The following is a 57671-nucleotide window of genomic DNA, read 5'->3' as shown; positions in this document are numbered from 1 at the left end:
TACGTAAGTGGGAAGCGGCTACATGACCTGCAATACCTGCTCCTAAGATTACAATTCTAGACACTGCTATATTATTTTCAATAAATATAGATGAAGCGTCCTGTGTGCACAGTAACCTATGTTACCCATGAACAAACTGTTCCCAGGGCTTGCTTTGCGGAATAACTATGCATAATGGAAAACAACAATGGATGTTGTTTATCTTAAGACATACGAGGTGTTGAATTTTGAGGCTGGATCAATAGCTTGTATCGTCCAGTTCGACCTTACCATGGAAAGTTTTATATAAAAAAAGAAAATAACCAGCTAAAAGCGGCGCTCCAATAAGGACTATGGTCAACATTATACCTAGGGACTTCTGTGAAGAGGCGGCATTGTAAATGGTAACACTATGTGCTGGGTCTATTGTGGAGGGCAGTAAAACCGGGTATAGCTGAAAAGCAACCAACATCAACAAAAAAGCCATGGTCAATGAGGAAAATACCAAGGCGGGTGCATATTTCTTTTTGGATACGAGTCTAGGTACATTGGCAACGGCCAAAAAAGCCAAGATTGGCAATATGAAAAAAACTGGGTTTGCTTTAAAATTATCGGTTACACCAGGAAGATAGATAAGGGTGTAAAATGATGTAAACGCAAAACTAAGTATAAAGAAAATCATACCTTTTTTAAGTAGAAACGTTAATCTGGCATGCAAACGTCCTTCGGTTTTCAACAACAAAAAAATAGCGCCTTGCGTCATGAATATTGATAGTGTTGTTAAGCCGACCATAATTGCGTAGGGGTTTAGGAAAGAGAAGAAAATACCACCTTGGTAGCTAAAATTTTCGCCGATTTCAAAACCCTGTAATATATTTCCCAGTACCACACCTAATAAAAAGGCAATGAGTATGTTGGAGGTAAAGTAAATGACATCCCAAGTTTTTCGCCACCATTTCATTTCTTCCGCACTTCGGAACTTTATAGCGGCAGAACGTAACACCAGCAACATTAGGAAGAGCATAAAGGGAATGTACATGGCAGATAGCATAGTGGCATACATTACGGGAAATCCGGCGAACAACGCACCACCACCAATAATGAGCCACACCTGATTGGCGTCCCATAAAGGTCCAATAGCGTTAATGGCGATACGACGGCTTAAGTCTTTTTTAAAGAACAGGTGCCATGCCCCGGCACCGTAATCAAATCCCTCCAAAATGGCGTATCCGGAAAATAAAAGGCCTACAACTAAGTACCAAAGCGTTGGATAATCTATACCAAAAAAAGTTTCCATTTGATTGTCTTGTTAAATTATTTCTAATGCATTTTTAGCTTCATCGTAGGGCCCTTGTTTTATTTTTTTGTTCAAAGAATACATAAACAATAGAAAGAGTAAGGTATAGACCACAAGGAACAGTATCAGCGAAAATAGTATTTGATTGGAAGAGACTTCTTGGGAAAAGCCCTCGCTTGTTCTTAAATGACCGTAGACAATCCATGGCTGTCTGCCCATCTCTGCGGCGAACCATCCCACCTGATTTGCTATTTGGGGCAAGAGCACGGAAAATGCAAAAATTCGCAGTAGCCATTTTTTATCAAATAGTGTTCCTTTCCACCAGAGATAGCTTGCATATAGGGTGAGGCCTATCAAAAACATACCAATTGAAATCATGATGTGATAAAATTGAAAAACGGCATTCACCTGACTCGGCCTATCTTCTTCAGGGAATGCATTTAAACCCGTCACAGGCTCCTCAAAATCCTGATGCACCAAAAAAGACAGACCGCCAGGCACCTTAATACCTGTCACTTCCTGCGTTTGGTTGTCCACCCACCCAAAGAGGTATAGGTCTGCTGGAGCAGAGGGTTCGTAGTGTCCTTCCATTGCAGCCAATTTTGCTGGCTGGTTCTCGGCAACGCCATCCGCGGAACTATGGCCTGATACCAATTGTGTCAACGAGATTACGGTCGCCACCCCCAAGGCTATTTTAAATGCCTTCTTGGAGATTTCTATATATCTGCCCTTCAAAAGGTAATACGCATGTACACTTAGGACTAAAAACGCCCCTGCCAAAAAGGCTCCTTGCCACACATGAATAATTCTATCAACACTAGAGGGGTTAAAAACCATGGCCCAAAAATCGGTGACCTCTGCTCTTGCATTAAACCCTTCGCCAACGATATGATAACCTGCCGGTGTCTGTTGCCAGCTATTGGCCACTACAATCCAAACGGCTGAGAACATAGATCCCAAAAACACCCCAATTGCCGATATAAAATGCACTTTGGGAGACACGCGATTCCAACCAAATATCAAAACCCCTAAAAATGCACTTTCCAAACCAAAGGCAAATAATCCCTCAGCAGCTAAGGCACTGCCAAAAATATCGCCAACGTACCTAGAGTATACCGCCCAGTTGGTCCCAAATTCAAATTCCATGATAATTCCGGTAGCCACACCGATACCAAAGGTTATGGCAAATATTTTTAGCCAAAAGCGTGTGAGAACCTCATAATGTTTGTTTCCGGTTTTAAGGTAAAGCCCCTCCATAATCACCATAATGAGGCCAATACCAATACTAAGGGGTGGATAGATATAATGAAAAGCTACCGTGAAGGCAAATTGTATCCGAGCGAGAATTTCAGTTTCCATAGTATTGAAAATTTGACTCAAAGGTATTTGGCATGGCGTTCATATCAAGTAACCCCAGTTACATAAAACAGGTGAAAATGAATTTATTAAATGAAATCGTTAACGTTTTCACTGAGGTCAAAAATGGTTGTATTCCTAAGTCCACGCTCTAGAATGCTGCTTCCCGCCGCACTCCTGTAGCCGCCTGCGCAATGTACCACAATGGGCTTATTTGTAGGTATTTCATTCATCGTATCCCTCAATTCGTTCAAAGGATGTGCAATTGACTGCTCAAAAAACTTTCCATCATTTAGCTCACTTTGGTTTCTAATGTCAACAATAGTATAATTAGATGGGTTGTTCTGAAAATCCTCCAGATTCAAAATGGCGCTTTTTACCAAATGTTCCTTGCCCAATGTAATGATGGATTGTAATTGTGTTTCGTAACCAATCTTGGATACTCTTTCCAAGATATTAGATAAATCCTTTGGATTTCCGATAACCAAATGAAACGGCTCTTTTGGTGCTACGATTGAGCCCAACCACGTTTCAAATTTATCATTTTCGGAAACCGCCATAATGTTGATGCTTCCCTGCAGGTGGCCTTTTTTAAATTCGGATTCATCCCTGACATCCACAATTAAGCCATCTGTATCGGTATTTAATCGAAGGGGTATTTTGGCTAGGGAGGTTCTCAGATTTTCAGGGCCTTGTCTGTTGGTGTCTACATTGAACCCAAAATAGGATGGGATAAAGGGCTGACTGTCCAAAATGGTATGAACAAATTCTTCTTTCGATTGTGGTTTAAATGCCCAGTTGCCCATTCTTTCATTGCCTAGGGTGCTGCTGTTGTCGGAGCTAAGGTTTTTTCCGCACAAGGATCCCGCGCCATGGGCAGGGTATACCAAGGCTTCATCGGGTAAGTCCTTGAATTTATTTTGGATGGTATCGTACATCATTTCGGCCAGTTCTTGACGCTTCGCGGTCATATTACCTGCTTTTTCGCGTAAATCTGGTCTTCCCACATCCCCAATAAAAAGGGTGTCACCAGTAAATAGTGCAGTTTTTCCATCTTTTTCTGCAACAATGGTAATGCTATCAGGAGAGTGCCCTGGGGTATTCAAGGCCGAGACTTTGATATTACCTACCATAATGCTTTGGCCTTCATCAAAAGGTTCATATTCATAGTCGGCACCCAAATCTTTACTGTGATAAATAGGGGCTCCTGTTTCGTTGTGGATTTGTAAATGGGAACTCACAAAATCGGCATGTGGATGGGTTTCTATAACCGCGGTTATTTTGGCATCATGATCCTTAGCAAAAGCATAATACTGCATCGGATTTCTTTCAGGATCTATAACGGCCATTTCACCATTGTCCACGATGGCATAAGAATAGTGGGCCAAGGGTTTGTATTCAAACTGTTTTATTTCCATAGAATAATGTTTTAAAGGGCACCTTAAAAGCAAGATGCCCATGATGAAAGTTATTAAATTGTTTTTTTAGCCAAGTACCAATCCACTTTTTCCAAGGAATCATCTGCCAAACGCGCATTCAGTTCATCCAAGGTTTTTGGAGCGCCCACAATTACCTTGTCTCCTTTTTTCCAATCCAATGGCATAGCGACTTTATGCTCATCAGAAGTTTGAAGGGCCTCCAAAGCTCTAAGAATCTCGTCCATGTTACGTCCAACGTTCAATGGATAGTACATGATCAATCTAATCTTTTTGGATGGGTCGATAAAGAATACTGCCCTCACCGCAGCAGTTTCGCTCTCGTTGGGCTGAAGCATTCCATATAATTTGGAAACCTTCATGTCCAAATCAGCAATAATCGGAAAATCAAAATAAACACCCGTGTTTTCCCTAACGCTATGCACCCAACCCAAATGAGCGTGGATACTGTCGATGCTTAAACCAAGAAGCTCGGTGTTCAAAGCCTCGAATTCAGGTTTTCTTTGTGCAAAGCCACTCATTTCGGTAGTGCATACAGGTGTAAAATCTGCAGGGTGGGAGAACATTACGGTCCATTTATCCTTGGCAAATTCCGAGAACTTGATCTTACCTTTTGTGGTCACGGCTTCAAAATCGGGTGCAAAATCCCCAATCCGTGGCATCTGATTTACTTTTTCCTTTTCTACATAAGAGTTTTCCACAATAATATAAGTATAATTTATTGTAATTATTTTAAATGATAAAATTAATCTATTGTTATGGTGATGGCAGTAACGTATGTTACACAGGATTTTTCACATAAGTTCATCGAGTCAAAATGATGAAAGGGATACCCGAAACATCCAAATATAAGACCCATTGGGGGCCTTGGGAATACAACGCTTAAGTGAGTAAGGCGCACACCGATATGGACCAGTTATCTCGATGGGGTGTTTCCTTCCAACTTAAAAATGCGCCCTTTCAGTTTGCTCCTTGACAAATCAATTCATTTCTCGAATCTTTCAGATTCCGTACAAGAGTGTATTGTGGTAGAATGTCTACAAATTAAAAATGAATCAAAGTTCTATAGAACTTTAAGGATATAGTCGACCCTCTTACTTTCTAAGTTGAAACGAGTTGATACTTTGTGGTACTTGGGAAAAGACAATAAATTTTGGGCAACGGAATAATCAGATACATTATTTTGAAAATCAATGATTTACACCGGTTCGTTTTTCATGAATATCACTTAAAACAAGTGAATTAAAGGAGTTCTAAATCCATTCTTTTACAAAAGAAAAAAGTGAAAAGCCTGATAAAACTTAGGGACTGGGTAAAAGTTCGCTTCCTGTGAAAGCTACTTTCTTCAATCGTTTCCCGTTCGTTCTTTTCCAACCAGTTCTTTTATCGGAACACCATCAATTAGGACGTCTTTTAGCACTGCTTTTCCGTTTTTAATGCGGACAAGTGCATAAGTGGTCGTTGTAGTGTCCCGTTGGGAATTTCTATAGGTTATTTCCGCAGGTTGGGCTTTGGATTCCTCCATATAAAAACGATCAAAAGGATAGCCGATGGTTACTTGGTTGCTGCCATTTCGGGTCACAAATAGGATGGAACCTTCTACATATGCCTCAGTTCCTTCGGGAACTTCGCTGGTAATGGACGCTATTTTTGCAAACCCCTTTTGGTCCGTGGTCAGCACAACATAGATGGTTTGCCCATACTCCCAGTCCATTTCATTGGCCACGTTGAATGAGGAGGCCTCATAGCTCAGTGTAATGTATTTTCCCCGAAAGGGGTCGTTTGGGTCCACCGGGGCAGTTTTAAACTTGTACTCGGTTCCCTTTTTTAGGATATGCTCTTGCTCCCATATCATCTTTGCTGGAATTAAGAGTTGAACGAATGCCAGCAACACAAAGCCTGTTATTTGGATTTTCTTGCCCATCATTTTTCTTTTCTTTTTTGAATTGTCCAATAATTGGCGAAGAAAAACCCTGCACCCACTCCCACAAACAATAAACCTCTGACCACAAAACTCAGATCGGTATCAAAAAAGCGGCATACAATCAAGGCAGTGATAATTAGAAGCCCGTAATTGAGCAGGCCCAGATGATGTTGTTGTGACCCTTCCCGAATAGTAAAGACGCCCAAAAGGAATATCAACACATTCACCAAAACAACGGCAATGGTCGCCATTGTTCCGATGGCAAAAATGGGAATGAACACTAAGAACACTAAGGAGAAAAGGGATAGGTTTCGTATTCCCTTCTGCTGAATCCTTTGGTATAACAGTAGTGATGCCGCACAGCTCAAGAGCAATATCAAAATAAATTCCTGTGAAGCGAAGATTTCCGTAAGCTGAATTTCCTTTTTGAACAGATGCTCCCAAAATTCATTAAAACTCAGAAACAGCAACAAAATAATAGTTCCCAAGCTCCCTAAAATTGTATAGTCGTTTTTAGAGGAGCCTTGTGGCATCCATGTGCCGGTACCCAAGAGGTAAAAGAGACCAAAAAGGGAGAGGTAAGCTATAAACATGAATTCTTCCAATGCGTTGGACAAGGTTCCCAAAACTGTAATGAGGGACAATGGAACCAACCAGTTGTGGAAGCGAACAAAATTGCTAAAAGGATTTTTTCGAAACATTTGATAATAAAAGGGGAGGATGGCAACCAACATCCCCCAGTACGGATATGAATCGGATGTGGGATACCCCCAGTAACTGGTTTCACTGGCATAATAAGTGATTCCCACTAAACAGAGGAGGGAGGTCATGGGCGATTGCATCACATAAATCAAGGGCAGTGTCAAAAGCATCCATGTCAGTAGATAAGTGCTGAGGTCACCCGGAATATTGTAAATCTGACTCACCAAACCAATGCTGGCACCCACTGCAAAAAAGAGGAAAACCGTGCTACTTTCTCTCCATGCCACATTGCCCGGTTTTTTAAGAAAGGCAAATGCACATAACAGCTGTCCGATCAACAACGGAAGGAATGCGAATACGGTTTTCAGGCTGCGCGAAAGGTCGTCCCAATTATGGGCAATGATCAGAATGATGCCCAATCCAACCAAAATGGCACCCAAAATGCCAAAAACCACAAAAAGTTTATTGGTGGAGGGTTCCTTTTTGTTGTTGTAGTACGAAGCAATAGCTGCTGCGGTATCTTCGGAAATTACCCCAGCCTTCACAAGTTCTGGTAGGTCATCGGGTAGGTCCATGGTGCTGTGTTTTATAGGTTTGGGATAGGGAAGATACATAATTATCAAATATCCTTTACCGAATATTTGTTCATCAAATTGCAAGGTTCACTTCATTGCTTCTTAGTGATAGCTTAAGCTTGGCTAAATCTTTGGTCGATTAAATCACCCCAATTTTGACAACCCAAGATTTTTTTTATAATTTCTACATGTAATCACTTTTATTCTAAATTTAGCCACGGTACAAATCAATCCCATAAACATGGATAACCTCAAACGCGTAATAGTAGACTATAAAAAACTGACATCTGAAGTCCTTAAGCTTTTGGTGGAAAAATACCCCGATGGATATGGGGATGACGATGTCATCCATTTTAAGAACCTAAAGGGCGAATATATTGAAGCCGTGGAAGTATCTACCGAGGACACCAAGTATTTGGTAAAAATCAGCTCCAAACTAGAGCGTACCATGGCCGACTTCGACGAGGATGACGATGACAATTTTGATTCGGAACCTTTTGATAAGATTCCAGAAGATGAAGACGAAGAGTTTTCAGATGCTGACGATGGAGAGGAGGAATAACCCCCTATTTCTGTAAATTTTCTAGCATTTCCTTAGTGGTTTGGTCCAAATTGAACTTGGGCGTCCACCCCCACTGCTCCTTGGCCAGTGAATCGTCTATGCTGCTGGGCCACGAGTCTGCTATTTCTTGCCTAAAATCAGGTGCGTAGCTGATCGTAAAACCTGGAATGTGCTTGGTGATGCTTTGCGCCATTTGCTCGGGGGTAAAGTTCATCCCGGCCAAATTGTAAGAGGACCGCACCTTTATGTTTTCCGAAGGACTTTCCATAAGGCTTATCGTTGCCCTAATGGCATCGTCCATATACATCATCGGAAGCTCGGTATCGCTTTTCAAAAAGCATTCATAAGCCCCTGTTTTAAGAGCTTCGTGGTAGATTTCTACTGCGTAATCGGTAGTTCCTCCTCCCGGCATAGTCTTCCAACTGATCAAACCTGGGTACCTGATACTTCGCACATCCACTCCGTATTTCTTATGGTAGTATTCGCACCAACGTTCACCGGACTGTTTACTGATTCCGTAGACCGTACTGGGCTCCATAATGGTGTTTTGTGGCGTGTCCTGTTTTGGGGTGTTGGGCCCAAAAACCGCAATACTGGAGGGCCAGAACACTTTGGAAATCTTTTTCTCCTTTGCCAGATTAAGCACATTAAAAAGGGAGTTCATGTTCAGGTTCCAGGCACGCATGGGAAATTTTTCGGCGGTGGCACTCAACATGGCCGCCATTAAATAAACTTCATCAATCTCGTAATGCATCACCACGTCTTCAATAGCAGCGTAGTTGGTAGCATCCAACAGTTCAAACGGACCGGATTGCATCAGGGCATCGCTGCCTTCCCGAATGTCGCTCGCAATAACATTCTCAGCTCCGTACTTATTTCGTAGTTCAATGGTCAGTTCGGTTCCTATTTGGCCGCAGGCGCCAATAATCAAAACGGGTTTGTGCATTAAAAATGAAGTTAATTTAGTTTGATGGTAAAGATACCCTTTATTAAAATTTGTACATTCGCCTATGCGAAATTTATTAGGCATACTGATTTTGTTGGTCTCGTTAGGGGCATGCAAAAAGTCTGAAAAAGCCACCACGGCAGTGGATACTTCGGCTCTGGAATTCAACTACCAAAAAATGCCCGACAAGGCCCCTATAAATCCTGAGGCGAGCGCGATTGTGGAACAATGGCAGGAGTTTAAGAATTTGAATGCAAGCATTGACGTCCTGTACAAAGCTACCAACAACGAAGATTTGGCCCTTGCCATTGATGATCTTATCGAAAAGGAAAAGAAATTGGAGGAAGGCACCTATCCCGAACTGTTCGATTCTTTTCAATTAAAGAGCCGGCAAATGGTCATGCGTACCTTTTTGTACAAGACCAAGGCCAGTATTCTAGATAACCAACCGACCACCGAATCAACCGTAAAAGTGCTGGAAGCCTATAATGCCATGCGCAGACAGTTGAATTTGATCATGAACAGCCAATTGGACAAAAAACTGATTTTAGATGAAGAAGCTTAACTATCTATTTGTTGCCTTTTTGATGGTTTCCATCAACCTATTTTCGCAGACCACCGACAAAGAAGTTATTCATAATGTATTGGATGGTTGGCACAAGGACGCGGCCAATGCCGATTTTGAGTCCTACTTTGGGAAAATGACCGAGGATGGTGTGTTTTTGGGGACTGACGCGACGGAAAATTGGCAAAATGATGAGTTCCGAGCTTTTTCCAAACCCTATTTTGACAGGGGCAAGGCATGGAGCTTTACCGCGGTGGAACGCAACATTTATGTAGATGAGTCAGGGGAATTTGCCTGGTTCGATGAACTGTTGGACACTCAGATGAAGATTTGCAGGGGGTCTGGAGTGCTCAAAAAAATAAATGGGCAATGGAAAATTGCCCATTATGTACTTTCAATTGCTGTACCCAACGAATTTGTGGATGAGCTTGTCCAGATCAAGGAGGAAAAGGACAATGCCTTGCTCCAAGAATTAAAAAATAAGCAATAACCTATTTTTCGCCTCCACCGCCTTCGGAAGCTTCCTTTTTACGGGATTCCAAGGCCTGCTTGCTCAAGCTCGCCAAGTTGAAATTGGGTGCTATTTTCAGGGCTTCATCAATGGAAGCTATGGCCCCATCAATGTTCTCCTTGTCCTTGTTAAAATCGGCCAATCCTTTCAAGTGATAAAATGCAGCTTTTAAAGGCACTTCATACGGTTGTTGGCGCTCATAAAAAGCATAGGTCATATCGTCAGTGGCATTGGCAATACCATAATCGATATTGGTAATGGCACCGTTCATGTCACCGGTTTGGATCTTAAGATCGGCCATTTCATAAGCAATATATGGAGATGCCTCTCTTTTATACAGTTCTTCAAAGTGCTCCAAAGCTCTTTTTGGTTGGTTCAAGGCTTTCAAGGAAAACGCTTTGATCTGCACGGCCAAGTCGGAATCATCTGCATTTTTGTCCACGCCAATAGTGTTCAGCGCCTGCATGTGCTGCCCATTGTTCATGTAAACAAAGGCCAAGGTGTCCCTGCGCCCTTTGGAAGGTTCCAAAACATTCAGGTGGGTGAGTGCACCAATTACACCGTTAACGTCACCTTGCAATCGCATTTCTTGGTAGTACGCCTTGTAGTGTTCCACAAGGGCATTGTTGGTTTGGGATATACCACTAAAGCCCACAAATAGGAGCAGTAAGAGTACGGTCTTTTTCATTGATCTTCAATTTAGTGCGCCAAAACTAACAAAATAATCCCAACCAAGTTGTTAAGAATTCAATAAGGCTAGGAAACGACGGATGTGGTGAAGCTATGGCCCTTTTTCAAGAAGTTTGCACTTCGTACCAATTTGCCGCTGTTGGAAGCGGGTTCCCTTTGATAGGAAGGTGCGGGCAGCCCTCTTTTTTGGGCTTCTTCAAAATAATAGATTTGTTTTTCGGGATGATGGGGATATACTCCATTGAAGGTTTCACCCCAGTAGGAATTGTCCAAGATGGTCAAAATCATGTGGATGCAGTCTTCCAGATGAATGAGGTTGATGGGATGATGGCCATTGCTAAGCCCCTCCCTGCCCGATAGCGTGGTAACAGGATGGCGGTCGGGCCCGATGAGTCCACCAAAACGGATAATGGATGCGATGAACCCCTTTTGGTTCCGGAACAGATTTTCGCACGATACCAACTGTTTCCCCGATTCGGTGACAGGTGCCAATGGAGTGTCTTCCGTTATCTCTCCCTCAGCATCCCCGTACACAGCCGTACTGCTTATGAATAACACCTGAGAGACCGTACTTTTTCCAATAGCTTCCAAGAGGTGTTTCATTTTGTCCACGTAATTTTCCGTAGCATTTCCCCGAAGTTTTGGAGGAACGTTGATGATGAGCGTATCCACTCCTGTCAAAAACTCTCCAATGGGGCCTTGTATCCCATTTTCCGAAAGACTGACCAGAAAAGGTTGTATGCCTTCATCCTGCAAATGTTGAATTTTGGATGGCGATGTCGTAGTTCCTTTAACGGTAAATCCCCTATTGACCAATCGCTGGGCCAAGGGAAAACCTAGCCAACCACATCCCAATATGCCGATTCTTTTACTCAAACCGAACCGTTTTGATGGTCATTATGGCATCATTCAATACAAAAGGCATAGGAATACTGTTTTTGGGTCGTTCCGGAATGCTAAAATCCGGATGAGTGAGTAAATCGTTGGAGGCTTCGTAAAGGGTGAGTTCCAAAACCGAATCTTTTGGAAACTCCAATTGCAGCTCTGTAAAATCGTTGTTGGAGATGTAATGGGTAAGCAACTTGCTTCTTCGGTGTTCTAAATAATAGGTTGATAGCGGGATACGGTTCACCTTGGCAGCGCTAATAGCTACGGGATTGGTGAATACCTCCAACCGGTTTACGTTCCGTTTTGGGGTGATGCAAACCTCAATATGCCTTTTATCCCCGATTATGGTGTCCAAAACAGTGTCAATGTATGGGGCAGGGATATTCTTCTTGGGCGCATCGGCGACATAGTTCAGACGGGTCCTGTATTTGCTCGAGATGGTCTCTGCAGAAGGCTCTCTTTTATCATCTCCTAAAAATTGCCCGTTCCAATCCATCAGTACATGATCATAGGTGGCCCATAGGGAGGACTCTTTGTCAGCATCGTATACATACAGCAAGCTGCTTGGTTTTGGACGTTCCTCATTAAAGTCGGATTGTACATGACTGGTGATGCCAAGGGCAAAGAATAGGAAAAGGAAGAGGTAAGCCAATCTGCCCTTGCTTTTCAGTTGCCCGAAAAAGGGAAGGATCAATACAAATAGTAGGGTGGTGAGGACGGTGGCCGCAACCATCATTTTGAGACCAAGACCAACGGGAAACATTTTAATGAACGGTGAATAGATCAATACAGCAGGCAGGACCAAGAAGACCATGAGAAACGGATTGGGTTCCTTTTGGTTGATAGTGACCAACAATCCAGCCAACAATCCATACAAAGGAATGATAAAAAAGCTGGCCCCCTTTAAATAATGTGCCACCAACCCACAAATGACCAACCATAAAAAACTAGGGGCTATCAAGAGATTCGGTGTGCTTATCCTTCGGAATTGATGATAGGTATAAAAGCAAACAAAAAGGGCAAAGGATACAAAGACCGCAATATAAGTGTAGCCATTATAGGTGAATCCGTGCAACATATCCTTAAAGTCTGGATACCACCAAGTGATGATGGACCAACAGAAATAACCGGCCAGTCCATTTACCACCAATGTGATGAGCATGGGTAAAAAGCCTTTCAAAATGTGAGATAGTTCCAGTTGCTTCTTTTTGAAGCCCCAGAATAACAACAACACAAAAGAAAGGGCGCCAAAAAAGGACATGGGCCATATCCATTCAAACGGATAGGAGACCAATTTGTAGAAGGGCAGATTGTAATACACTTCGTCATTCAGACTTTTTAGGTTGTCCAGATCGGCATCGCTGAAGTAGGATAGGAGTGGCATCAAATAACTTCCTTGATGGGCCAGGGTCTTTCTGTCCAATCGTTCATAGTTGTCCAATGCGGTGTGATAGTCGAAATGGTCATCGATAAAGGCAAAATTGAAGCCTTCAATGTCCGCGTCTTCCCGAAACACCGTAAGGTCGGTGTCATTGGGCAGCATTTTGTAAATACTGTACACCAAAGAGTTGGCTACGGGGTATTGCGGATTGGCATTTTTGAACTCCTTTATCAAATTTCCGTTGCCCCTGTTGGTTTCGATAAGCATATAACTGGGGCCGCCGCTGCCCCGCGCCTCAAAATTTAGGACTAGCCCAACGTCCTTGACCCAAGGATGATTGTTTACAAAGAGATCGGCTCCGTTCAACCCCAATTCCTCCGCATCGCTAATGAGTATGATGATATCGTTTTTTGGAACCCTATTTTCGCTTAAGAAAGCTCTCACCCCCTCAAGAATCGTGGCGACTCCACTTCCTGCGTCACTGGCGCCGAGGGACGAATGCGGGCTGCTGTCGTAATGGGACAGCAGAAGCAGTGCCTTGCCCTCTTCACTGCCCTCGATTCGGGCCAAAATATTGCTCGCCTTGCTCAAATTGCCCCAATCCCCAGCTGTATACCCTTCTTGGACCAAGGTTTCCAACCCCATTTCCTTCAGCTCGGAAATAATGTATTTTTTTACGTCTTCGTGCCCAGGAAAACCGACGGCATGCGGTTCTTTGGATAGTTCCCTAACATGTTCCAGTGCCCTGTCCACAGAAAACTCGGAAGAAGTAGTCTCCTTGTCCGGCTTGTAGGATGGCATGAGGGAATCAAAGCTCCAATAAACGGCAGCAAAGAGCAATAATAGGGCAAAGGTCCTTGAAGATTTCATGGCAAAGCATTATTCGTGATTAAATGTATGAAATTCTAAAAGGTTCTCATATTTTGATTGGGAAAATTAGGTTATTCGCTAAAAAAGGCTATATTTAATATTCAACTTTAAAATCTAACCCTATGGCAATCAAGAGTTTTCAAGGCGTTCGCTCCAAGGAGGAATCCAAGAAGAAGTACAATGCCCCAATTTTGGTGGAGGACTATATGACCAAAAAATTGATTACCTTTTCTCCAGACCAATCCATTCTGGAAGTGATGGAGACTTTTGCCAAGCACCATATCTCAGGTGGGCCTGTGTTGGACAATAATGGTTTTTTGGTTGGGATTGTCTCTGAAGCTGACTGTATGAAGCAGATTTCGGAGAGCAGGTATTTTAATCAACCTATTCTGGACAAGAGTGTGGAGCGTTTCATGACCAAGAATGTGGAAACCATTCCGCACGACATGTCCATTTTTGATGCTGCAGGTGTTTTTGATCGCCACAACAGGCGACGCTTGCCCGTAATGAAAAATGGTATTTTGGTAGGCCAGATCAGCCGAAAGGATATTGTGGTAGCCGCACTGAAATTAAGTGGCCAAAACTGGAAATAATCTATTCCCTTTTCACGATCATGTAATAATCGTTGTCGAGTGGCAAATAGCCAAGATCGTACACGAAATAGTAGGTGCTGCCTTTTTTGGTGGTATAAAGGTTGGTAATGTATTCAAAATCAAAGCCTTTGTCCAGTAGCCGCATCTTAGTGGTCTTGGTTTTGCCATCTTTCAGTGGAAAACTGTCCAGTATCCGATAATTTTTGCGGAGTTTGTTGTTGATATTGCGCACCAAATTTTTGCTGTCACGGTTTAGCAGGTTGTTGTAGGCATTTCTGCAATGGTCGGAACAGTATTTTTGGTCGATACGGCCCAGTAGCTTTTCTCCACAGACCAAGCACTTTCTTTCGGACATAGGATAAGATTAGGTGACCACAATATCATACTTTTTTAACAAACCGATCAATCCCTCTTTGCTGAAGCGCGTTTTCTTCAGGTGATTGATGGAAGGGTCGATGTTAAAATTTATCGACGAAGTCAAATCGGCCTGCGCCAAATCTGTCTGATCGAAAATGGCATCTTTAAAATCACAATCAACAAACTCCCCTTCTTTTAGAAGGGTCTCAGAAAAATCCGTTTGATGCAGCCTGCAGTCTTGAAAAACGGTACGTGGCAAATCCATACCATGAAAGGAAGCCACCGATAGATTGCAACCGATAAAGTGTAGGGACAATAAAAGCGGGTTGCATGTTTCAAACTGGACTCCTACCAACTTACAATCCTTAAAGGTAACTTCGTTAAGGGTAGTATGGGCCATATTGGCATTGGTAAGGTCGCAATCTTCAAAAACACAATCCACAAAGTTTTGGTTGTCCAAATACCCATTGGAGAACAGGCAGTCCACAAAACGGCAATTTTCATAATCGCCTCTTGGCAATTTTTGCTGGGTATAATCCTGTCTTGTGAACTCCTGCTCGGTCCAAAAGGTGTCTGCCATTATTCTCCAGTTAAAATGATGGCCGGAATGTCCAATGCTTTGAACATATCGTTGTATTCTTTCATGCCAGTACCCACAATGGCATTCTTTTCATCTTCAAAAGTTTTCCATTCGGCCAAGTTGTCCCTAAAGAGTTCTTTTGCTCCTTCGGTGACCTTGGGTTCGGCCACATCGATAAATCCTCTAAGGTGCATGAAATCTGCATTGAGTTTACTGCTAAAGTTCACCACATCCTGAAAGGTTTTTTGCTTGGGCTGGATGAGGTTTTCTTCCCAAGTATTGATACGTTCCAGCAATGCATCACCTTTCTCCAATAGCTCTTTGGCTTTTTCGTTGTCCTTGAGCAATTCCTTATAGCTTTTAAGTTGACTTTTGGCCATGCGCATTTGGTTCACCGCTTTGTGCATGTTTACCAAGGTTTCATCAATACGGGTCAAGTACGATTGTTGTTCTGCATAATCGGCAGCTGAGGCATCGATAAGGGGGTCTGGCAATACCGCTGCCTTGGTTTCCACGGTTTCGGTACCCATGGTCAGCCGAAGGGTGTAAGTGCCCGGTGCCACACGCGAACTGCCATAACCATCAAATCCAAAAACGTTTTCAATGGCAGGGGATGGTTCGCGGTAAAAATCCCAAGTAAACCGATTATAGCCTTTGGCCGCGGGCAACACCTTTGGTTTTGAGGGTCCTCCTGCCCAACTCTTAAAGTCTTTAGGTGCTTGGTTGGTATAGGTTCGTATCACTTTTCCACCGGAAAGCACTTCCAATTTTAGTTCTGTGGAATCCAATTTTTGGGGCAAATAATAGTCAAAGGTCACACCCGATTTTGGGTTCTGGCCCAATCCAGGTACAAATTCATCGGAACTTCCATTAAAAATGCGGTACGACGGTTTCGGGGTTACAATCTGAAGCGAATTCTGCTTACTTAAACTATGTTGAATCGCACCCAAATCATCCAATATCCAAAATGACCTTCCTGCCGTTGCGGCTACCAAATCGTTCTCTTGAATAATCAAATCATTGATGGGTACAATAGGTAAATTCAATTGCAAGGGCTGCCAGTGCTGTCCATCATCCAAAGAAACGTATAGTCCGGTTTCTGTGCCGGCATACAACAACCCTTTTTGCTTTTTATCTTCACGGACCACACGGGCAAAGGTATGTTCGCCATCTATGCCATTGGTGATTTTGGTCCACGTTTGACCGTAATCCGATGTTTTATAAATGTAGGTATCTAAATCCATGAACTTGTATCGCATTAAGGTGATATAGGCTGTAGCAGGGTCATGCGGGGATACCTCAATGCTGTTGATGATTCCTTCCTTGGTATTGGGAGGGGTGATATTTTCCCAACTCTGGCCACCATTTTTGGTGATGTGGACCAATCCATCGTCGGTACCCGCATAAAGTACTCCTTGTTCATGGGGAGACTCTACCAAGTACATGATGGTGTTGTAGTTTTCCCCACCCGCCGCTTCGTTGGTGTACGGGCCACTTCCGGGACCTTGTTTCTCAATTTCGTTTCGTGTGAGATCTGGACTGATGACGTCCCAACTGTAGCCACCATCAGTTGTCCGGAATACCACGTTTCCTGCATGGTAGATCGTGTTGCGGTCGTGTGGTGAACTGATGATGGGTGCATTCCAATTGTAACGGAACTTAAAGTCCTTTGGAATGTTTCCTAGACCCAATTCTGGGTATGCTTTAATAGGCTTTGTTTCGCGTGAAGCCTTTACCCACTTATCTATGATTCCTTGGTAACATCCACCATACACAATCTCTGGATTATCGGGGTCAAAGGCCAAATAGGCGCTTTCGCAACCGGCTACGGCATACCAGTCCTTCCAATCTATACCGCCATCCCTTGTCCGGCTGGCAATGGCCACGGAAGAGTTGTCCTGTTGCCCTCCATAAACATTATAGGGCACCAAATTATCCGTAATAACTCGGTAAAACTGTGCTGTGGGTTGATTTTGTTGTGAACTCCAGCTAAGCCCACCGTTGTTGGATACATTCGCCCCACCATCGTTGGAATTGATCATAATCTGATTGTTCTTCGGATGAATCCATAGGTCATGGTTATCGCCATGGGGTGTTGGAACGGGCGTAAAGGTTTTTCCACCATCAATGGATTTGGTGACGGGAGCATTTAGTACGTATACGATATTTTCATCTTGGGTATCGGCAAAAATTTCCATGTAATACCAAGAACGTGCAATATTGATTCGGTCTTTATTGGTCTGCTTCCATGTTTTTCCAGCGTCGGTACTTTTGTACACACCGCCTTTTTCCCCTTCGGCCTCGATTACGGCATAGACTACCTCCGAGTTAGCCCTTGATACGGAAACGCCCGATTTACCAAATTCTTTGGGAAGACCTTTTTCCATTTTGTCCCAAGTAGTTCCCCCGTCGGTGGATTTATAAAATCCAGAAGAGGCTCCCCCAGAGGTAATGGTCCATGGAGTTCGTTCGTGTTGCCACATGGCTGCGTACAAAACAAGGGGGTTGTTCATATCCATGGATAGGGAGGAAGCTCCAGTAATCGTGTTCACGTAAAGCACTTTTTCCCAAGATTGTCCCCCATTGGTGGAACGGTAGATGCCTCGGTCTTCGGAGGGACCGTATTGAGCACCCTGAGCGGCAACGAATAGGATATCGGGATTGGTAGGGTGGATGATAACGTCAGAAATATGACGTGTAAAGTCCAGACCTATGTGTTTCCAGGTTTTTCCGGCATCGGTGGATTTGTAGACACCATCGCCCATTGAGGTCATAACACCTCGGGCGGCATGTTCTCCCATTCCAACAACCACAATATTGGGATGACTTTCGGAAACGGCGATATCGCCAACTGTTCCTGTTTTTAAGAATCCATCGGAAACGTTTTTCCAGGTAATGCCATCATCAGTGGTTTTCCAGATACCACCGCCAGTGGTTCCCATGTAGTAAGTATGGGGCTGGCCCACTACTCCGGAGGAGGTGACACTACGCCCGCCACGGAAAGGACCGATATTACGCCATTTCAACCCCGGAAAAAGGGAGTCGTTCACAATAATGGAGGGTTGGTCGGATTTTTTGTTTCTGCGTTGTGCATCTGCGGGATGCCACGCCATAAGTATGACGCAAACTAAAAGTAGAGATTTGAATTTCACAATAGGGTTGGTTTAGTTAGTCCGTTAAAGATACTAATTCAACCGTTTCCTGTGAAACTAATTCAATTTACCCTTTTGTAGGCAAATAAAATCTCTTCTTGCTTTCCTCCCTCTTCGATAAGTACCCAGACATTCATTTGGTCATCGGCGATTTTTTCCATGGTGAGTCCTTCAAAGAAGACTTTGTTCGGCTCTAGCTTTACCAATTTAAAATCAATGGTCTCGTCCCTTTCTTCCCAACCTATCATGTTACCATCAAAATGCTTGAGTTGTAGCATGAGGGAATCGTCCAATTGCTGGATATGGCCCGATTCGTAGAAGGAAACCATACCATCGTTGACCAATCGGAAGACAAACATCATGGAATTGCCCAAAGGTGCACTCCAGATTTCCTCTGCGGTACCGCCAAAAGCTTCGCCTTGCCAATGACCGGCAATCCACGCCACATCCGACAAGTTGGCCGGGGGATATGCTTGTCCTTCGGACAGTTGCAGGGTTTCTTGGGCAGAAACAAGTCCGACGGTAAAGAGAAAAAGTAAGACAGTTGATTTCATATGGGTTTAGGTTCGAATGATACGACCCTGTCCTTTAATTGGACAAGGCAAACTTTACGTTGACAGTGGTTTCTACTTTGATTTTCTCAAAATCAAGGTTCAAGGGTTGTGCGTTGCCCATATCAGCAGAAACGGCTTTCATTTCCATCATAGGAGCTTGGTTATATCTTGGGTAGTACTGCGAATTATCCACAATATGTATGGCCGCTCCTACATTTTGACCTAGAGGTTTAGTTAGTGCTTCGGCCTTTTGGACGGCCTTTTTTACGGCCCTTGTTTTGAGCTCCAATTCCAGTTCGTCCATTTTGGAATATTCGGTTTTTTCGATACTTGTATTGGCAATGTCCAATTGTTCCAATGCCATCATTACATCGCCCAACTGCTTGCCTGAATAGACCAATAGAGAATATTGTTTGCTTTTGAGCACTTCTTTTTGTTGCAAAAAGTATTTCTGGAAGTTGCTGCTCGCATCTTTGATCACCAATTGTTCCTCTAGGTCAATTCCCATGGCTTTGAAACGTTGGGCCATTTGGTTTTCCTGCTCTTCCACAGAAACGCGGCCTTTGGTGTCCTTTTCTTGGATAAAGATGTTGAGGTAAATCTTGTCCGGAGTGACCAGGGTGTCCACCTGTGCTTGGGTCTCCAGATATGGCGTATCCAAAAAGTTTTTGGACTGGGCGAAAATTCCCGTGCCGAACAGTACCGTAGCTATAAAAAAGATTGTTTTTTTCATGATGTAGTTTTATTAAAGGTAAATACTTCCGCCTTATGTTCAAAACCTGTGCCGCATTCCATTTTGAAACGGAGTAGGTCAAATTATCTGGCTTAACTCGATTAACTTGAGTACATTGTGAATATGAAATTTATTTTGGCACCCGATAAATATAAAGGCTCTTTAACAGGACGCGAATTTTGCGAAACCGTTGCCCGTGGCATTGTAAAAGTTTTCCCAAATGCGGAACTGATACACCGGCCTTTGGCCGACGGTGGGGATGGTACCATTGATGTGGTTGCGGATTATCTGAACGCCTCAAAAGTTGCTGTGATCGTGAAGGACCCTCTTTTTCGAGAAATCAGAATAGATTACTTGCTCTCGGATGATAAACAAACGGCTTTTATCGAAATGTCCGAAGCATCTGGCTATAAATTGCTGCAAAAATCCGAGATGAACTGTATGAACACGACTTCTTACGGTACTGGTGAACTGATTCTGGATGCTTTGGAAAAGGGAGCGCGGAACATTGTGCTCGGGATAGGTGGCAGTGCTACCAATGATGGCGGCATGGGTATGGCCAAGGCACTCGGTTACATATTTTTGGATGCCAACGGAGATGAATTGGAACCCATCGGTAAAAACTTGGGCAACGTAAAAGAGATTCAAAAAGGTCATGTGAATTCCAAGTTGTGGGATGCGAAGATTCAGGTGGCTTGTGATGTGAACAATCCTTTTTATGGAACAAATGGGGCAGCCAAGGTGTATGGAGCGCAAAAAGGAGCATCTGAAGAAGATATCATGGTTTTGGACCAAGGGTTGGAAAGTTTTGCGGAAGTGCTGAAATCCACCTTTGAGGTTGATGTACAACAAATCGCGGGCGCTGGAGCTGCCGGAGGTCTTGGCGGTGGGGCGGTGGTTTTTTTGAATGCCAAGCTGGCTTCTGGGGTTGATCTGGTGATGCAACTGGCCAATTTTGATGCCGTTTTGGAAGGCGCTGATTGGGTGATTACGGGCGAAGGGCAGTTGGATGGACAAACGCTGTCTGGAAAAACCATCAACGGTGTAGTCCGGTCTTCCAAAAAGTACCATGTTCCCGTCGCGGCATTTTGTGGGTCGGTGGATATTTCGATTGAAGCAATGCAGCAGATGGGGCTGGATTATGCGGTTTCCATTCTCAATCAAATAGGGAATTTGGAAGAGGCCAAGGCCAAAACAATCGAGAATTTGGAACTGGCCAGTTACAATTTTGCCCATGTATTGCGGTTGGGAAAAGGTCAGCTTAAATAACTTCGGCCCATCTTAAATTCCAAGGCGGTTTTGACCGTTTTCCATTCACTGTCCAAAATGGAATAGACCACAGTGTCGCGCATGTTGCCTTGTTCGTCTACCCGATGATTCCGCAAGATTCCATCTTGTTTGGCACCTAAACGCAGAATGGCATTTCGGGATGCATGATTGTGAAAATGGGTTCGGAATTCTACGGCAATACAGTTCAAATTTTCAAAAGCATATTTGAGCAGCAGGTATTTGCATTCGGTATTTATGCCTGTCCGCTGCACTTTCTTGGCATACCACGTAGCTCCGATTTCTACTCTCTTGTTTTTTGAATCCACATTTAAGTAGCGGGTACTCCCTACAATGGTGTTGGTTTTTTTGTTGATTACGGCAAAGGTCAATGCCTTGCCCAAGGCTTGTTCGGCAAGAGCAGTGTCCAAATAGGAATCCATGGTTTTGGGGGAAGGTACGGTGGTGTACCAAAGCTCCCATAGCTTGCCGTCGGATGCGGCGAATACCAGATCTACTTTTTGGGATTTCTGCAACGGAACGAGCTTTACCAATTCGCCTTCCAGTTGTATGGGACGTAGCCAAGGGTCCATAAGTTGAATTTAAGCCTCAAATATAAGTCTTAATCTGCCGATTTGAACAAAGAAAAAGCCAGGGATATCCCTGGCTTCACATCAATCAAAAAACGAAATTATATCAACTATTTCGATTCAAATTCCTCAATAATGAAGAAGTTTTTACTCTTCTTGTCTACGAGGTAATTGCTTTCCAATACATCATAGTGCATTGTTTTATCGTCAACTTTGATATCAAATCCTTTCTCGGTCTGCACTACGTCAAAATCATTGTTTTCGGTGCCCCTGTACTTCAGCACCATATAATCGTCGTAGTTCGCGTCGGAATCGCTATCAATGGCTACCAATTTGGTAACTAATGGTGATGATAGTTTCCTATCTTGATTGACCATTCCTCTATCTTTACGGTTCAATTCCATACCGTATTTTCTTCGTTCCATTACTTTCACGCTGTATTCCTTTTCTACACCGTTTTCAGAGATGGTAAATGTATTCATCTGGGTGGTCGCTTTCATGACCCCAGAATTTTGACTTTGGCTATATCCGGCAAAAGTGGTTAAGGTCGCGAATGATAGTATAGTGAGTATCTTTTTCATAGTCTTGTTTTTAAAGGTTAATAAATCAGTTCTTAGGACTGTTCGGTTAGGACTTACTTTAAGAAGGAAGTGAACATCCAGTGCCTTTTCTCCAGCTCGGTCATAAATTCGGTCAACATGTTTTCAGTGACCACATCGCCAGTTTCTAGAGAAGCATTTACGGCATCTAACATGCTATCGTGAAGAATTTCGTAGTCGTGCAACACTTCCCTCACCATTTCCAAGGCGGACAAGTCTTTATCCTTCTCTTCTATCTTGGAAAGCTCCATGGTCTTTTTCATGGTGAAATTGGTTTTCACGCCAAACACACGGATTCTTTCCGCCACGACATCTATATTTTCTTTCACGGTGTTGTATTCATTTTCAAACTCTTCGTGAAGTTCAAAGAAGTCTGGTCCTTCAATGTTCCAGTGAAAATTTCTTAGCTTATTGTAGAAGACCTGATAGTTGGCTAAAAGTGTATTTAGACTTACAACAATCTCTGCGGTTTCTAAATAAGTGAATCCTAATTTTTTAAATGTTTTATTTTTTGCTTTAATAGCTTCCATATAATAGATTTTTGATTTGTTCACTACTAAAGTACAGGAGGATGCTCGGAAGGATTGATGGTAACGATGTAATTCTTGATGCTATAGGTGTTTGGATACCAAAAAGAGGTAAAAAGCCCTATTTTGTAGTCAAAATAGGACGATTTGATAGCTGTGTCTCTTCAATGGACAATTTATAAAGAACAGAAAATCAAATATTTAACAAACGTTAACACTTGTTATATGTTTTTGGGGTCGAGCGAGGTTTCCTGCTCGTCAATGATGAATCCTTTTCTTAGCGATAAGTACACATCGGAAGAAATATCGGTAACGTATTCCTTTTCACCGTTGAACACTTTTTGCGGTTCCTTATTGATGGGGTCGTGTTCTTGAACGTATACGGTGTCGAGCTTGTCGTACAATTTTTTCCCTAAACTGAACCTTTTGATTACAGTGTATTTGTTGATACTGCGAATGGGCATGTCTAAGTGGTTTTGGGTTGCCGATTAGGACACCATTTTTTGTGCGTGGTCACTTTTTTAAACAGTTTTAAGTATTTACATACGTTTACAAACGAAAACAAATAAGTACAAACCGAATGAGATTTTAGGACACCTCTAAGTTTGCCTCGTCGGACTAAGGAAGTTCGATGAATACGTGTTAAACTTAAATCTTACTATTATGAATTCACTTAGAAACAAAGTTCAGTTGATTGGTAATTTGGGAAATGATCCAGAAATCATCACCCTTGAAAACGGGACCAAGCTCGCCAAGTTTTCCATCGCCACCAATGAAACCTATAAAAATGCCAAAGGTGAAAAAGTGACCGATACCCAATGGCACAACATTGTAGCTTGGGGTAAATTGGCCGAGATTGCCGAGGAGTTTCTTTCCAAAGGAAAGGAAATTATGGTAGAGGGTAAGCTTGTGAATCGCTCCTACGAGACCAACGAGGGGGAAAAAAGATATATCACCGAGATCAAATGCAATGAACTATTGATGTTGGGCAAGTAAGCTTTTCATTTGAATGCAGACTAAAGGGGTGTAACAGCCCCTTTTTTATTTTCTATGGTAGGGTAAACCTGCTTTGAGTTGTTACATGACCAAACGCCAGAACTTTAGTAAATGAACTACGTATCCATTAACATCAAGAAAGATGAGATTACAAATTCACATCGCGATATGGTTTACTTTAGGTTTGGCGACCGCGAGTATGGCTCAACATAATGGCCTATCCTTTTATCAAGAACTGGCCCGGAAAGATGCCCTTCGTGAACAAACAATTGCTTTTTCGAACATAGAGGACGAAAAGGATTTTTGGAATGATCAGATTCAATTTGAAAACGACTTAAAGATCCAAAACCTACGGGCTTATCAAGTATACATGAATGAAAAAAGGGTAGCGTATTCCAATCATGCCGAAGAATGTAAAAACGGCTGTACGCATAGCGACCTTTATTACCAACAGGCCGGATTTTACTTTACTTATTCGGACGATACCATACTTACAAAAGAGGTGGTTGGGACAGGAGTTCAAGTAGCTTCTCCACGAATATTTTGAATGTGTTTTAGTTAGTTAGTCAAAAAAATGCGCCCAACTGGGCGCATTTTTTACTTTATGCTTGGTTTAGACTTAGTTCTGACCGCCATCTCGCTCTGGTGAACGCGGTGTGGGCCACTCCATTTGCTCACCCGTTCTTCCACTAATGGGTAAAACCGCCTTTTCCCTTGATGTTTTTTCAGGATGTTCACTGGCCATATACGCCAGAATGGCCGTAAGTATGGCATTGTTGCGAACATCATCAAAAACAATCTTATCGTAAGTGTCCCTATTGGTATGCCAGGTATAGTTCCAGTAGGCCCAACTCAAAGAGCTTAAACTGAAGGCAGGGGCTCCTGCCGCTTGGAAAGAGGCATAGTCCGACCCCCCACGTGCAGGTGTTCCTGGAAAGGTGGTTTCAATCTCGTCGGTGATTTCCGAAGGTACTTCGTGCAACCACTTGCCTAGATAATCGTACGAATTCAAAAAGCCGCCACCGGAAATACGGACTACCCTCCCGGTTCCATTGTCTTGATTGAATACGGCCTGTACGCCATCAACAATTTCTGGGTTGTCCTCCACAAAGGCCCTAGACCCGTTTAGACCCTGTTCCTCGCTTCCCCAATGGCCCACAAGAATGGAACGTTTCGGATTGGGATAGACCTTTTTCAATATTCTCATGGCTTCCATCATGACCAAGGTTCCTGTTCCATTGTCCGTTGCACCCGTTGCACCGTCCCATGAATCAAAATGGGCAGAAAGAATGACATATTCATCGGGTTTTTCGGTACCCTTTATTTCGGCTATGGTATTAAAAGTAGGTACTTTGCCCAATTCCTTGGATTCCGCCACCACGTGAAGTTGTGGTTTTTGACCGGATTCCACCAAACGGTAAAGCATTCCGTAATCCTCTAGTTCCAAATCTACGGTGGGAATCTCTTTGGTGTAGGCACCGAAGATTTTGTTCACACCAAAACCTCTGGACCAGTAAGAAGAGACTATTCCGACTGCACCAGCTTCTTCCAAAGCGATGGGCAGGGAGCGTCTGTCCAAACCTATGTTGCCCATGTTTTTGTTCCAAGCTTCAGTCTGCTCTTCGCGTTCCTTTTTCATCTTTTCGAAGGACTTTTCGGTGGCAAATTCCTCCCAGTTGTAATCAGGTCTACCTGTGGGTTGTGGCATGGAAATCATCACCAGTTTGCCCTTTACGTTCGGCAGCCATTTGGTAAATTCCGACGAATCGGACACGGTTGGCAAAACAATAAGCTCCGCGGTAACACCTTTTTTGGGCGTACTTGGGCTCCAGGCCAATTGTGTTCCTCTAAGGCTTTGGGTTCTGGGATGGACCATATCGATGTGGGTAATGCCACGCTCCCATCCTTTCCACTCGCCCCATTGTTCATTTCGGGCGGGAATGCCCCAACTTGCATATTTGGCAACGGCCCAGTCATGGGCATTTTTCATTTGGGGTGTTCCTACTAATCGGGGGCCAATGCCATCCATAAGTTCATGTCCCAATACTTCGAGCTGGGAATTTTCGTTGGCTTCCGTAACAATCGCTTCAATAACGGTCTCCTTGTCCTGTGCCAGCAGCGACATACCGCAGCTGAGGAGTAAGGCAAATAAAAATGAGGTTTTTTTGATCATGGTTTCTAGTTTGCCTTAAAAATAGCACAAATAAAAGAACCATGGGTGGGGATAGAAAGAAGTAAACTACGTTTTTGACGGAGAGAATCAGGCCACTTTTTTGAGCAAATCAAAGCAAGGACATTTTTTACAACGCTTGCTTTCGCTCTTCTTGTATTTTTTACAGCATTTGGATTTCACCTTTCCGGTAGGAGGCAATTCCCGAAGCACGGCCTTTTTGAGTTTTTTCTTGTCTTTTTTCTTTCCCATTGTGGACAGAATAGACGACAAAATTAATTGTTTTAAATCAATCTAAATAAAATTTAACAAAAAACTCAGGCCTAATCTGCTAGAAGTGAACGGAAACTCCCAAGGTATTCGGTCCAAAGGACAGGTTCCAGCTCACGTTCTTGGGTTTTTGATTGTTGTATTTTTCATTGTATTTGGAGTCCAAGTATTTGTCTATGGATTCCACTATAAAAATGCTCAGTACCGTACTGAAGGCTACATCGGAAACCCAATGGAAATCGTCCAGTACCCTGACCATGCCGGGAATCATCCCCACAGCATAAAGACCTCCCTTTACCCACGGACTCTTAAATTGTTTGGCGATGGCGTACGCATTGCTAAAAGCCAGCATGGCATGTCCTGAAGGGAAAGAGTCGTAATCGTAGACCCGGTCCAGATGCAGAGGGTCAAAAGTTGCAGAACCAGCGCCACTCTTTGGCCGTGCCCGCCCAATGATACGTTTACTGACTTGTTGCAGGAAACCGCCGGCCGTTGCCGAGGAGATCAATAGCACTCCCGTACGTCGCAGTTTCTCGTTTTTCGTAAAAAGTCCGGCCAAGTACACCCCACCGGTAATCATATAGTTGTTTTCCGGAGCACCGTATTTGTTTCCATAGTCTTTGATGAAATCGGGAACATCCTGTTCAAAACCATTTTTCCAATCGTTCAGTTCATCATCCACAGTAAATAGCATCAAGGTCCCTCCGGTCAAGTAGCCAAAGTTGGCCCAATCGTTACCTTTCCAATGAAAGGGTCTGGAATAGGCATGTCCCACTCCACCAAATACGTTTCCGATATCATAAGTAAAATGGTTCCAAAGATTTTTTTCTTGCTTTTGAGGCAATTCTTGACCCGATATTGTAGTGGTCAACAATAGTACCGAGAGGTAGAGATACGTTTTCATGATTGCTTAAAAAGAAGTAGTCGCTAAAATTATTCATACATATCTTGGGCCAAGCGAAAAGTATTGGCATGTGCCTCCACAATCACCTTGATTTCGGGAGAATACCCGCCGCCCATACTGCATTGCACGGGAATTTTGGCATCAAAACAACTTTGAAGTACAAAACGGTCGCGTTCCTTGCAACCATCCAAGGTCATGGACAGGGTGCCCAATTTATCCGATTCGAGCACATCTACCCCGCATAGGTAAAAGATGAAATCGGGCTGTACTTCCTCCAGTAATTCTGGCAAGGTGTTTTTTAGGATGGACAAATATTCCTCATCGGAGGTGCCTTTTTCCAAAGGAATATCCAAATCGGACACCTCTTTTTTAAAGGGATAGTTGCCTTTTCCGTGCATGGAGAACGTAAATACAGTAGGGTCGGTCTGGAAAATTTCAGCCGTTCCATTACCTTGGTGCACGTCCAAATCCACGATTAAAATCTTTTGGGCCAGGCCATTGTTCAAGAGGTAACGCGCACCGATGGCCTGGTCGTTCAGCATACAAAAAGCTTCGCCTCGATTGGAATAGGCATGGTGGGTACCCCCTGCAATGTTCATGGCGATACCATTTTGGAGCGCAAAATGGCAACCTTTTATGGTGCCATCCGCAATTATGCGTTCCCGAAGTACCAGTTCTTCACTCAAGGGGAAACCAATCTTGCGAGCGGCGCTTTTGGAAAGGTCCAACGCTACCAAATCCTTATAGTAAGTCGCATCATGCGCGGCCAAAATATCTTGGTCATCGGGAAGTTCAGGTTCATAAAAGTTATCCGATGTACAGGTTCCCTCATGCAGTAACTGTTGTGGTAACAACTCATATTTGATCATGGGGAAGCGATGCCCTTCGGGCAAGGGATGTTTGTATATGGGATGATAAGCTATTTTGAGCATGTTATGATCCCTGTTTATGCAACGCCAACTGTATGCGTTTTCTTTGCACATCTACATCCAGCACTTTCACCACTACTTGTTGATGAAGGCTCACGTGTTCGTTCACATCTTTTACAAAGGTATCGGACAGATTGGAAATATGGATGAGCCCACTTTCTTTGATGCCGATGTCCACAAAGCACCCAAAATTGGTAATGTTGTTGACAATCCCTGGCAATAGCTGACCTTGACGCAAATCGGTGATTTCTTTGATATTTTGATTAAAAGTGAACACCTTGGCCTTTTCCCGAAGGTCCAAGCCCGGTTTCTCCAGTTCCTTCAAAATGTCCTGCAAAGTGGGCATTCCAATGGTATCCGTACAATACGATTTTAGGTCAATACCTTGAAGAGCCGCCTTGTTGCCAACAATTTCCTTTAATGAAACACCCTTATCCTTGGCCATTTGCGATACAATACCATAGCTTTCGGGGTGTACGGCTGAGTCATCCAGCGGATTATCCCCATTTTTGATACGTAAAAACCCTGCACTCTGTTCAAAGGCCTTTCCGCCCAAACGGGGCACATTTTTGATGTCTTCCCTGTTTTTAAAAGCGCCGTTTTCATTCCGATGTGCCACAATGTTTTCGGCGAGTTTGGGCCCAATGCCCGAAACATAGCTCAAAAGAGGTACACTGGCAGTATTGATGTTTACGCCAACGGAGTTGACGCAGCTTTCCACCACCGTGTCCAAGGAATTTTTTAATTGGGTCTGGTCCACATCATGCTGATATTGGCCCACACCAATGGATTTCGCATCGATCTTGACCAATTCCGCCAAAGGGTCGGCCAGTCGCCGACCGATGGAAACCGCACCACGAACGGTAACATCGTAATTGGGAAACTCCTCCCGGGCAATTTTAGAGGCCGAATAAATAGAGGCCCCAGCTTCACTGACCACAAATACCTCAATGGGTTTTTTAAACGGAATTCGCTTTACCAACTGCTCTGTCTCACGCGATGCCGTGCCATTGCCAATGGCGATGGCCTCAATTTTATAGGCATCTACCAAAGAGCTGATTTTTTTGATAGCACCAGAACTGTCGCGTTGTGGTGGATGGGGATAAATGGTTTCGTTATGCTTTAGGTCGCCCTGCTCATCCAAACAGACTATCTTACAACCTGTTCGAAACCCTGGGTCGATGGCCAAGATTCGCTTTTCACCCAATGGGGCGCCGAGTAGCAATTGCTTTAGGTTTTTTGAAAATACCTGAATGGCAGCAGCGTCTGCCTTTTCCTTGGCCGTTTTTAAAAGTTCATTGGACAGGGAAGGTAGCAGAAGTCGTTTGTAAGCATCTGCGATGGCGAGTTCTATCTGTTGGGTACAGGCGTTATTCGATTTGATGAGGCGACGTTCCATGTTTTGAATGGCCCGCTCGTCATCAATTTCAATTTTTACACGGATAAAACCTTCCTTTTCGGCACGCATGATAGCCAAAAACCGGTGCGATGGACAGCGGTTCAAAGGCTCGCTCCAATCAAAATAGTCACGGAATTTTTGGGCTTTTTCATCATCCTTTTTGGTTTTGACCACCTTTGTGGTGATCAAGGCATAGCGCTCCAATTGGCCCCTTAATTGATTTCGGATGTCCGTTCTTTCGTTAATCCACTCAGAAATGATGTGTCTTGCCCCTTCCAAGGCCTCATCTTCGTTGGTGACCTCCTTGTTGAGGTATTTGGAAGCTGTAAACTCGATATCATCGTTCCTTTGGGCCATAATAATTTTGGCCAAAGGTTCCAGTCCATTTTTGCGAGCGGTCTCGGCCTTGGTCTTTTTGCTTTTTTTGAACGGAAGATACAGGTCTTCCAAACTAGTGAGGTCGGTACAATTCAAAAATTTTGCCTCCAGTTCTGGAGTAAGGGCGTCTTGCTCTGCAACTGCTTTGATGATGGCCGCTTTTCGCTTTTCCAAGGCCTCGAACTGGTTTTTGAATTCGACGATCGACCCAATCTGCACTTCGTCCAAATTTCCGGTTAACTCTTTTCGATAGCGAGAAATAAAGGGAACGGTACAATCCTGATTTAACAGCGCAACCGTGTTTTCCACACTTTTTTGCGATAGTTGGGTGTGCTGGACAATGTAGGGAACGAGTTGCATTGATGTATTTTTTGTAGTTGTCACTTCGAGCGGAGTCGAGAAGCTTTTCCGCTCAAGCAGGCGGGTGCTCGACCTGACAGTTGCTTTGGATATGAATTAATTTATTCCTTCACCATTGGCCACCCCGTCCTCATCAGGATTGACGAAAACCAATTTTCCTTCGGCATTCTCAGTCATCAAAATCATCCCCTCGCTTTCCACACCACGTAATTTTCTAGGGGCCAAATTGACCAAGACAGTTACCTTTTTGCCTACGATGTCTTCGGGTTTAAAGCTGTTCGCAATACCCGATACAATGGTACGGGTATCCAAACCTGTGTCCACTTTTAAGACCAAAAGTTTGTCTGCCTTTGGCATTTTTTCGGCTTCGACGATTGTCCCCACCCGCATATCGAGTTTGGAGAAATCATCGTAGGTAATGGTATCTTTTTGAGGTGTTATTTCCTTGTCCATATCAGTTGGTTCGTTGGTAGTTGAGGCATTGGCTTTTTTTGTGGCTTCCAATTTGTCCAGTTGTTGTTGAATTTCGGAATCCTCGATTTTCCTGAAGAGCAATTCACTTGAATTAATGGTATGCCCAGCCGGGAGCAAAGCTTTGGCAGTTGCAACATCATCCCAAGTGGCCTTGACCCCATTTGAATTGAAATTTAGAATTCCTTTCAGTTTTTCCGAAGTGAACGGTAAAAAGGGCTCACTTAAAACGGCCAGTCCCGTAGCGATTTGAAGTGCTACATACATAATGGTCTGAACGCGCTCTTCGTCCGTTTTGACAAGTTTCCAAGGCTCTTGGTCGGCCAAATATTTATTCCCCAATCGCGCCAAGTTCATCAATTGTTGGCTTCCTTCCCGGAAACGGTAGCGCTCCAAGGATGAGGAAAGTGTATTTGGAAATTCTTTTAGGGCTTCCAATACATCCTTGTCAACAGCCAAAAGTTCAGCTGGTGATGGCACCTTGCCATCGTAATATTTATGGGTCAAAACGGCCACACGGTTGACAAAGTTCCCAAAAATGGCTACCAGCTCGTTATTGTTTCGGGACTGGAAATCCTTCCACGTAAAATCGTTGTCCTTGGTCTCTGGGGCGTTTGCTGTTAAAGCGTAGCGGAGGACATCTTGCATATCGGGAAATTCTTCGAGGTATTCGTGCAACCAGACTGCCCAGTTTTTGGAGGTGGAAAGTTTGTTTCCCTCAAGATTCAAGAATTCATTCGCTGGTACGTTATCGGGTAGGATAAAGTCGCCATTCGCCTTTAACATACTTGGGAAGATAATACAGTGGAATACAATATTGTCCTTACCGATAAAGTGCACCAATTTGGTGTCCTTATCCTTCCAGTAGGGCTCCCAATCCTTGCCTTCGCGTTCGGCCCACTCCTTGGTGGAAGAAATGTAGCCAATGGGCGCATCGAACCAAACATAAAGCACTTTCCCTTCACCTCCTTGAACGGGGACGGGTATGCCCCAGTCGAGATCGCGGGTAACGGCCCGTGGCTTCAAACCTTCATCAATCCACGATTTGCATTGTCCGTACACATTGGGCTTCCAGTCCGATTTGTGATCTTCCAGAATCCATTGTTTTAAAAATCCTTCGTACCGATCCAAGGGCAAAAACCAATGTTTGGTCTTTTTTAAGGTAGGAACGGTTCCCGTGATAGTGGATTTTGGGTTGATGAGATCCGTGGCATTCAAGGAAGAGCCACAATTTTCGCATTGGTCGCCATAGGCTTCTTCGTGACCACAGCGCGGACAGGTGCCGATAACAAATCGGTCCGCCAAAAATTGGTTGGCCTCCTCGTCGTACAATTGTTCGGTCTCCTCTTCTATAAAATCGCCCTGCTCGTACATTTTTTTGAAAAATTCCGATGCGGTTTTATGATGTACTTCCGCAGAAGTCCGAGAGTAGTTGTCAAAGGAAATACCGAAATCGGCAAACGATTTTTTGATGATGCCGTGGTACTTGTCAATAATTTCGGTTGGGGTTACCCCTTCTTTTTTGGCCTTCATGGAGATGGCCACACCATGTTCGTCGCTCCCACAAACAAAGGCCACATCGTTGCCTTTTAGCCGTAAATAACGGGAATAGATATCTGCCGGAACGTAAACACCCGCCAAGTGCCCAATATGGATGGGGCCATTGGTGTAGGGGAGGGCCGCTGTAATGGTGTATCTGGAAGGAGAAGTATTCTGAGCCATGTAAATTTTAATTAAGCCCCAAAAATACTGATTTTAACGGGATACGCACAAAAAACGAAACCCCCGAAAATGCGACCCTATTTGGGGTGAGGGGTGCATTTCCGAAGGGCTTCCAAAAATGAATGACTTCGAATAGTCTTTAAGCAATCATCACGGATTTGCTCATCTTCTTTTCTCCCACGGAGATTCGGTAGATGTATTTTCCTGTAGACAAGCTATCCCGCATACGTTCGCGGATATTGATATCCACGGCACCTTCCAACATCATCTCGTTGAACAGTGTGCCTACCCGTTGTCCCAAAATATTGAAGAGCTCAATATCCACATGGGCCGAAACGGGCATTTCCAAATGGATATAGGGGTCTCTTGGTGAGGTAGCGGGATAAATCGCGGCGTGTTCTATGGTATCCAAAATATCAATGTTCGGATCCATGGGATCTTGGCTCGGTGGCGTTTCTGGCAAAGTCGGCGGGTCGTTGTCCATCGCAATGTCATCAAACACTTCACCACTACAGTTGAACCCTAAGTCCACAGCTTGGTAAGGGTGGCCCAATAAATGTTGTTCCACAGTTTGTCGTGGAACACAGAGCCACTCTGCCAATACGGTTCCGTAAAGGTTTCTGAAGTCCATGGTGTAGTCTAGGTTGCCCCGGTTGTTAGGTTCGTCCAAAGATGGATGGTCGCCCACAAAGGCACTTCCACTCAATCCTGAACCAAAGAAAAGAGTAGGGGCTGCTTTACCGTGATCGGTGCCGTTGGAACCATTTTCAAAGATCCTACGGCCAAATTCGGAGAAGGTCATGCTCAGCACCTTATCGTCTTGTTCGGTAAAGGCCAAATCCTCATAAAAATTGTTGATGGCAACGGACAGGTTGGACATCAAACGTTCGTGTACGATAGGCTGATTGCCGTGGGTGTCAAAACCTCCCAAAGAAATCATATACACCTTGGTGCCTAGGTTTCCTTTGATCAGTCGCGCCAACAGCGCCAATTGACGGGCAAAGCCGTTGTCCTGATACTCCACTTGGTTCTGCCCTCTCATGTAGGCATCGTGAATGGTACCGGCATATTCGTAGGTAGTGTTGGCTACGCCTCTTAAGAATCGAAGCTGGTCGCCATACATACAGTCGCCAAAAGGTGCATTTTCAATCTCGTAAAACGAACCTGTCTCCGCGATTTGCTCCAATTGGTCCACATTGTTGGTCACAAAGGCGTAGTTGGTTTCTTCGCCTTGGAAGACCAAATTGGCCAAGTTTCCAATTTGAATGGCTGCCGGGGCAGCGGGCGGATTGATAAGGTAATCGGGATACAGGTTTTCAAAGTGACGGCCCATCCAGCCGGTGTTTTCGCCGGAAAATCCGGTAGTGGTCAAGTCGGTGTTGGCAAAAATATCGGAACCAGTGAAATGGGAAAGGCTTTGGTTTTCATAGCCCACTCCGTGCACCGCTTTAAACTGGCCATCGCCCCAAAGCGATTCCAGTGCACTCATGTAGGTAGGTATTCCAAAATCATCAGTAAGCTTTAGGACCTTACTTTCTGGAATGTAGATATTGGGCCTAGCATTGGCGTAGGTGTCATATTGTTGAATGGGGATGACGGTGCTGAGACCATCGTTCCCACCTGATAATCGGATCAATATCAAAATATTGTCCGTTTCTGCGGCAGCTACCGCAGCCGTTAACGGTGACGGTGAGGAGGCCGATATAAAATGGCTTCCTAAAAACATGGATCCCGATCCCGCTATACCCAAAGCTTGGATAAACGAGCGTCGGCTCCATTTTTTGTGTTCCAGGTCGTGGCCTTCGTGTTCTAGGCCTTTGAAAGGGGAACTATCGTGGGTATGGTGATTATCGCACATGGTGATGGGGTTATTTGAGTTGAAATTCGGGTTCGCGGGACAAATGGCGCAACAGGATATACACCTGTGTTGGGGTTTCTGCACTAATTTGCAGCATCCACTGGCTCGTTCCTCCGGGGTAGTAATCCGGAGAATAGTATTCCTCGGGAACATCGTCAATCTTGAAGGCATCCATGGCCCGTTCAAAATCAGCTTCCGTTAAAAGGCCCTTGGGCGTGAACTTATTGACCAAGGCCCGCACCACAATTTCAGGATTGCTGGTATTGCTATTGGTAGGTCCAACGGCAGCTACTGCCAAATTGCGAAACTCTTCTGGGTTATTCTGAAAAAAGCGCTCCAAGAAAACCTCCATGGTCAGCCATCGACCAATAATAAAATTGGTATTGATCCAGGTTCGGTCCCGCTGCCAACCTTCCACTTCTGGAGGCTCGAAAAAACGTTGACCGATCAGGGAGCAGGAATCCATCATATTGATAATGGTACCATCATCATATGAGAAACCGCTCTCCTTCAAAAAATTGAAATAGAGATCCGCAGGGCTTTTTATAATGACCCCGATTGCGGTTTCATCAAAAAAGTGCTGGCTTTTGAACAATTGTCGCAGCACAGGAGCAATTTCAAACCCACTACTGATGAACGTTTGGGCCATGCCATCGATAATCTGTGGGGCAATGCCATTTCCTTCGTCCCCTGTAGAATCTGGGTGAACGAAGAACTCGTATAATTTTTTACAGATAAACCAACCGATTTCATTGGGACGTTCATTGAACAGAATGTCGATAACATCATCGTAGCCCCAATTTCCGGTCTGACCGAATATGGTCTTATTGTCGGTATTGAATTCTGTCGGGTCAAAAGTTACTTGGGTACAACCTTCTTCTCCGCGTTCGGTATAACCGGATAGCGCTTTGGAGGTTTCAATGATGTCTTCTTCGGTATAGTTGTTCCCCTCGCCCATGGTAAAGAGCTCGTAAAGCTCCCGGGCATAGTTCTCGTTGGGATTGTTACCTCGGTTGCGCACCCCATCCAAATAATAGAGCATCGCACTGGTAAGACCAATTTCACTGGTAAAGGTCTTAAAGTTGCCCAAGGCATTCCTTTGCAGACAGTTGATGTAATAATAAAGGAATCCGGGGCAATTATAGATTCCCAATTGGGTCACAAAGTGATTGCTCCAGAAAAAACTCATTCTGTCGTGCAGTTCATTATTGACCAAGGCATTTCCGTAAGCCGCGGTAAAATCTTCAATCTGGGCGCTTCGCAGTTGGCGGGCAAGATCATCGTCCTCTGGATAGTTGGCATTATTCCAATCTGCCCATTCCGGTGCTGGAATGGCCGGGGCGGCTAGTGCCTGATCTACCAAATTGTCGATTAGGGTGCCGGCTGTTTGACCAACAGCGGCGTTAATGGTCTGCACCGAGGCACTGAATCCGAGCCTTCGATACAAGTGGGCCGCACGTACCTCGTCCAATGGAGTAGTGTACGGCGCCAAGGTTGAGGAATTACAATTGATAAAGTACTCCATAGCAATGTCTGGCGTTAATTAGGTACATAGTTTTGGGGCAACTATATGTTTATGCTAATGTTGGATGTGGTTCAATTGAGCCAACAAATTACAATCTTAACGTTCTAAAGTCCATGAACTACCAAATTTTTCGATGAAATGCAGTAAATTTTTGGAATTTTAGTAATTCTATGGGTGATCATAACACATTTGGCAAGCTTGGAGAGCAAAAAGCAGTCGATTATTTGAAGGCTTCAGGATATGATATAGTAAAGCGAAACTACCGTTATCTCAAGGCTGAAATTGATATTATCGCAAGGCAAGGGGATATCCTAGTAATTATAGAGGTAAAGTCGAGAACCAAAGGATTTTTGGAAGATGTTTCCCATGTCATTACCCCAAAAAAAGTGAAGTTGTTGACCATGGCAGCGAATCATTTTGTGGAGGAAATGGAGGCCGATGTCGAGGTGAGGTTCGACATCGTGACCGTGATCAAGCATGCTGACCATTTTGATATTGAGCATATTGAAAATGCATTCTATCATTTCTAACCATTTGTTTGTTTTATAACAATATGTTATTTTTGTTAAAAACCATGCCAATTCATGAAAACAATATCTGCCGTTGTCGAGCATTACATCAAGAAAAAGCCCTTTTTGCAAACAGCCTTGGGGCAAGGAATCATTAATTTGACCTCTTTATCTCGCCAAATAAAGCCTGAAATCGCCGAAGAACTAGGAAAAGATGTAAAAGACGGTGCCATTGTGATGGCTCTCAAACGGCTTTCGGATGATTTGGAGTTTAGGGCCACCCACAAAATTGTGAAGGTCCTTAAAAATATTGGTGAAATCACGGTGCGTTCCAACCTGACCGATTATACCTTTTTGGCTTCGGATACGATTTTGGAGCAACAGGCAAGATTGTTGGAGGAAGTAAACGCCAACCAGGATGTCTTCTACACTTCGTCCAGAGGGGTAAACGAAATCAATATTGTGATCAGCAATGTGATGGACGGGGTAGTGGAGAAATACTTCAAAATGGAACGCTGTACCCAAAAGGCCGAAGGACTCTCGTCAATTACGGTAAAACTCCCGGCTGAAAACGTATCGGTGCCAGGAATCTATTACTTCATTTTCCAGCGATTGGCTTGGGAGGGCATTGTGCTCTATGAGGTGATTTCCACAACCAACGAGTTTACCATTCTGGTGAACGACGAACAGGTAGATGTTGCCTTCAAGACCATCAAGGATTTAAAATCACTTTAAAATTAGTTTCCAGTTCGGTGGTCTAAACTAAAAAGAGATCTTCTTCGTTCTTGAAAAAGACACTTTTTTGAAAAATGACCAAAAAAAGGATTTTGTTCGGTTTTTTGGGTCTGATCGTACTGTATCTGTGCTATCTGGCCTACATTTTTATTCTTTCCCCAAAGACCAATCTACAGTCCATTTACCTGATTCCCAAAGATGCGGTTTTCATTATTGAATCGGAACAGCCCGTAGAGAGTTGGGAACAAATCAGCAAGAGCGAGGGGTGGCGCCACCTTAAAAAGAACGCTTATTTTTCAGACCTCACCGAGAACATCCAACGGGTAGATACGATTTTCAACAACAACCATAAACTGTTCGAGTTTTTCGACAATCGTTCCCTGTTCATCTCCATCCATATGATTTCGCCAAAGGACTATGGAATATTTTATGTGTTGGATTTGAAGCGAATTGCCAAACTACAACTGCTCAAAACCTATCTGAATACCTTGTTGGATGATGGTTATGTGTTGAGCAAGCGGACCTATCACGAACAGGAGATTTTGGAAGTGCACGACCGGGAAAGTAAGGAGACCATGTATTTGGCCTTTATCAAAAACCAGTTGGTGGCCTCCTATACCCATACCTTGGTGGAGGCTTCGATTGATCAATATATGGAACCTGTATTGGGGCGTAACCTTAACTTTTTGGAAATCAATCAAAAGGTGGGACATGAGGATTTGTTCCGTATGTATGTGCAGTACCATTATTTTGATGATTATGTTCAAATGTATTCGGACCGCCCTTCGGATTGGGTAAAACGGGTAAGTGAAAACTTCCTGTTCTCCGGTTTCTATTTTGATTTGGATGAAAACAGTAGCCTAACGGCCAATGGATATACCAACATCAGCGGCGTGAACGAATATTATCTGGAGGCATTGCAAAAATCGGGCACGGCCAAACGTTCTGTTCCCGAAGTGGCTCCCAATAGTACGGCCCTATACATCAGTTATGGGTTTGATAGCTTCGCTGAGTTCTACAAAAATTTCGAAAGCGTCCAGCAGAACGACCCTGAGCAGTTCGAGAGTTACCAAACAAGTATCGCCAAGATGGAGAAATTCCTGAAAATCGATATAAAGGAACATTTTGTAAGCTGGATAGGGGATGAAATTGCCGTGCTTCAAATTCAATCGCACATAAATAAGGGCAAGAATGATGTTGCGCTGGTGCTCAAGGCCAATGATGCTGAAGCTGCCAAGACCAATCTGGATTTTGTGGTAGAGCAGATCCGCAAAAAAACACCTGTCAAATTCAAAGCGGTCAATTACAAGGATTACGAAATCAATTTTCTTTCCATCAAAGGGTTTTTTAAAATGCTTTTGGGCGGTAGGTTTGATGAGTTTGACAAACCCTACTTCACCCAAATTGATGACTTTGTCATTTTTAGTGATAGCCCCAATACCCTTAAGGGTATTATTGATAAAGTTTCGGAAGGCGATATCCTTGCGACTTCAGAGGAGTTCAAAAGTTTTGATGAAAGGTTCGATTCAGAGTCCTCGGTGTTTGTGTATAGTAATGTGCCTTTGCTTTTTGATAATATGTATGCGTTGGCTGATGCCCCAACAAAGCAAAAAATGCTCAAGAACAAGGATTTTATCATCTGTTTTCCGCAGGTAGGACTACAATTATCACCGGAAGACGATTTGTTTGAAAGTCGTTTGGTATTGAACTATCGGAATGTGGATGAGGTTAAGAGGACGTTTAAAACGTCAACATCTGTCAATAAAGCAATTCCAAAAAAGCAAGCTTCGGCTTCAACGGAGATCACCGATGCTGTTTTTGATTTGAAGCCTATTTATCCCACTGACTTGAATGCCAAATCGTTTGGTAAACAGTACACCAACGGGAACACTAGGTTTGAAGTGGACCTAAAGGATGGCTTAAAGCATGGCCGTTACGAAGAATTTTATCCCGATGGCACCCGAAAGATCAGGGGTCGCTTTCGAGATGATGTCCAGGTAGGCACTTGGCGGTACTATGATAAAAATGGAGAACAGGTTCACAAAAAGCGGTTTTAGGTTTTTCGTCGCTCCGCTCTGTCGAAATGACTAGTTAGAGGTAATTGTTATTCCGTACATAACACGGAATCTTATCCCAAAAAATAGTAATCTAGACTATCCTGAGCGTTGTCGTGGATAATAAATTCCCCAACAATCATTACCTTTCTCTTCTAAACCAAACCTCCGAAAGCATGAAAAAAATAGTAGTTGCAGTTATACTACTCGCTGCATTCTTTACAACGGTAGCCGCCAACGCACAACAAATCAATTTTCCAGAGCGCTACGCAACATGGAAAACAGCGGAAAAGAATCAATTTAAATATGATCAATCAGCACTAGATGAAGCTGTAGCGTTTGCCAATGCGAATGAATATTCGGGGTCTCGGGACTTGCGGATTGCCATATTGGAAGGCTTCAAACGCGAACCTTTTCATCAAATTTTGGGGCCTACCAAGAAAAGAGGCGGTCCTGCAGGGATGATTCTAAAAAATGGCTATGTGCTGGCTTCTTGGGGCGATACCCAACGTGTGGACATGACTTTCAGCGTTACCAAAAGTTTTCTATCTACTGTCGCTGGACTTGCCGAAGATCATGGTTTGATAAAGGATACCAAGGACAAAGTGGGGGACTACATTTGGGATGGCACTTTTGATGGAGCGCACAACTCCAAAATAACCTGGGAACACCTATTGCAACAAAATTCTGACTGGTCCGGAGAATTGTGGGGCGGCAAGGATTGGGCAGACCGTCCACCGAGTGAAGGTGGTCTGGACGATTGGAAATTCCGAAAGCTCAACGAACCTGGCACCGTAATGGAGTACAACGACGTTCGCGTCAACGTGCTTGCTTATGCGCTTACCCATGTGTGGAGAAAACCAGTGCCCATGGTGCTCAAGGAAGAGATAATGGATAAAATTGGAGCAACAACCTCATGGCGATGGTTTGGTTACGAGAATGCTTGGACCGTGGTAGATGGAATACAGATGAAATCCGTGACCGGTGGCGGACATTCGGGAGCTGGACTTTTTATCTCCACAGAGGATATGGCCCGATTTGGTATGTTGTTTTTGAACAACGGAAAATGGGGAAACGAACAGCTCATTAGCGAAGATTGGATCAAAAAGGCCACTACGCCTTCCATACCCAATGTGAACTATGGCTATATGTGGTGGTTGAACCAACAGGGTGACCGCCACTGGGACGGTGTTCCCGAACATGTGTTTTACGCCGCTGGTTTTGGAGGTAACTTTATCGTGGTGGACCAAAAAAGTGGATTGGTCATTGTAACGCGCTGGCTGGAACCTTCAAAAATTGGGGAGTTTGTAAAGCAGGTGTATGAGGTTTTTTAATTAGTAAGTAATAGTCCGTCACCCTGAACTTGCCTGCCTGCCAGCAAAGGCAGGTTTCAGGGTCTCATATGTTTTGATATTGTTGTGCAATTAAAAATGACACGATTTACACGAATCTTCACAAATCATAATTGGTGTCATTCGAAGCGAAGCGAAGAATCTTAAATATCTAATAATGAGATGCAAAAATAAATTCAGTATGGCGAGTTTTAAACAGAAACATTTTGCTCTTGTGGCGTAAAAGGCCCCAAAACCTTCAACGCTTTGTCCACACTCGTAATCCTGTCAAACGTCAACAGTAACCGTAACCCAGTTCGGGTCTGTTTTTCCTTGAGCTTGGCCTGTTGGGGATGGCTCTGTACATATTGCAGCACTTGGGTAAACACGGGACTTTGGTAAAAACTGGATTGCTGGTCCGCAATAAAGTAACCGATAAATTTGCCCTTTTTCATGATGACCTTTTCCAGACCAATGTGGGTGGCAATCCATTTAATACGAACGGAGTTCAGTAAGTCTGCCGCTTGTTCGGGTAATTCTCCAAACCTATCTACCAGTTGTGCCTCGAATTTTTGAAGTCCCTCTTCATCCGCTACCTCATTCAGTTGAGTGTACAGGTTGAGTCGCTCTGTAATATTATTAATGTAGTCATCTGGGAAGAGCAGTTCAAAATCGGTGTCCAACTGCATCTCTTTCACATATACTTTTTCCTTATCGCCCTCAACTTCATCATACAATTCTTTGAACTCGTTTTCTTTGAGTTCCTCAATGGCTTCGGACAGTATTTTTTGATAGGTCTCAAATCCGATTTCATTAATGAACCCACTCTGCTCACCTCCCAATAAGTCACCGGCACCACGAATTTCCAAATCCTTCATCGCAATATTGAAACCACTGCCCAGCTCGGTGAATTGTTCCAAAGCTTCGATACGTTTTCGGGCTTCGGGGGTCATTACTTCATAAGGTGGCGTGATAAAATAACAGAACGCTTTTTTGTTGCTTCGGCCAACACGTCCACGCATCTGGTGAAGATCACTCAATCCGAAATTGTTGGCATTGTGAATGAAAATGGTATTGGCGTTGGTCACGTCCAAACCACTTTCAATGATGGTGGTTGAAACCAACACATCAAACTCGCCGTTCATAAAGGAAAGCATCAAGGTTTCCAGTTTTTTGCCCTCCATTTGGCCATGTCCTATCCCTATTTTGGCATCTGGCACCAAGCGTTGGAGCATTCCAGCGACCTCTTTGATGTTTTCAATACGATTGTGAATGAAGAACACCTGTCCGCCCCGTTGGATTTCGTAGGATATCGCATCGCGGATAATTTCTTCGTTCAATCGAATCACATGGCTTTCGATGGGATAGCGGTTCGGTGGCGGCGTATTGATGACAGAGAGGTCACGAGCGGCCATCAAACTAAACTGTAACGTCCTTGGAATGGGGGTGGCGGTCAGTGTAAGCACATCCACATTTTCTTTGATGGAACGCAGTTTTTCTTTTACGGAAACCCCGAATTTCTGTTCCTCGTCCACAATGAGCAAGCCCAAATCCTTGAACTTTACATTCTTGTTGACCAACTGGTGTGTTCCAATAATGATATCCACTTTGCCACTTTCCAGATTTTCTAGGGTCTCCTTTTTCTCCTTTGCTGTTCTAAACCGGTTGAGGTAATCCACGGTTACCGGCATTTCTTTCAATCGTTCGGAAAATGTTCTATGATGCTGAAAAGCCAAAATCGTGGTGGGAACCAAAATAGCCACCTGTTTGCCGTTGTCCACAGCCTTGAATGCTGCCCTGATGGCGACCTCTGTTTTTCCAAAGCCTACATCGCCACAGATGAGTCGGTCCATCGGACGCTCACTCTCCATATCCTTCTTGACGTCCTGGGTGCTTTTTTCTTGATCCGGCGTGTCTTCGTACAAGAAAGAGGCTTCGAGCTCGTGTTGTAAATAGCTGTCCGGCGCATATTGAAATCCTTTTTCCAATCGCCGTTTGGCATAGACTTTTATAAGGTCGAAGGCAATCTTTTTGACCCTGGCCTTGGTCTTTTGCTTGAGTTTTTTCCAAGCCGCCGAACCCAGTTTGTATATTTTGGGAGGCGCCCCGTCCTTACCGTTGTATTTGGAAATTTTATGAAGCGAATGGATGCTGACGTAGAGGATATCACGGTCACCATAGATCAGTTTGATGGCTTCCTGCTTTTTGCCCTCCACATCAATCTTCTGCAAACCACCAAACTTGCCTATACCATGATCTATATGCGTAACATAATCACCGATTTCCAGCTTGTTGAGTTCCTTCAGTGTGATGGCCTGCTTTTTGGCGTAGCCATTCTTCAGATGAAATTTGTGGTACCGCTCAAAAATTTGGTGGTCCGTATAGCAAGCAATCTTTAGGTTTTGGTCCACAAAACCTTGGTACAACGGAAAAATGATGGTCTGGTAGTGCACCGTTTCGTCCACTTCATCAAAAATGTCGTGAAAGCGTTTAGCCTGTTGCTCGGTGGAACAAAAAATATAATTGCTGTAACCTGCATCCCGATTGTCATTGAGATTTTCAATAAGCAGGTCAAATTTTTTGTTGAAAGCTGGCTGGGGTTTGGTGTTGAATTGGATGATTTCACTTCGACTCCGCTCAGTGACCATTTCTCCTGTATTTTGGTGGCTGAGCGGAGTCGAAGCCCCAATCTCAAAACATAAATAATCCTTCAACTGCTCTTTCAACAAAGCTGAATCCAAAAACAGTTCCTTCGGTTTCGCGTGTTTGATCTCTTGACTCAACTTGGCAAAACTCTCCTCAGCTTTTTCAAAAAAGGAATCAATTCGGTCGTAGATGAGCGCAGGGTTTTTTGCAAAGACTACGGTATTGGCCGAAATATATTTTAAGAAGCTTTCCCGTGTTTCCTCGGTAAACTTGTTTTCCACATTGGGTATGATGGTAATTTTCTTCACTTTGTCGGTGGAAAGCTGGGTTTCCACATCAAAAGTTCGAATGCTGTCCACTTCATCCCCGAAAAACTCGATACGATAAGGTTCATCGTGAGAGAAGGAAAAGACATCCACAATACCCCCACGAACAGAAAACTCCCCGGGTTCGGTCACAAAATCCACCCGTTTAAACTGGTATTCAAACAGCACTTCGTTTAAAAAATCCAACGAGATTTCATCGCCCAATTTTATTTTTTGGGTGTTTTTGTCCAGTTCCTTTCTGGTCACCACTTTCTCAAAAAGGGCATCGGGATACGTAACGATTATTGCCGGTTTCTTTCTGGAATTGATGCGGTTCAATACCTCTGCACGAAGGAGTACATTGGCATTGTCCGTTTCTTCAATTTGATACGGTCTTCGGTAGCTTCCCGGATAAAAAAGCACATCTTTTTCTCCGATCAACTGCTCCAAATCATTCAAAAGATAAGCAGCCTCTTCCTTGTCGTTCAAAATCAACAAGAATGGCGATTCGGCAGACTTGAAAGCTTCAGCGATTACAAAGGAAAGGGAAGAACCGACTAGTCCTTTGATGTTGATTTTTCGTGAAGCCGATGACTTCTCGACTGCGCTCGAAGTGACAGGTTGGGCAATAATCTCCCTCAGTTTCCCAAGTTGGGGAGACTGTTCAAAAAGTTGTGAAATCGGGGTTTTGGTCAATCCAAAAAACTTTGCGGCAAAGATAAACCGCGAAAAGGTTTACTGAAAATGTTTTTTTGGGTTTGTTTTGATGAGGTTGAACTTGTGTGAGCTTGGTGAGATTAGGATGTTACATCGAGTTTGTGAAGCGAAGGTGGGGAGTTCGAAGTCAGAAGTCGGAAGTCAGGATTCAGTTGGCAGTATGCAGTTGACACTCATTTCACGAATTAGCACAAATAGTGTTCTTGGTCATTTCGAGCTGTCGCCCCGAGCGATGGTCATTGAGCGAAGTCGAAATCAGTCGAGGGGGCAGTCGAGAAATCTATTGGAAGTCGGAAGTCGGAAGTCGGAAGTCGGAAGTCAGTCAGCAGTTGGCAGTTGTTGATTTTGTAAGATAGTGTGTAGTTCTTGTATTTTTTGGCGGTTTTTGTAAAAAAAGAGGCAAAAAATGTATCGAGAACCTTGTTCAGTGGTGAGCCAAGAACCAAGACCTAAGAGCGCAGTTATTTGAACTTGATACTTGAACTTGAGCTTTTCTATCAGATTTCTCCATCGTCACTTCGTGTCTCATGTCGAAATGACCTCTTACCGTCATGCTGAATTTGTTTCAGCGTCTCACTCAGATGGGATTCCGAAACAAGTTCGGAATGACGGCTAAGCAACCGTGCGGAATGACAGCCTAGTTCATTGGAGAGCTAAGAACCAAGACCCAAGAAGACAGTTTTTTGAAATTGGTGCTTGAATTTGAGTTTTTCCGTCAGATTTCTCCATCGTCACTTCGTGCCTCATGTCGAAATGACGTGAGACATTCAGGATGGTTAGCTGGCATCGGTTTGGTGAGAATTTCCCAAAAACTATTTTTTTACTTAAACCTTAAACCTTGAACTTGACACTTGAATTTGAGTTTCTCAAACTGATTCTCAATCGTCACTTCGTGCCTCATTTCGAAATGACGAAGCAAATCTAAACCTTAAGAATACTATCTTCAACAATGGCAAAAACTTCATCCGAATCTTTGGGGTCAAGGGAATGGGTACCCGTGAATTGTCCGAAAGCAGGGAGAATCATTTGATTGTTGGACTTAAAAAAGCAGGGCAATTTGATGCGTTCCCTTCCAAAACCTTTGAGTTTAATGGAAGGATGAATATGGCCGCAAAAGGTAAAATAGCCCTCACGTTCTTCGGGATGATGGGTCAATAAAAAAGAGTCAATAACCAACTCTGGAAATATTGAAATCTTAAGTTTTTCGAACTTTTCGGGTGCAATAATGTCGTGGTTGCCTGCCACCAAAAGGATTTCAGCAGGTGTTTTGCCTACCCAATTCTCAAACAATTCCCATTCTTTGTTGAGCGATGAATGGAACAGATCGCCCAAAAAACAGATTTGAAAAGGCTGAAAATCTGAAACGATTTTATCCAAAAGCAAGAAGTTTTTGTGAATGGCCTTTCGGGGTACCGCTGCTCCAAATTTTCTGAAATGGGATACCTTGCCCAAGTGTACATCACTGATCAGCAAGAGTGATTTTTCCTCCCAAAACAGTCCACCCAAAGGGTGCAGTTGAAATTTTTGATTGTGTATTTGAATATTTTTCCTCATTTGCCTTCGATACTACAAATTTAGTTCAATTGTCATTTCGTACCGACCAGCGGGAGCGTGAGAAATCTTTTTTTAATGTGTTTTGGAATCAATGGGATTTCTCAATCGTCGTTGCCTCCTCATTTCGAAATGACACCTTCTCTCTTCATGCTGAACTTGCCTGCCTGCGGCAAAGGCAGGTTTCAGTATCTCAACAGATCGATGCGTGCCATACTTCGGCTCATTTCGACTTCGCTCAATGACCAGCCCTCAGCATCTGCACGGAATGACAGGTACTAGGATGTTCGTTGGCTATTTGGTCAATTTATTTATCATCCGTTGGATGCGGTCTGCCAATTTTTCGTTGGATAGTTTTTCGCGCAGCCTGTCGGTAATTATCGGGAAGGATAGGGGCGTGGGTTGGGTACATTTTTTCCAAACAATCTCTTGTTCCGCGATTCGTTCCAAGGCCAATCGTAGTCGACCTTCTTCCAATTGATGCTCAAAAGTTTCGGTAAAGGCCTGTTGGTAAAGTAGATTATCATCTTCAAAATCACGGAACACATCAAACAGCAATTCCGAACTGCTTTGCAGATGCTTCATTTTGACTCCTTTCTCGGGATAGCCCGTAAAAACCATTCCACTGATAACGGCAATATCACGGAATTTTCTGCGTGCCATTTCATTGGAGTTCAAACTTTTTTGAAGGTCGGACAACATATACTCCGGGGTAAAAAGGTTGTTGTCCAGAATTTCCTGAATATTGATTTCCCTGTCCGATAGCAACTCAAAACCATAATCGTTAAATGCGAGTGAGCAGGTTATCGGCGTCAACAAACTGATGCGATAGGCCAAGAGACTGCTCATCCCTTCGTGAATGGCCCTACCTTCAAAAGGGTAAAACATATGGTGGTAGCCATCACGGGTCTTAAAGGTTTCTATCAAAAATTGATGTGGCTGCGGGACAAGGCTTTCTTCCCTTTGCTTGGAAAACATGGGCTGTAATGCCTGTATTTCCTCTGATTGTTGGTCAAATTCCAACTCGGCGGTGTACAATTCTTGGCGTAATAATTCGGACATCTTTGCGGAAAAGCTCAAACGTCCGCCCATCCAACTGGGTACTTTGTTTGTTCGCTTGGAGGAATTGCGCACATGGGCGGCCATCCCCTTGATTCGGATAAATTCCAAATTACGTCCTGCAAAAGTAAATACATCTCCAGCGCTTAGTTTGGATATAAAATATTCCTCGATACTGCCAATGTAGCCCCCTTTTTGATAGCGAACGGAGATGGTGGCATCGCCCACAATGGTCCCAATCTGAAACCGATGTCGCATAGCAACCGCCCTGCTGTTCACTTTGAATTTGCCATCTTCTTCAACCTCCACCTTTTTATACTCGTCGTAGCTTTTTAGGCTTTGGCTTCCCATTACTAAAAAATTCAACAGCCATTGCCACTGTTCTTCGGTCAAGGTCTGATAACAGAACGTTTGTTTGATTTCTGGATAGATCTCATCAGGAAAAAACCCATTGGACACCGCCAAGGTGGTCAAATATTGAATAAGGACATCAAAACTGTTGAGGTAGGGTATGCGGTCTTCCACGGCGCTGTTCAATACCGCTTTTTGCATGGCCGAAGCTTCGACCAACTCTATGGCGTGGGTAGGTAAAAAGTAAATGACGCTTTCCTTGCCAGGTCGGTGCCCGCTACGTCCGGCACGTTGTAAAAACCGGGCAACACCCTTTGGGCCGCCAATTTGGATCACAGTTTCCACAGGCGCAAAATCAACTCCAAGGTCAAGGCTCGATGTGCAGACCACTGCTTTTAGACTTTCGTTTCGGATGGCCTGCTCCACCCACAGTCGGGTTTCTTTGTTGATGCTGCCGTGGTGCATCGCCATTTCGCCAGCAAACTCAGGGTATTTTTCCAATATTTTCTGGAACCAGATTTCACATTGGCTTCGCGTGTTGGTAAAAAGCAAGGTGGTTTTACTGTTGTTGACGATGGGCACCACCTGATCTAAAAGATGCAATCCCAAGTGTCCGCGCCAAGGAAATGTTTCCATCTCTTTTGGAATGATGCTTTTTACCGTGATTTTTTTGTTGAGGTTGGCCTTCACCAAGACCGAATTTTCCAATTCTGGCGATGTTGGCCCCAACAGGACTTCGCGAGCTTGCTCCAAATTACCGATAGTGGCCGATATACCCCAAATACGTAAATCTTTGCAAATTGTTTTTAGGCGGGATAGCCCGAGTTCCATTTGAACGCCCCGTTTGGTGCCCAACAATTCGTGCCATTCGTCCACTACAATGGCGGAGCAGTTCTTGAATGTTTTTTTATAGTCTTTGGATGACAATAACAACTGCAGACTCTCAGGTGTGGTAATCAATAAGTCGGGCATGTTGGTACGCATTTTTGCCCTTTCTTTTGCTGAAGTATCACCGGTACGAATACCCACGGTCATTTGGGTTTCCAAATCCTGGGTAATGCGTTCCGCAGATTGTTTGATTTCCTGTGAAAGTGCTCGCAATGGCGTGATCCAGATGGCTTTTAATCCTTTTTTGTGCTTGGTCTTGTAATCAGGATTGTTTTTGATGTAGTTGAGCACGATCGGAAACCAAAGCGCATAGGTTTTTCCGCTTCCGGTGGGAGCGTTCAAAAGGCCATGTTTGCCCTCCAAAAAGGCATTCCAACTCTCTTTTTGAAAAGGGAATGGCTTCCAATCTTGTTCTTGGAACCAATTTTCGGCGATATTGAAAAGGTTCTTTTGATTCATTTTTTATGAGATTCCTTAGTTCCGCTCGGGATCAGCGCTTTTAATTCATCCAAAGAATTGGCCTCATCGATTTTTTTGTCCTTCCGCCATCTTAAAATTCTGGGAAAGCGTGTGGCAACGCCACTTTTATGTCGCTTGGAAGGAGCAATCCCCTCAAAAGCGATTTCAAACACATGCTCCGGAGTAACACTTCGAACGGGGCCGAAACGGTCCAAGGTATTTTTCTTGATCCACGCATCAACTTGTCTAAACTCTTTGTCCGTTAAGCCCGAATAGGCCTTGGCAAAGGTCACCAGTTCTTTTTCCCCTTGTTCGTTCGTGTCCCAAAGGGCAAAGGTATAGTCGGTAAAAAGATTGCTTCGACGACCATGTCCACGCATGGCATAAGTGAGCACGGCATCAATGGTCAGCGGGTCGACCTTCCATTTCCACCATTCCCCTTTTTTTCGTCCCACTTGGTAGGTGGAGTCATTGCGTTTGAGCATGAGCCCTTCACTATGTTTTTCTCTGGACAATTCCCTTTCTTTTGCCACCTCTTCCCAAGAATCGAATTGCATCCGTTCGGAGAGGAGTAGGGGTAATTCGTCACTTCGACTACGCTCTGTGACCTGTTTATTGAGCGTAGTCGAAATCATAGACTCTAAAATTTTTCTTCGCTCCAGATACGTTTTATTCCTGATGTCCTTGCCCTTCCATTCCAGCACATCATATACTTTCAATTTGCAGGGAATCTTTTCTAAAAGTGATCTTGAAATATTTTTGCGGCCTATTCGGGTCTGAAGATCTTTAAAAGTGCCTATTTCACCTTTGGGATAGGGGAGCAGTTCACCATCCAATACTGTTCCGTTAGGGATAACGCCTACGAAGGCCTCAAATTCAGGGTATTTGTCTGTAACCAGTTCTTCCCCACGGCTCCAAACAAAGAGTTCATCATTTCTTAGAATCACTTGGCAGCGAATACCATCCCATTTGTGTTCTACGGACCATTGGTTCACATCCCCCAAGTCGGAAACATCATCCTCCACAGCGTACGCCAAAAAGAAAGGATAAGGTTTGGACAGATAATCGCTTTCTTTTTCTTCCAAAATGAGGTCATGAAAGCTGATACGGTTCGGGTCCCAATTGCCCATTAATTTGTAGGCGAGAATGTCCTCTTCGATGCCCGTAGCTTTGGACAGTGCACGGGTCATTAATTTTTGACTTACCCCAATCCGGAAACCACCCGTAATCAATTTGGTAAAAACAAACCGTTCGTAGTAATCCAACACCGACCAATTTTGAAATAGGTATTTCTTTTTTTCGTTCTCGGATTTCGGTTTCAAGGCAATCATCTCCTGTAAAAATGTAGTGAGTGATTTTTTAGAACCTTTTTCTGATGAGGGTACTACCAAAGCGATGGTCTCCGCCAAATCCCCGACAATGTGGTAACTCTCTTCGAAGAGCCAAGCGGGAATGTTCGAAAGTTCAGCGGCCCATGTACGAAGCAAGGTGGTATTTACAGGGCGTGGAGGTCTTCGGTGGGAGAGAATGGCTATGGTCCAAACCTTGTCTTGGTCGCTCGCTGCTTTGAAATATTGGGAGAGCGCCTCTACCTTTAGGTTGGTTTTGTTGGTGCCGTCCAATGTTTTTATGAGCTGGGCAAACTGTCTCATTCCGCTTCCGATTTTTCCTGTTCAGGAGTATTATCTTCGGATAGTTCGCCTTCGTATTGCGTGGCTTCCGTTCGGGCGTCGTACCCCAGTTCCTGTAAATATTTGGAGAAAATATCAGTGTAGCCATGGGTACAGATGATTTTTTCAGCACCAGTGGCCTCAACAGTTTTCAAAAGCCCGCTCCAATCACAATGGTCGCTCAGCACAAAAACTTTATCAATCGCTCTCCGCCTTCGTGCGCCCCTAAAAGCCATCCAACCACTGGCCGTAGCCGTTACATAAGGCACCATTTTGCGGATCCAAGTGCTGCCGTGTGCGCTTGGCGGGGCCACCACGATATTGCCCAATAGTTCGTCTTTTTTGGTGTCCTTGGTAATCAAATGGGTCGACGGCAAATCGACCAAAGGGCGGAGCACTTCGGTCATATTTTCCACAGCACCGTGAGTATAAATTTTTCCGATGGAAGTGTCCAAATGTTTCAACAAACGCTGGGCTTTGCCCAGGGAATAACCAAACAGCACAGAGGTTTTCCCTTCCGATTTGTTCTGAGCCCACCAATGGTTGATATCGTTGAACACCTCTTTTTGTGGTCTCCATTGAAAGGCTGGCAACCCAAAGGTACATTCGGTGATGAAGGTGTGACACTTTACAAGCTCAAATGGAGTGGTGAGCCCATCATCTTCAATTTTGTAATCCCCGGTAAAGACCCAAACCTCGCCATTGTGCTCTACCCGTATTTGGGAAGAACCCACAATATGTCCCGCAGGGTGCAAACTGAATTTTACGTTGTTTATCGTGAAGGTCTCGCCCCAATCCTTGCCTGAAATGTTCACATCACCTAGACGATGTTGTACAATGGGAATATTCTTATGGTGGGTAATGTATTGTTGGTGACCCCATCTGCTGTGGTCGGCGTGTCCGTGGGAAATGATGGCCTTGTTTATCGGTTCCCATGGATCCAAATACACATCCGCTTGTTCACAGTAGATTCCTTTGGGGGTAAATTGCAGCAAAGGTGTTTTCATAGCAGCCGTAAATTACAAATTTCTTTTGGTGCCCATTTTATATATTATATCTCTTTTAAAGATTTATATTTGTCCCACAAAATTTGAGATATGCCGATTTTAGATCTTTACGAGCACGGTGACCATAGAAAGAATATGGCCCATTTTGCCACATTGGCAAGTTTGGCTGCTGTAGATGGGGAAATCAATCCCAAGGAGATGGCCGTTTTGCAGAAGTTTGCTTTTAAACTCAACATTAGTGAGGAGGAATTTAAAGAGGTGATGAAAAAGGAGAACAAATATCCCATCGAGACTCCTCACAGCGGCGAGAAACGATACAAGAGGCTATTCGAATTTTTTCAGATTATTTTCTCTGATTATGATATTGATGACCAAGAACGTAAAATGGTTGAAAAATATGCCATTGGACTTGGCTTTTCCACGAAGTCAGCAGCAGAGATCATCGATAAATCCATCAAGATTTTTAGAGGTAAAATCCCATTTGAGGATTACTACGAATTGGTGATGCGCGAAAACTAATATTTCGCCATAAATTCTTCTGCTTTTTCCACCATTTTTCGACTTCCGCAGAAAAAGGGAACCCTTTGGTGCAATTCAGTGGGTTGAATATCCATAATTCGTTGATAGCCGTCACTGGCCTTTCCGTTGGCTTGTTCCGCCAAGAACGCCATAGGATTACATTCGTAGAGTAAACGAAGCTTTCCCTTTTGTGCCTTACTGGTCTTGGGATAGATGTAAATACCCCCTTTGATCATGTTCCGATGAAAATCCGAAACAAGCGAACCGATATACCGTGAAGTGTAGGGCCTATCATCTTCTTCCATTTGACAGTACTTGATATAATCCTTTACCCCTTGCGGAAAATGCACGTAGTTGCCCTCGTTGATGCTGTAGATGTTTCCCGTTTCCGAAAATTGCATAGTTGGATGGGATAGGTAAAAAGTGCCCAGGGCCGGATTTAGTGTAAACCCGTTTACCCCATCGCCAGTGGTGTAGACCAACATCGTTGAGGTACCATAAATAATGTATCCCGCTGCAATCTGATTCTTTCCTGGCTGTAAAAAGTCTTCCAAGGTCACCGGCGTTCCTACTGGAGTAACCCTTCTGTAAATGGAAAAAATGGTTCCCACCGAAACGTTCACATCAATATTGGAAGAGCCGTCCAAAGGATCAATCAATACCACATACTTATTTTGGTGCTGTTTGTCAAAACTGTTGATACTGATGAAATCGTCCTCTTCCTCCGAAGCAATACCACAAACAATCTCTCGATTTTTTAAGGTCTGAATGAATTTTTCATTGGCCAGAACATCCAATTTTTGCTGATTTTCCCCTTGGATATTAGTATCTCCTGCCGCACCGATAATATCCACCAGTCCCGCTTTGTTCACTTCGTGGTTTACTACTTTTGCGGCCAAGCGGATTCCGTTGAGCAGTCGTGATAATTCCCCGGAAGTGTATTGAAATGAATTTTGATTGGCGATGATAAACTCGCCGAGCGTACGATGTTGTTTTTCAAACATGGAAAGGCTGTTTTATTTGAGGACAAATATCGGGCATTTTGTGAAACTACAACGTTTTCGAAAGACTTTAATTATGTAATTTTATAACTTTGAGTTTTATTTGTAACAATTATGGAATACACCATCAGGGCGGCCCAACCCGAGGATATGGGGCAAGTTTTTAAACTGATTCAGGAATTGGCTCATTATGAAAAGGAGCCCGATGCTGTTGAGATTACCGAAGAAGATTTGGTGCAACATGGCTTTGGAGATCAAAAGATGTTCCATTGCTTTGTTGCCGATACCTCCGATGGAATCGCGGGCATTGCCTTGGTATACCCACGGTATTCCACATGGAAAGGACCTGCCGTCCATTTGGAGGATTTGATCGTGTCCGAAAAAATGAGGGGAAGTGGTTTGGGAACCGCCCTGCTGGACGAGGTTGTCAAATATGGCCACAACCTAGGCGTGAAACGGATATGCTGGGAGGTACTGGATTGGAACGAGCCCGCCATCGAATTTTATGAAAAGAAAGGGGCCCACGTGCTCCGGGATTGGGATGTGGTGCAACTGGATGAAGCAGGAATCAAAAATTATATCGAGAGCCTTAACTAGGCCGTCAATTTATAGAAGATAAGTTACATGAGAGTATTTAAGTTTGGAGGGGCATCCGTAAAAAATGCTGACGCGGTGAGGAATGTGGTGAATGTACTCAAGGAGGTAGGTTACCAAGACACTTTGGTGGTGATTTCTGCCATGGGGAAGATGACCAATGCCATGGAGAAGGTGGTAGAGTCCTATTTTAATGATAAAGCCAATGTGCAACCATCGTTGCAAGAAGTGGTAGAGTACCATAATAAAATTATTACCGATTTGTTCCAAAATCGAAATCACCCAGTATATGAGCGAGTGAAAGTACTTTTTGAGGAAGTAAAGGGTTTTTTGACTTGGAACAAATCGCCTAAATATGGCTTCGTGTACGATCAGGTGGTCTGTTATGGCGAACTGTTGTCCAGTACCATTGTCAGTGCCTATTTGAATGAGGTCGGGATTTCCAACCAATGGTTGGATGTCCGTACACTCATCAAAACTGATACCACGAACAGGGACGCACAGGTGATTTGGGACCGTACACAAGCGGAGGTCCTCTCACGGGTCGATGTTTCCAAGTTGAACATTACCCAAGGGTTTTTGGGAAGCGACGACAACAATTTTACAACCACCTTAGGAAGGGAGGGGTCCGATTATTCGGCAGCAATTTTGGCCTATTGCCTCAATGCGGAATCTGTGACCATTTGGAAAGATGTTCCTGGGGTACTGAACGCCGACCCTAGAAATTTTGAGAACGCCCAGTTGTTGGACAAGATTTCGTATCGTGAAGCGATTGAGCTGGCGTTCTACGGAGCTTCGGTCATCCACCCCAAAACGTTACAGCCGCTCCAGCGCAAGGAGATACCGCTTCATGTAAAATCGTTCATAAATCCCAAGGATAAGGGTACCACTGTAGGCAAAGGCAACGGAATAGAGCCCAAGGTGCCCTGTTTCATCGTTAAGAAGAACCAAGTATTGCTTAAACTGTCCTCCTTGGATTTTTCGTTCATCGTAGAGGACAACATCAGCGAAATCTTCAAGTTGTTCCATGACCACAGATTAAAAGTGGACCTCATCCAGAATTCTGCCATCAGTTTTTCAGTTTGTTTGGACAATAAATTTCGGGGACTTCCGCCTTTGCTGGAAGAACTTAAACGAAAATTCAAAGTGGTTTGCCATGAGGATGTGTCACTCTATACGATTCGTCATTTTAATGACGATTCGGTCAAATCCCTTCAAAATGGGAAGTCCGTTCTGGTAGAGCAACGTGGCAAGGAAACAGTGCAACTCGTTGTAAAATAATGGTTTATCCTTAATATTTAGGTAAAAAGGGCTCTAGGGTTTATTTTCTATCTTTACACGTACCTAAATACTTTTTCTATGGGCTTGGTTTCTGCTAAAGAGGTGGCGAAAGTCATCCATCTGGACAAATACGGCTTTTTGGGCACGTTTGTAGGATGGCTTTTAATGGTGGCCACCCGCATTAGCACTATCAACAGGTTTTACGATAAGAACAAAGACCTTTCCGGTCCTGAGTTTCTGGATACTATTCTGGAACATTATGAAATAGATTTTGAAATTCCCGAAGAAGACCTAAAGCGACTCCCTAAATCGGGTTCCTATATCACCATTAGTAATCACCCCTTGGGCGGTATTGATGGGGTACTGTTGCTCAAATTATTGCTGAATGAAAGACCGGATTATAAAATAATCGCCAACTTTCTGTTGCACCGTATTGAGCCTTTGAAGCCTTATATTATGCCAGTCAACCCTTTCGAAAACCATAAAGATGCCAAGAGTAGTATCGTTGGGTTTAAAAATGCCCTCCAACATTTGCGCGATGGCCATCCTTTGGGGATTTTTCCAGCGGGAGAGGTGTCGACCTACCGCGATGGGAAGTTGGTGGTGGACCGACCATGGGAAGAGGCAGCCATAAAGCTGATTCGAAAGGCCGAAGTGCCCGTAGTACCCATTTATTTTCATGCCCGTAACAGTAGGTTGTTCTACCGTCTCTCCAAAATCGATGATGTGTTCCGAACGGCGAAATTACCGTCAGAACTGACGTCACAAAGCAGACGCCCAATCAAGGTTAGGATAGGTCAGCCTATCTCGGTACAGACCCAGAATGAGGAAGAAACCTTGGAGGATTTCGCTGAACTACTGCGAAAAAAGACGTATTTGTTGGCCAATGTATTTGAAAGGGAGCGATTTTTGGACAAAGTGCCGACCTCCCTTAAAATTCCCAAGCCACCCAAGAAAATTGCGACCGCCATCAGTGCCAAGGTACTGGAGGGGGAGATTGAAAAGTTGCGGGAGAAGGACTGCCGCATGCTACAGAGCAAGAACTATGAGGTGTTTTTGGCCCAGGCCAAGGACATGCCTTTTTGTTTGAACGAAATCGGTCGCCAGCGTGAGGTCACGTTCAGGGAAGTAGGAGAGGGGACCAACAATGCCATCGATCTGGACAAGTTTGATTCGTATTACCACCATTTGTTCCTATGGGATGACGATACCAAGGCCATTGTAGGGGCTTACCGTATGGGATTGGGTTCTGAGATTTTCAATAAGTACGGGATAGATGGCTTTTACCTGCAAGACCTATTTCGATTTGAACCGGAGTTGTACGGAATGATGGAGAAATCCATAGAGATGGGGCGAGCCTATATTGTGAAGGAATACCAACAAAAACCGATGCCCTTGTTCCTGCTCTGGAAAGGAATCGTGCATACGACCCTGAGACATCCAGAGCATAAATATTTAATCGGTGGGGTGAGTATCAGCAATCAATTCTCCAATTTCTCCAAATCCTTGATGATTGAGTTCATGAAATCCAATTACTGGGACCCTTATGTGGCACAATACATTCGTCCCAAAAAGGAATTTAAGGTGAAGTTGAAGGATGCCGATAAAGAGTTTGTTTTTGATGAGACCCAAGCTGACCTGAATAAATTTGATAAACTGATCAGTGAGGTAGAACCGGGAAGTTTACGTTTACCGGTATTGATCAAAAAGTACATCAAGCAAAACGCTAAGGTAGTGGCCTTTAATGTAGATCCGCTGTTCAATAATTCCGTGGACGGATTAATGTACATCCGGATTGCCGATTTGCCAGAGAGTACCGTTAAGCCCGTAATGGAAGAGTTTCAGGCTGAATTGGAACGCAAAGTAGCCGAAGGTAACGGCCATACCGAGGATGATTAACCCACACCAACGGTCGAGCTTCGTCTTTCAAATAATAGGTTGTCTTTCCATACTCCGAGGATTTTGCCCACGCGTTCCCGTTTTCCGATATACCGAAAACCCACCGCTTCATGGAGCTTAATACTGGCCATGTTCTCAGGAAATATCCCTGACTGTATGGTCCAAAACCCCGCTTTTTCACTTTCCATGATCAAATGCTGCATCAGTAATTTTCCAACGCCTTGACCCCGGCTTTGGGCCGAAATGTAAAACACTTACCTCGGCCACACCACCATACACGCATCGACTGGATACAGGAGAAAGTGCTGCCCAGCCAGCAATCACATCATTTTTTTCAGCCACCAAACGACACTCGTTGGTGTGGGCTTTGTCCCAGTGATCATACGAAGGTGTCTGGGTCTCAAATGTGGCAAAACCGGTAGCAATGCCTTCCGAATAAATCCTTGCAACCGCTTCCCAATCTGAAGGTTTCATTGTTCTGATGGTCATACAGAGATCATTTATTGTAATATTACGATAAATAAGTCTTCAAAAAAAGCCAGATAAAGACTGGCTTTTAAATACTTTTTATAGGCTCTTGAACCAGTTCTGGAAATATTCGCCCACTAGAAATACAGGCTTTTGATTTCCGTTGATGGAACCTATTAAGCTAACAATCCAAAGAACTACACCCAATAGCCACCCTACAAGATTTATCAATGGAATAAACGAGGTAACAATTAGGAGGAGAAAAATCCCAAGGGTCTGCCTGATATAAAAGGAACCGATTTCCGTTTTGTTGCTACTGTTCATGATGATGGCAATGATCCATCCAATGAAAGTTAGGTGGGCAATGATGGCAACGGTTTTTCCGCTTTCGGGATTTGCTGGGTCGAAAGCTTTGTTTACATCCTCTTTAAAATCTTTGGCTGCTTCTTCGGCTTTATCGCCAAAGTCTTTTTTTTCTTCTGACATGTTTAATTATGTGTTGGTTAATGATTTTTAAATGTAGCAAATAAATCCATACCTACAGAAAGGCTTTATCAACAGGTTCCCAAAGTTCCAATTTATTGCCCTCGGGGTCCAAAATCCAACCAAATTTGCCGTATTCGTATTCCTCAACTTCCCCTATCACAGTGACTCCTTCTTCTTTTAACACCTCGAGCAGCGCAACCAAGTTTTCCACCCGAAAGTTCATCATAAATTGCTTCTCACTGGGTTTAAAATATTCCGTTTTTTCATCCATAGGGCTCCATTGGGTGGAACAGTCATTTCCATCTTGGTCCTTCCACTAAAAGGTACATCCGTAGCGGTCGGTGTTGAGGCCCAAATGATTTTTGTACCACTCTTTCATATGATCAGGGTCCTTGCTTTTAAAGAAAAAGCCGCCCAACCCTGTTACTCTTTTGTTCATGATTTTTTGATGTTTTGTTCATACAGCGCAATCCACTGCTGTGGTGTCATTTTTTGGCAAAGCTCCGCAATCAGATCATACGGGATG

Annotated in this window: 53 protein-coding genes and 1 pseudogene (2 of these 54 cut by a window edge); 15 read left to right on the top strand and 39 right to left on the bottom strand. The window is 43.9% G+C overall.

Annotated elements, in window-relative coordinates; all coding sequences use genetic code 11:
- The 7 genes from EO130_RS07440 to EO130_RS07410 all read right to left on the bottom strand — a co-directional run.
- Window positions 1-64 carry the 5' portion of an NAD(P)/FAD-dependent oxidoreductase gene (locus EO130_RS07440; RefSeq protein WP_127140895.1) on the bottom strand. Its footprint begins 1394 nt before the window's first position, so only the first 64 of its 1458 coding nucleotides appear in the window; its start codon is at window positions 62-64; its stop codon lies off the left edge, out of view.
- Between the two features lie 174 nt (window positions 65-238).
- A complete protein-coding gene (cydB, locus tag EO130_RS07435; protein WP_127140894.1) occupies window positions 239-1276 on the bottom strand; it encodes a cytochrome d ubiquinol oxidase subunit II in 1038 nt (345 codons plus the stop codon).
- Between the two features lie 12 nt (window positions 1277-1288).
- Window positions 1289-2635, bottom strand: a complete 1347-nt coding sequence (locus EO130_RS07430) for a cytochrome ubiquinol oxidase subunit I (protein WP_127140893.1) — start codon at window positions 2633-2635, stop codon at window positions 1289-1291.
- Window positions 2636-2721: 86 nt separating this feature from the next.
- Window positions 2722-4050, bottom strand: coding sequence for an MBL fold metallo-hydrolase (locus EO130_RS07425; protein WP_127140892.1), 1329 nt, complete (start codon window positions 4048-4050; stop codon window positions 2722-2724).
- A 53-nt stretch (window positions 4051-4103) separates the two neighbouring features.
- Entirely contained in the window at window positions 4104-4769 is a 666-nt protein-coding gene (locus EO130_RS07420) for a peroxiredoxin (protein ID WP_262707323.1), read from the bottom strand.
- Window positions 4770-5413: 644 nt separating this feature from the next.
- A complete protein-coding gene (locus EO130_RS07415) occupies window positions 5414-5995 on the bottom strand; it encodes a GDYXXLXY domain-containing protein (protein WP_127140891.1) in 582 nt (193 codons plus the stop codon).
- On the bottom strand, window positions 5992-7269 hold the full coding sequence (locus EO130_RS07410; protein WP_164732894.1) for a DUF2157 domain-containing protein: 1278 nt from the start codon (window positions 7267-7269) through the stop codon (window positions 5992-5994). The genes EO130_RS07415 and EO130_RS07410 overlap by 4 nt, the downstream gene beginning before the upstream one ends.
- Window positions 7270-7510: 241 nt before the next feature.
- Between EO130_RS07410 and EO130_RS07405 the strand changes: the two genes are divergently transcribed.
- The gene (locus EO130_RS07405; RefSeq protein ID WP_127140889.1) at window positions 7511-7831 is read left to right on the top strand and encodes a hypothetical protein; all 321 of its coding nucleotides are present in this window, start codon (window positions 7511-7513) and stop codon (window positions 7829-7831) included.
- A gap of 4 nt (window positions 7832-7835) precedes the next feature.
- Here EO130_RS07405 and EO130_RS07400 read toward each other — a convergent pair whose 3' ends face one another.
- The gene (locus EO130_RS07400; protein ID WP_127140888.1) at window positions 7836-8777 is read right to left on the bottom strand and encodes an NAD-dependent epimerase/dehydratase family protein; all 942 of its coding nucleotides are present in this window, start codon (window positions 8775-8777) and stop codon (window positions 7836-7838) included.
- Window positions 8778-8841: 64 nt separating this feature from the next.
- Between EO130_RS07400 and EO130_RS07395 the strand changes: the two genes are divergently transcribed.
- Window positions 8842-9342: a hypothetical protein gene (locus tag EO130_RS07395; protein ID WP_127140887.1), complete on the top strand. Its 501-nt coding sequence runs from the start codon at window positions 8842-8844 to the stop codon at window positions 9340-9342.
- Complete coding sequence (locus EO130_RS07390; RefSeq protein WP_127140886.1) at window positions 9329-9832, top strand: nuclear transport factor 2 family protein; 504 nt, start codon at window positions 9329-9331, stop codon at window positions 9830-9832. The genes EO130_RS07395 and EO130_RS07390 overlap by 14 nt, the downstream gene beginning before the upstream one ends.
- 1 nt (window position 9833) lies before the next feature.
- On the opposite strand, the gene EO130_RS07385 is transcribed toward EO130_RS07390, so the two are convergent.
- The 3 genes from EO130_RS07385 to EO130_RS07375 form a co-directional block, all read right to left on the bottom strand.
- On the bottom strand, window positions 9834-10541 hold the full coding sequence (locus EO130_RS07385) for a hypothetical protein (protein WP_127140885.1): 708 nt from the start codon (window positions 10539-10541) through the stop codon (window positions 9834-9836).
- Window positions 10542-10609: 68 nt separating this feature from the next.
- Window positions 10610-11419 carry an SDR family oxidoreductase gene (locus EO130_RS07380; protein ID WP_127140884.1) on the bottom strand — a complete coding sequence of 270 codons (810 nt, stop codon included), beginning with the start codon at window positions 11417-11419 and terminating at the stop codon, window positions 10610-10612.
- Complete coding sequence (locus EO130_RS07375) at window positions 11412-13682, bottom strand: M28 family peptidase (RefSeq protein WP_127140883.1); 2271 nt, start codon at window positions 13680-13682, stop codon at window positions 11412-11414. The genes EO130_RS07380 and EO130_RS07375 overlap by 8 nt, the downstream gene beginning before the upstream one ends.
- A 122-nt stretch (window positions 13683-13804) precedes the next feature.
- Here EO130_RS07375 and EO130_RS07370 point away from each other — a divergent pair, with 122 nt between their 5' ends.
- Window positions 13805-14275, top strand: coding sequence for a CBS domain-containing protein (locus tag EO130_RS07370; RefSeq protein WP_127140882.1), 471 nt, complete (start codon window positions 13805-13807; stop codon window positions 14273-14275).
- Between the two features lies 1 nt (window position 14276).
- Here the strand turns inward: EO130_RS07370 and EO130_RS07365 are convergent, their stop codons facing one another.
- From EO130_RS07365 to EO130_RS07345, 5 genes are all read right to left on the bottom strand, one after another.
- Window positions 14277-14630 carry a hypothetical protein gene (locus tag EO130_RS07365; RefSeq protein WP_127140881.1) on the bottom strand — a complete coding sequence of 118 codons (354 nt, stop codon included), beginning with the start codon at window positions 14628-14630 and terminating at the stop codon, window positions 14277-14279.
- Window positions 14631-14639: 9 nt separating this feature from the next.
- On the bottom strand, window positions 14640-15212 hold the full coding sequence (locus EO130_RS07360) for a pentapeptide repeat-containing protein (RefSeq protein ID WP_127140880.1): 573 nt from the start codon (window positions 15210-15212) through the stop codon (window positions 14640-14642).
- Window positions 15212-18325, bottom strand: a complete 3114-nt coding sequence (locus EO130_RS07355) for a VPS10 domain-containing protein (protein WP_241244317.1) — start codon at window positions 18323-18325, stop codon at window positions 15212-15214. Before EO130_RS07355 ends, EO130_RS07360 begins: the two co-directional genes overlap by 1 nt.
- Window positions 18326-18426: 101 nt before the next feature.
- Window positions 18427-18918 carry a DUF6265 family protein gene (locus EO130_RS07350; protein WP_127140878.1) on the bottom strand — a complete coding sequence of 164 codons (492 nt, stop codon included), beginning with the start codon at window positions 18916-18918 and terminating at the stop codon, window positions 18427-18429.
- A 34-nt stretch (window positions 18919-18952) separates the two neighbouring features.
- Window positions 18953-19651 carry an SIMPL domain-containing protein gene (locus tag EO130_RS07345; protein ID WP_127140877.1) on the bottom strand — a complete coding sequence of 233 codons (699 nt, stop codon included), beginning with the start codon at window positions 19649-19651 and terminating at the stop codon, window positions 18953-18955.
- Between the two features lie 123 nt (window positions 19652-19774).
- Here EO130_RS07345 and EO130_RS07340 point away from each other — a divergent pair, with 123 nt between their 5' ends.
- Window positions 19775-20920, top strand: a complete 1146-nt coding sequence (locus EO130_RS07340; RefSeq protein ID WP_127140876.1) for a glycerate kinase — start codon at window positions 19775-19777, stop codon at window positions 20918-20920.
- Here the strand turns inward: EO130_RS07340 and EO130_RS07335 are convergent.
- The 4 genes from EO130_RS07335 to EO130_RS07320 form a co-directional block, all read right to left on the bottom strand.
- Window positions 20908-21510, bottom strand: a complete 603-nt coding sequence (locus EO130_RS07335) for a GNAT family N-acetyltransferase (protein ID WP_127140875.1) — start codon at window positions 21508-21510, stop codon at window positions 20908-20910. The genes EO130_RS07340 and EO130_RS07335 overlap by 13 nt on opposite strands.
- A gap of 107 nt (window positions 21511-21617) precedes the next feature.
- Window positions 21618-22088, bottom strand: coding sequence for a hypothetical protein (locus EO130_RS07330; protein WP_127140874.1), 471 nt, complete (start codon window positions 22086-22088; stop codon window positions 21618-21620).
- Between the two features lie 53 nt (window positions 22089-22141).
- Window positions 22142-22636, bottom strand: a complete 495-nt coding sequence (locus tag EO130_RS07325) for a Dps family protein (protein ID WP_127140873.1) — start codon at window positions 22634-22636, stop codon at window positions 22142-22144.
- Window positions 22637-22854: 218 nt separating this feature from the next.
- The gene (locus tag EO130_RS07320) at window positions 22855-23097 is read right to left on the bottom strand and encodes a hypothetical protein (protein ID WP_127140872.1); all 243 of its coding nucleotides are present in this window, start codon (window positions 23095-23097) and stop codon (window positions 22855-22857) included.
- Between the two features lie 199 nt (window positions 23098-23296).
- Here EO130_RS07320 and EO130_RS07315 point away from each other — a divergent pair, with 199 nt between their 5' ends.
- Complete coding sequence (locus EO130_RS07315) at window positions 23297-23629, top strand: single-stranded DNA-binding protein (RefSeq protein WP_127140871.1); 333 nt, start codon at window positions 23297-23299, stop codon at window positions 23627-23629.
- A 142-nt stretch (window positions 23630-23771) separates the two neighbouring features.
- The gene (locus tag EO130_RS07310; RefSeq protein ID WP_127140870.1) at window positions 23772-24176 is read left to right on the top strand and encodes a hypothetical protein; all 405 of its coding nucleotides are present in this window, start codon (window positions 23772-23774) and stop codon (window positions 24174-24176) included.
- A 72-nt stretch (window positions 24177-24248) separates the two neighbouring features.
- Here the strand turns inward: EO130_RS07310 and EO130_RS07305 are convergent, their stop codons facing one another.
- From EO130_RS07305 to EO130_RS07275, 8 genes are all read right to left on the bottom strand, one after another.
- Complete coding sequence (locus EO130_RS07305; RefSeq protein WP_127140869.1) at window positions 24249-25802, bottom strand: M20/M25/M40 family metallo-hydrolase; 1554 nt, start codon at window positions 25800-25802, stop codon at window positions 24249-24251.
- Window positions 25803-25889: 87 nt separating this feature from the next.
- A complete protein-coding gene (locus EO130_RS15415; protein ID WP_164732893.1) occupies window positions 25890-26051 on the bottom strand; it encodes a hypothetical protein in 162 nt (53 codons plus the stop codon).
- A gap of 79 nt (window positions 26052-26130) precedes the next feature.
- Window positions 26131-26973, bottom strand: coding sequence for a phosphatase PAP2 family protein (locus EO130_RS07300; protein ID WP_127140868.1), 843 nt, complete (start codon window positions 26971-26973; stop codon window positions 26131-26133).
- A 29-nt stretch (window positions 26974-27002) separates the two neighbouring features.
- A complete protein-coding gene (locus EO130_RS07295) occupies window positions 27003-27905 on the bottom strand; it encodes a histone deacetylase family protein (RefSeq protein ID WP_127140867.1) in 903 nt (300 codons plus the stop codon).
- Between the two features lies 1 nt (window position 27906).
- Window positions 27907-30039 (bottom strand): Tex family protein, encoded by a 2133-nt coding sequence (locus EO130_RS07290; protein ID WP_127140866.1) that lies wholly within the window; start codon window positions 30037-30039, stop codon window positions 27907-27909.
- Between the two features lie 96 nt (window positions 30040-30135).
- Window positions 30136-32232 (bottom strand): methionine--tRNA ligase, encoded by a 2097-nt coding sequence (gene metG, locus EO130_RS07285; RefSeq protein ID WP_127140865.1) that lies wholly within the window; start codon window positions 32230-32232, stop codon window positions 30136-30138.
- A gap of 139 nt (window positions 32233-32371) precedes the next feature.
- Window positions 32372-34090, bottom strand: a complete 1719-nt coding sequence (locus EO130_RS07280) for a DUF1501 domain-containing protein (protein WP_127140864.1) — start codon at window positions 34088-34090, stop codon at window positions 32372-32374.
- A 10-nt stretch (window positions 34091-34100) separates the two neighbouring features.
- The gene (locus tag EO130_RS07275) at window positions 34101-35615 is read right to left on the bottom strand and encodes a DUF1800 domain-containing protein (RefSeq protein WP_127140863.1); all 1515 of its coding nucleotides are present in this window, start codon (window positions 35613-35615) and stop codon (window positions 34101-34103) included.
- A gap of 170 nt (window positions 35616-35785) precedes the next feature.
- Between EO130_RS07275 and EO130_RS07270 the strand changes: the two genes are divergently transcribed.
- The 4 genes from EO130_RS07270 to EO130_RS07255 all read left to right on the top strand — a co-directional run bounded on the left by EO130_RS07270 (window position 35786) and on the right by EO130_RS07255 (window position 40247).
- On the top strand, window positions 35786-36145 hold the full coding sequence (locus tag EO130_RS07270; protein ID WP_127140862.1) for a YraN family protein: 360 nt from the start codon (window positions 35786-35788) through the stop codon (window positions 36143-36145).
- A gap of 54 nt (window positions 36146-36199) precedes the next feature.
- Complete coding sequence (locus EO130_RS07265; RefSeq protein WP_127140861.1) at window positions 36200-36859, top strand: aspartate kinase; 660 nt, start codon at window positions 36200-36202, stop codon at window positions 36857-36859.
- 74 nt (window positions 36860-36933) lie between these two features.
- Window positions 36934-38916, top strand: a complete 1983-nt coding sequence (locus EO130_RS07260; protein ID WP_127140860.1) for a DUF3352 domain-containing protein — start codon at window positions 36934-36936, stop codon at window positions 38914-38916.
- Between the two features lie 173 nt (window positions 38917-39089).
- A complete protein-coding gene (locus tag EO130_RS07255; RefSeq protein ID WP_127140859.1) occupies window positions 39090-40247 on the top strand; it encodes a serine hydrolase domain-containing protein in 1158 nt (385 codons plus the stop codon).
- Between the two features lie 209 nt (window positions 40248-40456).
- Here the strand turns inward: EO130_RS07255 and mfd are convergent, their stop codons facing one another.
- The 5 genes from mfd to EO130_RS07230 all read right to left on the bottom strand — a co-directional run bounded on the left by mfd (window position 40457) and on the right by EO130_RS07230 (window position 50897).
- Window positions 40457-43891 carry a transcription-repair coupling factor gene (gene mfd / locus EO130_RS07250; RefSeq protein WP_127140858.1) on the bottom strand — a complete coding sequence of 1145 codons (3435 nt, stop codon included), beginning with the start codon at window positions 43889-43891 and terminating at the stop codon, window positions 40457-40459.
- A 942-nt stretch (window positions 43892-44833) separates the two neighbouring features.
- Entirely contained in the window at window positions 44834-45466 is a 633-nt protein-coding gene (gene pdeM / locus EO130_RS07245) for a ligase-associated DNA damage response endonuclease PdeM (protein WP_127140857.1), read from the bottom strand.
- Between the two features lie 291 nt (window positions 45467-45757).
- Window positions 45758-48220, bottom strand: coding sequence for a ligase-associated DNA damage response DEXH box helicase (locus tag EO130_RS07240; protein ID WP_127140856.1), 2463 nt, complete (start codon window positions 48218-48220; stop codon window positions 45758-45760).
- A complete protein-coding gene (locus EO130_RS07235; protein WP_127140855.1) occupies window positions 48217-49872 on the bottom strand; it encodes an ATP-dependent DNA ligase in 1656 nt (551 codons plus the stop codon). Before EO130_RS07235 ends, EO130_RS07240 begins: the two co-directional genes overlap by 4 nt.
- Complete coding sequence (locus tag EO130_RS07230; RefSeq protein WP_127140854.1) at window positions 49869-50897, bottom strand: ligase-associated DNA damage response exonuclease; 1029 nt, start codon at window positions 50895-50897, stop codon at window positions 49869-49871. Before EO130_RS07230 ends, EO130_RS07235 begins: the two co-directional genes overlap by 4 nt.
- A gap of 90 nt (window positions 50898-50987) precedes the next feature.
- Here EO130_RS07230 and EO130_RS07225 point away from each other — a divergent pair, with 90 nt between their 5' ends.
- A complete protein-coding gene (locus EO130_RS07225) occupies window positions 50988-51416 on the top strand; it encodes a tellurite resistance TerB family protein (protein WP_127140853.1) in 429 nt (142 codons plus the stop codon).
- On the opposite strand, the gene fbp is transcribed toward EO130_RS07225, so the two are convergent.
- Entirely contained in the window at window positions 51413-52420 is a 1008-nt protein-coding gene (gene fbp, locus EO130_RS07220; protein ID WP_127140852.1) for a class 1 fructose-bisphosphatase, read from the bottom strand. The two genes, EO130_RS07225 and fbp, sit on opposite strands and share 4 nt — an antisense overlap.
- A gap of 111 nt (window positions 52421-52531) precedes the next feature.
- Between fbp and EO130_RS07215 the strand changes: the two genes are divergently transcribed.
- The 3 genes from EO130_RS07215 to EO130_RS07205 all read left to right on the top strand — a co-directional run bounded on the left by EO130_RS07215 (window position 52532) and on the right by EO130_RS07205 (window position 56191).
- A complete protein-coding gene (locus tag EO130_RS07215; protein ID WP_127140851.1) occupies window positions 52532-53014 on the top strand; it encodes a GNAT family N-acetyltransferase in 483 nt (160 codons plus the stop codon).
- 27 nt (window positions 53015-53041) lie between these two features.
- Entirely contained in the window at window positions 53042-54292 is a 1251-nt protein-coding gene (locus EO130_RS07210; protein WP_127140850.1) for an aspartate kinase, read from the top strand.
- Between the two features lie 78 nt (window positions 54293-54370).
- Complete coding sequence (locus tag EO130_RS07205; protein ID WP_127140849.1) at window positions 54371-56191, top strand: GNAT family N-acyltransferase; 1821 nt, start codon at window positions 54371-54373, stop codon at window positions 56189-56191.
- Here EO130_RS07205 and EO130_RS15685 read toward each other — a convergent pair.
- From EO130_RS15685 to EO130_RS07185, 5 genes and pseudogenes are all read right to left on the bottom strand, one after another.
- Window positions 56188-56394, bottom strand: coding sequence for a GNAT family N-acetyltransferase (locus EO130_RS15685; protein WP_313781280.1), 207 nt, complete (start codon window positions 56392-56394; stop codon window positions 56188-56190). The two genes, EO130_RS07205 and EO130_RS15685, sit on opposite strands and share 4 nt — an antisense overlap.
- Window positions 56369-56680, bottom strand: coding sequence for a GNAT family N-acetyltransferase (locus EO130_RS15680; RefSeq protein WP_313781279.1), 312 nt, complete (start codon window positions 56678-56680; stop codon window positions 56369-56371). Before EO130_RS15680 ends, EO130_RS15685 begins: the two co-directional genes overlap by 26 nt.
- 78 nt (window positions 56681-56758) lie before the next feature.
- Complete coding sequence (locus tag EO130_RS15410) at window positions 56759-57145, bottom strand: YtxH domain-containing protein (RefSeq protein ID WP_164732892.1); 387 nt, start codon at window positions 57143-57145, stop codon at window positions 56759-56761.
- Window positions 57146-57197: 52 nt separating this feature from the next.
- Window positions 57198-57584: pseudogene (locus EO130_RS07190) on the bottom strand (VOC family protein).
- On the bottom strand, window positions 57581-57671 hold the 3' end of the coding sequence (locus EO130_RS07185) for a DUF1801 domain-containing protein (protein WP_127140848.1). It continues 368 nt past the right edge of the window; the window shows 91 of its 459 coding nt (coding positions 369-459); the start codon falls outside the window, past its right edge — the gene reads right to left on this strand; it ends in the stop codon at window positions 57581-57583. The pseudogene EO130_RS07190 and the gene EO130_RS07185 overlap by 4 nt, the downstream one beginning before the upstream one ends.

Origin of the sequence: Flagellimonas marinaquae, from assembly GCF_003992675.1 — a bacterium.
In the GTDB taxonomy this organism is placed as follows: domain Bacteria; phylum Bacteroidota; class Bacteroidia; order Flavobacteriales; family Flavobacteriaceae; genus Flagellimonas; species Flagellimonas marinaquae.
The sequence above is the reverse complement of the archived record's forward strand: the minus strand, read 5'-3'. Positions and strand labels throughout refer to the sequence as shown.

Coding starts and splice junctions, on each gene's coding strand:
- EO130_RS07400 (WP_127140888.1), bottom strand. CDS start 8,777: ATGCACAAACCCGTTTTGATTATTGGCGCCTGCGGCCAAATAGGAACC.
- EO130_RS07215 (WP_127140851.1), top strand. CDS start 52,532: ATGGAATACACCATCAGGGCGGCCCAACCCGAGGATATGGGGCAAGTT.
- EO130_RS07335 (WP_127140875.1), bottom strand. CDS start 21,510: ATGGACCCTTGGCTACGTCCCATACAACTGGAAGGCGAATTGGTAAAG.
- EO130_RS07390 (WP_127140886.1), top strand. CDS start 9,329: ATGAAGAAGCTTAACTATCTATTTGTTGCCTTTTTGATGGTTTCCATC.
- EO130_RS07280 (WP_127140864.1), bottom strand. CDS start 34,090: ATGTGCGATAATCACCATACCCACGATAGTTCCCCTTTCAAAGGCCTA.
- EO130_RS15415 (WP_164732893.1), bottom strand. CDS start 26,051: ATGGGAAAGAAAAAAGACAAGAAAAAACTCAAAAAGGCCGTGCTTCGG.
- EO130_RS07330 (WP_127140874.1), bottom strand. CDS start 22,088: ATGAAAAAGATACTCACTATACTATCATTCGCGACCTTAACCACTTTT.
- EO130_RS07205 (WP_127140849.1), top strand. CDS start 54,371: ATGGGCTTGGTTTCTGCTAAAGAGGTGGCGAAAGTCATCCATCTGGAC.
- EO130_RS07365 (WP_127140881.1), bottom strand. CDS start 14,630: ATGTCCGAAAGAAAGTGCTTGGTCTGTGGAGAAAAGCTACTGGGCCGT.
- EO130_RS07300 (WP_127140868.1), bottom strand. CDS start 26,973: ATGAAAACGTATCTCTACCTCTCGGTACTATTGTTGACCACTACAATA.
- EO130_RS07340 (WP_127140876.1), top strand. CDS start 19,775: ATGAAATTTATTTTGGCACCCGATAAATATAAAGGCTCTTTAACAGGA.
- EO130_RS07370 (WP_127140882.1), top strand. CDS start 13,805: ATGGCAATCAAGAGTTTTCAAGGCGTTCGCTCCAAGGAGGAATCCAAG.
- EO130_RS07310 (WP_127140870.1), top strand. CDS start 23,772: ATGAGATTACAAATTCACATCGCGATATGGTTTACTTTAGGTTTGGCG.
- EO130_RS07240 (WP_127140856.1), bottom strand. CDS start 48,220: ATGAATCAAAAGAACCTTTTCAATATCGCCGAAAATTGGTTCCAAGAA.
- EO130_RS07265 (WP_127140861.1), top strand. CDS start 36,200: ATGAAAACAATATCTGCCGTTGTCGAGCATTACATCAAGAAAAAGCCC.
- EO130_RS07275 (WP_127140863.1), bottom strand. CDS start 35,615: ATGGAGTACTTTATCAATTGTAATTCCTCAACCTTGGCGCCGTACACT.
- EO130_RS07295 (WP_127140867.1), bottom strand. CDS start 27,905: ATGCTCAAAATAGCTTATCATCCCATATACAAACATCCCTTGCCCGAA.
- metG (WP_127140865.1), bottom strand. CDS start 32,232: ATGGCTCAGAATACTTCTCCTTCCAGATACACCATTACAGCGGCCCTC.
- EO130_RS07225 (WP_127140853.1), top strand. CDS start 50,988: ATGCCGATTTTAGATCTTTACGAGCACGGTGACCATAGAAAGAATATG.
- EO130_RS07270 (WP_127140862.1), top strand. CDS start 35,786: ATGGGTGATCATAACACATTTGGCAAGCTTGGAGAGCAAAAAGCAGTC.
- EO130_RS07210 (WP_127140850.1), top strand. CDS start 53,042: ATGAGAGTATTTAAGTTTGGAGGGGCATCCGTAAAAAATGCTGACGCG.
- EO130_RS07375 (WP_127140883.1), bottom strand. CDS start 13,682: ATGAAATCTTCAAGGACCTTTGCCCTATTATTGCTCTTTGCTGCCGTT.
- EO130_RS07355 (WP_241244317.1), bottom strand. CDS start 18,325: ATGGCGTGGCATCCCGCAGATGCACAACGCAGAAACAAAAAATCCGAC.
- EO130_RS07350 (WP_127140878.1), bottom strand. CDS start 18,918: ATGAAATCAACTGTCTTACTTTTTCTCTTTACCGTCGGACTTGTTTCT.
- EO130_RS15410 (WP_164732892.1), bottom strand. CDS start 57,145: ATGTCAGAAGAAAAAAAAGACTTTGGCGATAAAGCCGAAGAAGCAGCC.
- EO130_RS15685 (WP_313781280.1), bottom strand. CDS start 56,394: ATGCAGCATTTGATCATGGAAAGTGAAAAAGCGGGGTTTTGGACCATA.
- EO130_RS07425 (WP_127140892.1), bottom strand. CDS start 4,050: ATGGAAATAAAACAGTTTGAATACAAACCCTTGGCCCACTATTCTTAT.
- pdeM (WP_127140857.1), bottom strand. CDS start 45,466: ATGAGGAAAAATATTCAAATACACAATCAAAAATTTCAACTGCACCCT.
- EO130_RS07255 (WP_127140859.1), top strand. CDS start 39,090: ATGAAAAAAATAGTAGTTGCAGTTATACTACTCGCTGCATTCTTTACA.
- EO130_RS07230 (WP_127140854.1), bottom strand. CDS start 50,897: ATGAAAACACCTTTGCTGCAATTTACCCCCAAAGGAATCTACTGTGAA.
- fbp (WP_127140852.1), bottom strand. CDS start 52,420: ATGTTTGAAAAACAACATCGTACGCTCGGCGAGTTTATCATCGCCAAT.
- EO130_RS07345 (WP_127140877.1), bottom strand. CDS start 19,651: ATGAAAAAAACAATCTTTTTTATAGCTACGGTACTGTTCGGCACGGGA.
- EO130_RS07385 (WP_127140885.1), bottom strand. CDS start 10,541: ATGAAAAAGACCGTACTCTTACTGCTCCTATTTGTGGGCTTTAGTGGT.
- EO130_RS07260 (WP_127140860.1), top strand. CDS start 36,934: ATGACCAAAAAAAGGATTTTGTTCGGTTTTTTGGGTCTGATCGTACTG.
- EO130_RS07430 (WP_127140893.1), bottom strand. CDS start 2,635: ATGGAAACTGAAATTCTCGCTCGGATACAATTTGCCTTCACGGTAGCT.
- EO130_RS07325 (WP_127140873.1), bottom strand. CDS start 22,636: ATGGAAGCTATTAAAGCAAAAAATAAAACATTTAAAAAATTAGGATTC.
- cydB (WP_127140894.1), bottom strand. CDS start 1,276: ATGGAAACTTTTTTTGGTATAGATTATCCAACGCTTTGGTACTTAGTT.
- EO130_RS07395 (WP_127140887.1), top strand. CDS start 8,842: ATGCGAAATTTATTAGGCATACTGATTTTGTTGGTCTCGTTAGGGGCA.
- EO130_RS15680 (WP_313781279.1), bottom strand. CDS start 56,680: ATGACCATCAGAACAATGAAACCTTCAGATTGGGAAGCGGTTGCAAGG.
- EO130_RS07305 (WP_127140869.1), bottom strand. CDS start 25,802: ATGATCAAAAAAACCTCATTTTTATTTGCCTTACTCCTCAGCTGCGGT.
- EO130_RS07415 (WP_127140891.1), bottom strand. CDS start 5,995: ATGATGGGCAAGAAAATCCAAATAACAGGCTTTGTGTTGCTGGCATTC.
- EO130_RS07290 (WP_127140866.1), bottom strand. CDS start 30,039: ATGCAACTCGTTCCCTACATTGTCCAGCACACCCAACTATCGCAAAAA.
- EO130_RS07410 (WP_164732894.1), bottom strand. CDS start 7,269: ATGGACCTACCCGATGACCTACCAGAACTTGTGAAGGCTGGGGTAATT.
- EO130_RS07315 (WP_127140871.1), top strand. CDS start 23,297: ATGAATTCACTTAGAAACAAAGTTCAGTTGATTGGTAATTTGGGAAAT.
- EO130_RS07405 (WP_127140889.1), top strand. CDS start 7,511: ATGGATAACCTCAAACGCGTAATAGTAGACTATAAAAAACTGACATCT.
- EO130_RS07360 (WP_127140880.1), bottom strand. CDS start 15,212: ATGGCAGACACCTTTTGGACCGAGCAGGAGTTCACAAGACAGGATTAT.
- EO130_RS07235 (WP_127140855.1), bottom strand. CDS start 49,872: ATGAGACAGTTTGCCCAGCTCATAAAAACATTGGACGGCACCAACAAA.
- EO130_RS07320 (WP_127140872.1), bottom strand. CDS start 23,097: ATGCCCATTCGCAGTATCAACAAATACACTGTAATCAAAAGGTTCAGT.